Genomic DNA, 56,615 nt, shown 5'->3' on the forward strand with positions numbered 1-56,615 from the left:
TTAGCCGTCGCCGGGTTGGAAAAGGGTCGTGCAGTAATAATCGCAGAGGGCGGACCTTTGCGATACGGAAGGCGAACGTGCAACTTTGATTCGGTGAAACGTGGAGCCGTCCCAGTCAGCGTTCCCCAAAGGGACCACGTCATGCCCGTGACAAGGGGCGGGGATAGGCCTCCCTCAACCCTGCCCTGTGGTGTCTTCGCCCTCTTCCTCGTACCGGTATTCATGTGGGAGCTTTCTCAGTTCCCTCACGCTGAGGATCAACGCAATGATGCCGATAAGGACAACCGCTACAGATATCATGACGTGGTCCGCGGTCGGTTCTCGCAGCAGAAGAATCAGTATCACGATCATCGCAACCACGCCGACGGCGATCTGAATCGACCAGTAAATCCTGGAGCGCCTCTCCTGCGGGTGGATCCAAGGCTTCATCTTTTGTGCGCTTTCAGCCGTTCCCAAGCTATTGGTCTTGATGCCGAGCATAGCTTGCCCAACACCCTGACAATAGGGCGTCTCCGCCAGCACAAAACCGTACGGTGAGGGTTCCCTAAACGGGGATGCAGATGTATCCGAGTAACAGCTGAAGGTCCGCGCCTCGAGCATCAAAGGCTGCTAGCCGTTGCTATCTACTTGTGGCGCTGCCATATTCAGACCATGGCACCAGCATCCGTTGGGCGTCGAGTCGATTTTGGTCTTCTAGCCGTCCTTTCCTTGGCCGCCGGGAGCCTGGTTGGCTTGGTTATCCAGATAAGCAATGACAGGACACCAGGACCTGGCAATATCTCGCCTGTCAGCATCACGTGTATTGCTATGTTCGTGGCTCAGCTCATCTGGCTGGTCGCTTTTGCGCGGCATAAGGAGCCGCGGGATGAGAAGTACGGCGTCACATCGCAGATCCTTGGCGCGGTCTTTGTAGCAGGGATGGCCGTGTATTTGTTTGTACAGGCGTTGAACGGGATCGGCCTAGAGGTCCTTGGATTCGGACTAGTTTTCATTTTCCTTATGGCGTCACTCTCGATAAGGCATCGCTCCAAGAAAGCTTGACGCATGCTCAGACTGTCCCTAGCGCCGAGCCCCGCTTCAGGTTCCCCAAAGGGCACTAGCCGCGACTTAGCCGCCACATTCCGCTGACAGTCAGAGCACAGGAAGATTGATCTGGTTGAAACCAGCGATTGATACCTGCCCCTATTTTTGTGGCACGAGTACCGGGACAATCAGGGCATGCGATGTTCCAGAGAGATCCGCCTGTTCATGGCCGCAGGCGTTCTGATTTTCTCTGGCGGCGCCTGCGGAAGCGTAGTCAGTAACGGCGCCGGAGAGGACTGGCAGGAGCCATCCCTGCCATCCACAGAGCCGTCCCCGACAGTCAGTCTCAGTGTCGTCCGGATGTGCCCGGAGACACGGCAGCCTCCGACCCCCAATCCAACAGAACTAATTGTCCCTGTCCCCGACTCTCCCTCCGCATTCAGTTGCGCAGCAAGCTCTGTTCCACTGAGCAAGGATCAAATACGTTACCCAACCCCTATTCCGGTGCCAATTCAATCCACCCCGGCAAGCCCAACGACACCCTAGCCAATAGGCGAGTCAGTCAAAGAAATGCCCGACCAGGGTTCGGCTAACGGGCGGCCTGGGACATTTATCGCTGCGAACACCCAGCACCTATCGCTGTGATTCACTGGTTTGTCCTCGGTTGGCTATTGAACGGCGCCACGACACGGGGGAAGCTTCAATAAGGACTTCCTGGGACCGGTTCTAGGTGCGAAAAGGTATGGCCATGGGAGAGCGCAGGCTAAGCAACATGTGGTTGTGCATGAGCCGGGATTGGCCCGGACCTTCGATGCGAGCCTGGATGTGAATATGAGCGACCGATACGCAGGCATGCCGCCGAAGATGAAGCGGTCGGTGAAGACATCCATCATCCTGCCACTTCCTGTCCTCATCGCTACAAGTCTGGTGGTCAACTACGTTGAGTTCTGGCTCCTGTTCCTGATTGTCTGCACGATAGCCGCTGCCGTCTTCATACCCCTTGGCCGGGCCGCGGCCAAGGAAGGACGAGACATTGACGAACGAGATTCGGAGCTCTGAGTCCATTGCCAGGATTGCCATCATCGCCGGCATGGGCGTCAATCGCAGCCATTCTTGGAGGGCTCCTTCTCCTCCTGGTTATTCTGGCAGCGATAGCGGCTATGCGGACACGTAGAACCCAGGATGCCACCGCAGCTGAAGGGATCCACACCCACGGCGTCAGGGCGTACACGTCACTGAAGGCCAACGTGACAGCTGATGCCCTCCGGGACCGCATCGACTCCGTGGTGAACAGCCACCAAAGATTCTCGCGTACCAAAACTGTTGCAGATGGCGTGAACGTCTACGTCCGAGCCAACATATGGACATGGGGCGAGGTCATCGAACTCCGATTCACTCCTGTAGATCAGGCAACGTCAGTCACAGCAACCTGCTCTCCACGACTTAAGACAACACTGATTGATTATGGGCAAGCCGGCAAAGACCTGGCGCTCTTCATGGGTCTCCTAACGCAAGAGATCGGTTCGGGCGTCCCTCGCCACGACTGAAGGTCCACTTTGGAACGGAGGCTCGGGTGCCTGTCCGGAGGGAAGGAAGAAAGCCGCCCATTGAGGTGCAGTTCGCTGTGTGCGCCTGGATAGCTGCCATCGCAGCGTTCGACGTCCTTGGCGCCCTGGTGATCTTCAATATGGCGACAGGGCAGACAGGAGAAGAACCTGAGCCGTTATGGCTCCTTTTGCTCTTCGGGTGGATCCTGCTGCTGTTATCTCTCGTGGCTGTCAGCTTCGTTCTCACCCTCCGGGACGGCGACAGCAATATCCGCGACTATCTGAGCTACAGCGCTGCCCTTTGTTTCGTCGGCTTCTCCTGGCCTCCGTCGTGGCGCTGGCTGATTCTGTTGGTTCCCGTTGTCTTGGTCGGTCCGCTTTGGCTGCCACGGGCCCGGCGTTTCTTCGACGACTCAGAGGACGAATCCTCCGTCGATCGTTCCGGCCCCGGAACTGTTCCGTGAAAGTGAGAACCCTGAGCGACGAAGTGGACAGGTCGGCTAAATCCGTCCGCTTAGGGTTCCCAAACGGGCACCATATGCGACGCGGACTCGTTCAGTGGGCGCCATCGGACGACGATCTTCGTACGCGCATCCAACCAATAGCGTTTCCAACACCGAGGGCAAGAAAGATGATCCCCAAAGGGACGTGCCAAGGCTCATTGGCAATGAACAGCCAGCCGATACCGACGGCACCCCAACTAATGCCTTGGAACGCCAGGAGTCGTCGTAAGGCCCTGGATGCCACGGCTGGCTTTCCTGGGGCGATCGCGCCGGTGGAATCAGGGATGTGGTCACCTGCGGGAAACCCATCCTCGCGCATAAAGTTAGCCTACTGACTGTTTTGTGCGAGGTCGATGGCGCCGCCCGCATCATACGCCTTGCAGTTACGCAGAACACGTTCAACGCCGCTTGAGTCCCTCGACCAAAGATCCTTACTAGGCGCGAGGTCGTAGACCCCTCCAAGACTGTTCGCTTAGGGTTCGGCTTACGGGCAGCCGCAGCGCGTCACCGGACCGGACCATCTCCTGGCCCTTCTAATGGTCTCCTATCCCGTGTGCGCACTTTAGCAATCACGGCGACTAAGACGAATACGACGAGAGCAACGCCCAGTGCAAACCTCCATGGCCCAAGGTCAGGTACGAGGAGAATCGTGCCAGCGATCACAAAAGCACTACAGCCTGGAGCCACGATATTTCCGCCAGTTTCCGCATTTCAGACACCCCCAAAGCAATTACCAACGGGCACTATCTCAACTCGTTCTAGTGGCCAGCCTACATGCGGCACGGCGTCAGGCAACGGCGTCTTGGCGGGGCACTTTCGGAGCGTTCAAGGTTCCTTAAGCGGGATGGAGGCAACGTGTGCGCTGCGTCTTACCTTCCATCTCTCTTTCCGTCGGGACCATTCTTTCTGCGCTGAATTAGCTTCTGAAGCTTTTCTTCGTTATCGCGCGATCGTCTATTGCCCCAACGGTATGCATAATTACCTGCTGCCAGCATCGCCGCGACCACAACGGTCCCACCGACCAGGCCAACGTCTTGAGAGTAAAGCCAAGCTAACAAGCCCAAAACGACAACAAATCCAACGGATATAAGTAGCCTCTTGATGGTCGTTCCTCCCGCCTGTCGTTCAATGCTGGATTGCGCAATGTTGGGTTGCGGACTGACCTACAGAAGTCTGCCGCAGCCGGTGACATGTATGAACTGAACCACGAATGCCAAGGATCCGATAGATCGGGCCGTCCTGTTGAGGGTTCGGCTTGTGGGGCATGGTCATCGATTAATGTCTCAGTGGCTAGGCTGGAAACAAACCAGCATTCATTCCGAGTAAAGGACGCTATGCCGCACGCTGTGACCCTCATTCGTTCGGACAAACTAGCCACGGTGGCACAGTACGCATACGCCGCCACCGCACCCATCGAAGCCCGTTATATTTTCCTTGCTGGCGCCTGTCCTCTGAACGACGACGGATCCACCGCCGGGGACTACACGGCACAGGCCCAGAAAGCAGTCGAGAACATGTGCGTTACTCTTGACGACGCTGGTGCGGCCATTGAAGACGTGATCTCCACCCGCGTGCTCGTGGCTTCCACTGATCGGGACGACCTTGCGGCGGCGTGGAATGTTGTACGCGCAGCGTTCGGCGATCATGATGTGCCGAGCACCCTGATGGGAGTAACCGTCCTCGGCTACCCCGGCCAATTGGTGGAAATCGAAGCGGTCGCCGCCGTCATCGATTGATGAAACCGTGACCCGGTCAGGGTTCATTGGGACGACGGGCGGAGGGCAATGCGACTATCGGTCACCGCTACGCTTCAATGAAGATCCGATAAGCGCGCAAAGAAGGCATGCTCCGTGAACCCTTTTGCGGCCAACGGTCAATACATAGTGTGAGCACAGACAACGACATCATCAGGCGGTCCCGCGCCAGCCCCGCAGTGTTCGGCGAGTTGTACGACAGACACGCCTCAATCATCTACAGATACGCAGCCAGAAGGGCCGGCGACTTCGTAGCCGACGACGTCACGTCCGAAACCTTTCTGGTCGCCTGGGAACAACTCGAAACCTACGACCTTGACCGGGAGGATGTCCGGCCTTGGCTTTTCGGCATCGCCACGAATCTGCTCCGACAGCATCACCGTGCCGAAGCGAAGATGCTGAAGGCCGCTGCAAGAACGGCTTCACGTGAAGCCATGGGTGACGATTCAGACCGGATCGCCGCTCAAGTGGACGCCACTGCGGCCACCGGACGCATAGCTCGGACGCTAAAGGCCATGGCCACCATCGACCGCGAAACGCTGCTGCTCTATGCCTGGGCGGACCTGACCTACGAAGGCATCGCCCTGGCAATGGACGTTCCAGTGGGAACCGTGCGCTCCCGGCTGAACCGCGCCCGTCGAACCCTGCGAACCCAGCTCAACCTCGAAATACTTGACGAAACGGAGAACGACCATGGACGACTTGCAGCTGCTCCGCGAAATGCGTAGCGACATCGGCTCCACCCCGCCGGCCACGTTGGCACGCGGCCGCCAAAGAGTCATGGCCAAGATCGTCCCGGCCACCTCTGCGGCAATGACAGACACGCACACCAAACGCACAGTCAGCCCGATCCGCTTCCGGCGCCGTATCCTGTTTTCTTCCGCAGCAGCGGCTCTGCTCGTGGGCGGAATCGTAGTGGCAGACATTGTCAGGCCTGGTGGTCCGGGAGCAACCGCCGAAGCAGCCGAGGTCCTGAACAACGCAGCGGCAGCAACAATCCAGACCTCCGACCCGGTGGTGGGACCCGGTCAGTACCTAAAAATCGAGACGACCGAGCTCACCGCCGGAGGCATGCAAACCGCCGATGGAAGTGACATTAACTGGCAGGAAACGACCGGCGGTCAGATCTATGTTCCGGCAGACAGGGAGGGCGAATGGGTCTGGAACCGTGAAGCACGCGTCCCGCTTGAGTCCTCCAGCGAAGCCGCCAAGGCTGCAGCAGCCGAGCTACAGAAACGGCGTGCAGCATCACCACCGCCGGAAGGGACACTCCCGCTAGTCGGAATTTGGCGTGCACCAGGAGGCGCCTTCGGCGGAAACGAACCAACAGTCATTATCGGCACACCCCTCAAGGAAGCCGGCAGCCTGCCCAGAGACCCACAGGCTCTGCTGGACATAATCTACGAGCGGACCAAAGGCGCCGGTAAGACTCCTGAGCTAGAGGCCTTCGTTACGATCGCGGACGGCCTGCGCAGCGGAGTCGTCCCCGCCGACCTCCGCGCCGCCCTATACAAAGCCGCTGCCCTCATCCCCGGCGTCACCGTCGGGGACAGGCAGGCAACAGTCGGCGGCAGAACCGGCATTGCCATCGGCGTCCCCTCTCCCGACGGAGTAGCGAGGACGGACATCATCATCGATCCCAACTCCGGACTGGTGATCGGGGAACAGGACGTACTGCTGAAGGACGGTTCAGGCGCTCCCGCCGGGACCGTCTCGACCTGGACATCCGTGAAGACATCCGTGGTGAACGCTGCACCTTAGGCCGCTGAAGCCGAGGCATGACCGCTAAATGGCGGTTATGCCTCGGCGCACGTCCGCTAAGGGTTCCCCTACGGGACGATTGAGAGCTCGCACGAGGCGGGACGACTCGACGGAGAGTCCTACCTCTTTGATCGCTTTTCCTTTGCTTGTCGCGATAGTGGACCACTCCCACTAGAGCTGCGCAGAGGATGATCACAACCACGACGATTCCCAGGATCAGTGCGAGAACCTCGTCGGGAATCCCGCTCGTGTTTACGGGCGCCATTGGTTTCATAGAGTCATCGAAGCCTGAAGTGCATTCATTCACAAGGCTTAGGCCGCCCTCACGGTGAGTCGTCAGCGCCTGCCACCAAAGGACCCCTCACGATCCTCAAATCGGACGAGTCGACTGACAAACATCCGCCCCTCCTGGACTCTCCACGGAGGCTGTGGAATAGACCTGCATCAGGGTTCGTTACGGTACTTCCGCTCACCAAACAGCCAGACAACGACCGAACACAGGATTACTACGACGGCAAGAAGGACCATCAGCCAGCTACCGATAACTATTCCCCAGACGACCCAGAAGAGCCCTATGAAAGAGAAGATGAGGGAATTTAGCCTTGTTCGCTCCTTGTAGGTCCATGGCTGGCCCCTCTTTGGAAAAAGCATTTGTGGCTACCCCAAATCTGATAGGAGCTTGTATCGAACACATAAGCACGCGGAGAGTGGGGGGACAAGCAATGTGGAGTAGAACAAGCACCGGCGCTTCGCTTTCGGTGGGGATTCGACCGCCCAGTGTCCCGCAGAGGGTTCCCCCACGGACACTTCCTTCCACGTCTTAAGGCATACTTGTCCTCCACGGGCGGAATAAGAGTCGGTGCAAAGCATCGGTTGGAAATGGGGCACCCATGAGGCTTGAGGGCTGGCACGTAATGGTGTTCTTGGCGACGTTCTTGATGGCGGTCGTTGTCGTCGTTGCGATAACCCTCATTGTCATTTGGATCGTACGCTGGGCCAATAAGCGGAAAAGCGGCGAGGACTCGGGCCCATCCCTTCCTTAAGTGCTCACGAATGCGCCGAGGGCTAATCGCCCGGTAGAGGTTCCGCTTACGGGCACCAGGGCAATATTTAGCGCCGCGAAAATGCCGCCGCTCTTCCCTGCGATTCACATCTGCCAGCTGTTGAACGCCGCCACGACATAGGTGAAGCTTCAATTAGGACGTCGTGAGACTCGGTTTGTGGGTGCGAGAAGGTATGGCCATGGGAGAGCGCAGGCTAAGCAACATGTGGTTGCGCATGACGGACCAAACCGGATTGACCGACCCAGGGAAAGAGGAACGCCTGCCAGGTTCGGGGATGCTCCTGTTTGCAGCGGTCGGTTGGCTCGTGTCGGCCATGATTTGGCTGTACGTAGGGTTCCAAACGCAGAATGAACTTCAGCTTCTTTACGGTGTTCTCGTTCTTCTGTCCCTCGTATTGGCGGTTGGCAGCTTTGTGGAATGGCGTAAGTCCAAGAAAAGGACAGGCGAGTCCGGCACTGAGCGGGACCTTCAGTGAGAGCCTGATGTGAACATGCGCGACGGGTACGCAGGCATGCCTCCAAGTGAATGAAATACGTGGACTGAAGGAAGCCCCCATGTGGGAAACGTTGGTTGCCAAGATAAAGGCTTCAGTGCGCTTTCCTAAGCGCTCGACTGCCGACCTTAGATGGCTGAGAAACGTTTGGATTGCCTTCGGAATAGTCTGGCTCGCCATAGGTTTGTTCGCTTGGTCTGGATGGCCGGCTGTATTAGCCGTGCTCGTTGGGGTGGGCTGGCTTGTTCAGTCTGTTTTGATAGTGAAGGAAATCCGTCGGCGCCAGCAGGACGCCACTCTCGACCAACCACCGGTCTAGGACACGAGCAGCCACTCGCCCCGCACCGGGCTCCTGCATGTTGATATCAGCCATGTCTCCCAGTGGGGAGAGTTTTCCCCAGGTCAGCGATGCCTCACGGGGCGAGGTGCGTCCGTAAGGGTTCCTCAAACGGCGCGGAAGCGCTTATGGCCACCAAGGAGTCTCGATCGTAGAAGTTCTGTTTCCATGGACGCATGGAACAAGCGCAGAATCCGACTGCAACCCCTCGCCGTGTGAGTAGAACGGTCTTGCTGGCACTTATCGTTCTCTTGTCGGCCTGGTTCCTGCTCTGGAGAATCCAGAGCATTCCGATGTTCTGCGCTCTTGCCTATCCCTGCCCTAGGCCTGGGGTGAGGCTCGTACCAGCGCTCCTATATGGCGGCCTGATGATCATTCCGTTCGTTTTCATCGTATGGATGCAGATCGGTCGGCCGCGGAAGTACCGAAATGCGATCCTTCGAACGGCGTTCGCTTTCCTAATCTTGCTGGCTCTCGTGGGCATTGCGGCGGTCCTGTTCGCCGGCGGGTTCGCCGTCGGCCTCTAACTTTCCGGAAACGTCCCGTAAAAGGTTCGGTTTGTGCGACAGGGTAGAGCCAGAGGCGTTCTCACATCCTCCTCTTGAAATAAGTGGCCAGCACGGGAACGACAACCATGATGACTAGTCCAAGGGGAACTGCCAGCGCCAGCACTCCACTTTGAGGGAATAGTGCTTTGAGCAAAAGCGCCAACAAGATGCCGCCAGTCAAGGCAAGAGCGAAGGTTGTTATCACCCTCCGGAAACTGACTTCCGTCGCCATTGAGAGCCTACTAGGAGCCACCGGCCGCGGTCCAGATTCTGTCCTAGTGAGGCTTCCTTCTACGTACACCCGACATTGCGCAGAGAAAGCTGAACGGCGACAATGCCCCGCCCGCGGCGGCTGCGGTACTGACCACGCCTCGGGCGGGTGATGCCGTCCGCTGATCACCGAGTTGGTTCGGGGACTGTTGCTTCGGTGGGGTTTCGCTGCAGCTTTGCGCTGTCAGCGAGCTTGAGCCAGATGACGCCGCCGATGATGACGGCCAGCCAGAGTGCGCGAGTCGGGGTGAGGACCTCATCAAAGAAGATAGGTGCGAGGAGGGCAGCACCGACGGCACCGATGCCAGCCCACACGGCGTAGCCGATTCCCACGTCGATGGTTTTGAGGGCAACACTGAGGCAGAACAGGGTCAAGAGAAAGAAAACGAAGGCAGAGACAGACCAGCCGAGGACAGTAAATCCTCTACTTCCGGCCACGCTGAGCGCGTAGCCAATCTCGAAGACTCCGGCCAGCAGCAGCACAAGCCAGGATCCTGCTTTCTTGCCGGTGGGCGTTGTGCCGTTAACTGTGGGGTTGATTGTGATGGTCATCAGGTGTGTCCTTTCAAAGTGATAGGGCGGGGAGGGTTATGCGGCGCCGCTGAGCTGGAGCCCTACGACCCCGCCGATGACGACAGCGATACCCAGGCCCTTCTTCCAGTTCAGGCGTTGACCGAGGAAGAGCGCACCGAAAATGACGATCCCGACGCCGGCGACGCTGGTCCAGATCGCGTAGCCCACGCCGACGTCGAAGGTCAGCAAAGCGAAGCTGAGGAAGAGCGTGGCGACCGCGCCGCTGACGAGGGTTCCGACCGTCCACCACAACCTGGTGAAGCCTTCTGCTTTGCTCGCTAAGATGCCGACGGCGACTTCGAAGATGACGGCGACTCCCAAATAGAACCAGCTCATGTTGTTCCTTTCGATTCGTTGTGTACCCCTGGCCCGCAGATACGGGTAAGGGTCAAGACATTGAACGCTGTTTGTATGTACATGCAGCTATATCGCCAAAAAAATAGCTGCACCTTGGATTCAGGACAAAAGTTTCCGGATGGTTCCGAACGCGCCATCCAGGTCAACGAGATCAAGGTGCGGGTGTTCCTGCACTGCAGTACCCAGCAGCTCGCCGATCTTGTTCTCATAGGACTCGCCAATTGTATTCACGACATTCATCCCATGATCGGTGATCACTGCGTAGACTCCCCGGCCATCGTCCGGGCACGTATCCCGGACTGCCAGCCCTTTGGCCTCAAGTCGTCCTACGAGTCGCGTCGCCGAACTCTGGTTCAGGCCGACCCTGTGCGCGAGGTCGTTAATGCGCAGTTCCCTGTCTGATGCCTTGCTCAGGTGGAGTATGGCGTAGTAATCGGTCAGGCCGACATTATGCGTATCCGTCAGCCACTTACTGAGGGCTGCGTCCACAGCACTCACCACTGCCGCGACCTGCGACCATGCCGAACCGAGATTTCCCACTGGGCCGCCGCTCCAATAACTGAATGTACATGCAACAAACTACCCACGCCATGTGAATACATCAAGCCGGCACCCCAGGAACCATGATTACCGGCGCTCGTCGCGGGAGCCCTGAGCTTATGACAGCGCTTTCCTGAAGGTGTCGATGTTTTCGAGAACGACCTGCTAGCAATCAGCAGCCCATTGAATGGCGTGCCGCTGGTGCTGGTACTCCCTCCAGGAACCCCGTCCCACTCAACGTTCCCCAGATCGGACGGTGGCAGCTTCAATTAGACGGCCGCTTTTTGCTGACAGTCGTCACAGCATGGGAATACTGACCGGATGGAACAAGCGGTTGATACGCTGCCCCCTATTCTTGTGGCGCGAGTATCGGGACAATCAGGGCATGGGACGTTCCAGGGAGATCCGCCTTTTCATGGCCACTTGCGCTCTGGTTTTCTCTGTCAGTGCCTGTGGAAGCGTCGGCGGTAACGGGGCTGGAGATGAGTGGCAAGAGCCGCCCCTGCCATCCGCAGAGCCGTCCCCGGAAGTCAGTGGCAGTCTCGTCCGGCACCCATGCCCGGAGAAAGGACGGCTTCCGACCAATACAACAGAACCGATTGTTCCGGCCCCCGACTCTTCGACCGCATCCAGTTGCGGAACAGACTTTGTTCCACTGGCCAAGGATCAAATGATCAGCGCCACTCCTCTGCCCATGCCACTTCAACCAATGCCAGAAAGTCCAAGAACACCCCAGTCAAAGGGAGTTACCGAAGGAACTGCACGATCGGGGTTCCCCATATGCTTCACGTAAGTGGCTTGTGAGTAGCGGTTAGTTCTCGTCTGAGCGTTCGGAAAGCGTTCGCGATGTTTGGGGTCTCTGCCGCGTTCGTGCCGGTATTCATCGCGCTGCCACAACGAAGACCGAGTCCCCCGATGACGAAAAGCCATCATTGCCGATAGCAAGGACAGCAAGCTTTAGAGGGAGCTGCTATCGTCACTCATGAGACTACAAAGTAGCGCTACTACCGCAATCCCACCTGTGCTACCGTACCGGTCAGCATCCGGCCTCTGGTGGGGCCTCGTTGGAGTAGTTGCCTTCTCCTTCACAGTCCCCTTCACGAAGCTGGCAGTCGGCGGCCTATCGCCGCTGTTCATCGGATCGGCACGGGCAGTCGTGGCAGCCTTCCTTGCCGCCATGGCCCTGTCTCTGGCGCGGCAACGCTTTCCACGAGGCATTCAGTGGGCCCGGCTGGCCCTTGTCGCTGCAGGGATTGTCGCGGGCTTCCCGCTGCTCACGTCCTTCGCGCTTACTGCCGCGCCTGCCAGTCATGGAGCCGTCGTCATCGCTCTCTTGCCGGCGGCCACGGCTACGATGGTCGTCCTCCGCAGCCGAGAACGTCCACCGGTTGTTTTCTGGATCGTGACAGCTGTGGGTTCGGTGGCGGCGATTGCCTTCGCTTCCGCACGATCGGGTGGTTTAGGTCAGCTGCATTGGGCGGACTTGCTGCTCTTCGGCGCTGTCATTGCCGCAGCCATCGGGTACGCGGAGGGAGGTTTACTGGCCCGTGAACTGGGCGCCTGGCAGACAGTATCTTGGGCGCTTGTCCTAGCATCGCCCCTAATGGTGGCCCTAAGCGCCCTCGCCATGGCGCAGCAGGTCCCGTCCGGTACACCCTTGCAGTGGGCTGCGTTCGCCTACCTTGGGGTCGTCAGCATGTTCCTGGGTTTCTTCGCCTGGTACCGCGGCCTTGCGATCGGGCCGATGGCACAGATAAGCCAGATCCAACTGGCGCAGCCGGTCCTAAGCATCTGTTGGGCAGGTCTTCTGCTGGGCGAGACCTTGACTTCGACCACCATCATCGGCGGCCTGGCCGTCATTCTCTGTGCCGGCGTTGCTGTCCGCATACGACTGAGCCCGAGACCCAAACAGCTCCACTGATCCTTACCAATATTGGCCGTCGCCCGAGGGGTGTTTCAGGATTCCTCGGGGCCGCTCAAATATGTGCCGCAAGGCCTTCGCCTTCAGTCCCGAGTAGCCTCAGTGGAAAAATGACCAAGGTTCGGCTTACGGGCCCCGGCCGCGACATTAAGCGCCGAGAAAATGCCGGCCATTTATCGCTGCTATTCACACGTAAAAAATCGACAGGCGGACGGCAGGTATTCAAAAACGGTCGTTTTTGAGCAATAGGTCTCCTTCGGCGATCTGTGCAACGGATGGAACGGCCTCGAGGCCGAGAGGCGGCATTCCTGTTATTCAGGGTGTTCGGCGTCGAGGCCAAGAGCACAGCGCGGCGGTCCCTTCATGGAAACTGGGCGTGCATCAGAAGCTGACCCTGAACTGTGGACCCTTGCCGCCTTCCCATGTAGCCTCTCCACCATCAAGTAGGGAAGAGTGATGGGACCACTATCGCCTCCACACTGGATTCTTCGTTGCAGCAAATGTTTGGGGGCATTGTGAAGAGAATGCGATTGAAAGGTCTTGTCGGGCCGGAAAACCAGCCTGAGTTCCACTCCGTAGTCCCGTGACCGGGGATCTTTTCACCGTGCGCGTACACGAGGAAAGCGCACAGATAACCTCGATCACGCTGCAACCCGCCGCATGCATCACGACAGAGGACTGTTTTCGTGCCAGCTCCGAACGGAGGGCACTCACGCGCGGAAAACCTGGGGCCATACTTCTGATAATCACGGGCGTGGGCGCGGTCAGCCGGGAAGCAATCAGCGGATACTGCGACGGTGAAACGCTCACCGCCCTGGCGATACTCGGCAATAGCCCAGTAGATGAAGTCATCGCCAATGCGATCCTGCGACGACTCCCCATCGAGTGCGAAGCCAGATACTTCACATCCGAAGGTGATGCCCTCAGCTGGCTGCAAAACAAAGGCTGCTCCGTCGCCATGGGAGACAATCAATCAGTTAGTTGAAAAATCTTAGTCAATACCCCGGCCGTTCACTTCCGGAGAATAAGACCCCACCCACGTCCTGGAACTGGGAGCGTGTGGAGTAGGACCAGACGGCAAGACCCATCTACAAATCCCTAGCCGAACGGGCTTGACCGCTCTTCAAATAGAATCGTCCCGAAATCAAGATGGCGTTTGGTTCGCTCAGTCTTTGAGCCGGGAAATGTAGTCGGCCATGCCTGCCACAGTGAACGCGACCCTGCCCAGAGCGGGCGCGTAGATGATGCCTTTGTGAACCAGGGATGCCTTGGTCATCGTCATTGATGTCTGTCTTTTTCTGAGCCCGCTCGGCAAGGTCCATCGTGCTGGAACCCTCGTCTCCATCGATTGCCATGCAGCGCAAGAATGATTTCTCCGCCTTTGATGCCCGTTCCCATCGGGACGGGAAGAAGCCCTGATCAAGTTGTGCTCTGCCGATTTCGACGCCGATCTTCGCGTCGTGGAGCGTTACGACCTTCTCCGGTGCAGTCTCCCAGGCGGCATAACCGTACTCCTGAATGAAGTATGGGTAGGAGCCGGAAGCTGCCAGAAGGAGTTCTTTAGCGTCGGCGGTGAAGGACGCGCCGTATTTGCGGGCGGGCGCAACGAGGGCGATTCCGCGTCTTCACGACCAAGAGCCCCTATGCTGCGGTAGTTGAAAAGGCGCTCGGAGTAGGACCGGGTCTCGCTAAGTACCGGAGGAAGGTTCGGCAGCCCGGCCCCCGTCGATGTAAAACGGCCACTCACGCTGGTTGGCCAGGTGCTGAACACTCAACAGGGCGTTATCAGCCCATCATCCAGATCCTGCATCTCGTCGATCACGAATATGAGTCCAGATCTCGTCTCCGCCAAAGCCTCGGCCAAGTCTTCAATCAGTTCCTCAAGATCAACTTCGATGGACCCGGAATCTGCCCGGCCCCGCCAGTTTCCCGCTTTTCCGCAGCTGGCGGGCACGGCGAGAAAAAACAAAACGTCATCGCCAAACTCAGCGCGTTCTACGAACGCGTGCTTGTTCATTGCGCTCCTCCTCCGGTTCGGCCCATAGAGCTTCAAAACTCAGTTGGCCACTAATCGCTTTTTTCCGTGCCGCACGTAATCTCCGCTTTGATCGTCAAGGTACCGGCACAAACCCACTGAAAGCTTTCGGGCGAAAGAATGGTCCCCGGCCGCAAAGCGACCGGGGACCACGTCCAATGTTTAGATATTCCTGCCCGCTCCAAGTGCATGCCGGGCAGATGGAGGACTCAGTGCCTGCTGATTCCGAGGAGGTTTCCTTTGGTTTCCTTGGCCAGAATCACGCCGATAGACGAGATGACGCAGAGAATCATGATGTAGATACCGATGGATCCTGTCCACTTGGTGGTCTGGAGCAGCCACTCCGCAATACTTGAGGCAAAGGCGCCACCAAGGATCGCTCCGAACGCGTAACCGATCGAGATACCCGAGTAGCGGACATTAGCCGGGAACATTTCTGCGTACATAGCCGACATGGGTCCGTAGGACAGTCCCAGTCCGATAGTCAGGACGAAAAGTGCCAACCCATACAACAGGATGTCCTTGGTATCGATGAGTGCGAACATCGGGATCATCCACGCAAAGATGATGGCGTAGCCGGTGAGAAAAGTTTTGACGCGGCCTATCCGGTCAGACAGCCAGCCCCCGGCCAGCGTGAAGATCAGCCAGCCAAAGGATGCCAGGGTGGTGGCGAGGAGGACCGGCGGTGCGGGCATCTGGAGCGAGCGGGTGGCGTAGGAAATGAAGAACGCAATCAGCAGGTAACCCGCCGCGTTGTTCGCGATAAAGATCATGGTCGTGTAGGCGACCGGGGTCTTGTGTTTGCGCAGGAGCTCACCCAGTGGCGCCCTGCTCTCGGCTTTGCGGGCGGCCATCTCCTGGAAGACAGGACTTTCCGCAACAGCCCGCCGGATCAGGTAACCAACCACTATCAGCACGATGGACAACAGGAACGGAACACGCCAGCCCCATGCTGCGAAGTCATCCCGGGACATGCTGCTGTTGAGGAAGAACAGCAGGCCGGTGGCCAGGATCATTCCGATGGGGACACCGATCTGCGGATAGGCACCGAAGATGCCCCGCTTGCTCATGGGTGCGTGTTCCACAGCCATCAGGGCTGCTCCGCCCCACTCGCCGCCAGCCGAGAAGCCCTGCAGGACCCGGAGGGTGATGAGGAGAATCGGGGCCAAAACGCCGATCTGGCTGTACGTAGGCAGCATGCCGATCAGAGCGGTGGCAGCCCCCATCATTACCAGCGTGAATACCAGCATCGCCTTGCGTCCCAGCTTGTCTCCCAGGTGCCCGGCAACAACGGCTCCGAGCGGACGGAAGAGGAAGCTGATACCGATGAGGGCAAAGGAGAGAATCTGCGCCAATCCGGGATTGGCCTGTTGCAGGGGTGTGAGAAACAAAGGTGATAACAGGGTGCCCGTCAGTTGGGCAAAGATGAAGAAGTCGTACCACTCGATGGTGGTGCCGACCAGCGTCCCGGCGAGGACTTTGCGTTCCTCATGTTTGCTGCTGGGGCCCGTCTCTGAATCAACGGAGGAAGTTGCGGTCATTGGAACTCCATGGCTGGGGGCACTGCTAGTACCTGCGGACACGTTTTACTGATCGAACGGTCAGTTAGTTAGTAGGATACCTTGTTTTTGTGACCAAGCCCACAGTCAGTCTTCCCGGTGCAGGAACTCGCGCACGCGTTCACGGATCGGGCCGCGATCGTAGCTGTTGACCAAAGCGCCGGCCATTCGCACCGGATCACCGAAGAAGAAGTACTCGTAGAGGGATTGCCTGCCGGAGAACCCTGATATTGATGCGTCGAAGGCCAGCTTGAACAGGCGCACACGTTCCGGTCCGGTCCGGGTCTTCCCCTGGAGGTACATCTCGATGTCAGCCCTGGCGTCGCTGTTGACATCCGCTTCACCGGGAAGAGCCATCAGGCCCGAGGCGGAGAACTTGCGGATGATCTGCGGGAAACGCTGGGCGATCTTCGGGTACCAGTTCCGGGCTGCGTTCAGGGTGCTCCATTTGGGAAGCATCACGCCTTCGTCATTAAGCTCCGCGTCGGCCTCGGATGCCCGGATCAGGGCCTTACCGATCTCGACGTCAATAATCAGCTCCGCGATGTCTTCCTGAATGTGCTGGAACCCATCGATCCCGATCGACTCGGCGAGCTCCGACGCCAGGCCAAGGAAGAACTCGCTCTTGGCGATGGTCCTGGTGACCACCTGATGGGTCATCAGGGCACCCGCGCCGGTTTCCGAGTAGAAGGCGTTGCAAAGCTGGGGGTTGCCGAGCATGAAGACCCGGTCGGTCGGCACAAAAACGTCATCGAACACTGCTACGGCATCCATCTCCTCATAGCGGGAAGCCAGAGGTTCGTCGTGGGTGCTGCCGCCGTTGTAGAGGGACGTCCGGCAAAGGTAACGCAGGCCGGGAGTGTCATTCGGGATGGCGAAGGCGTAGGAGTAAGGGGCATCCTCCGGGGTATTTCGCAGGACAGTGGACGGGAAGACCAGGAGTTCATCGGCAATCGGCGCTATGGTGGCAAGCATCCGTGCACCTTTGATCACGATGCCGTTTTCGCGCTCTTCCACAATCCGGGCCGACAACTGCCCACCCATCTGCTCCGAGCCTGAAACGGACCGGTTCACTTGCGGCGGGATCAGTGTGTGAGTAGCCAGGGTGTCATTCTCCCGTGCCCACTCGTAGTAATTCCGGATGTTCTCGGCGAACTTGGGATCCGCCTGGGAGAACCACTTCTGAGCAGTGGCCAAGGCGGTCAATGACGAGTTCATGTAGTCCCCCGACCGGCCGAGGAAACCGTTGGAGTACTCCGCCCAGGTTGAGATCGCCTTTCGCCGCCGTTGCAGGTCCTCGAGGGTTTTCGGTACCAGGAATGAGGCGTTCACCAGATCACCAGACGTGGGAGAGGTGTACGTAAGCGCCTCTTGGTACTGCAGATCATGCTGCATGTCGAAAAGCTTCGCGTAGGAACGTGCTACGTTTTTGAAGGCCGGGTGCTCGGCGACTTTGTCACTGACAACTTCGCCATCGATCACCACGTGGGGGCTCATGGCATTGAGCTTGTCCAGGTACTGCTGTCCGGTGCGGATACCCATGATCTTTCTCCAGTCATCTTTTAGCCGTGCCGAATACTTTGGGTGCTTTCAGAGAAGTTCTTCCATCCCCAGCTGACTCTCGGGGATGGTGGTGAAGTTGCTGTTGGCAAATGCCAAGGCGTCGCCGTTCCGGTAGTCGAAATCAACAACCTGGCCGACATAGAGCGTGTGATCGCCGCCGTCGTACGCCGCCCACGGCGTGCATTCGAAATAGGCGAGAACATTCGAAAGCCGGGGCGCCGTGCTTCCTTCCACCCAGACGGGCTCCCTGCCAGGGCGTCCGGCAAAGTGCATGGCCAGCTCACGCTGTTCAGCTCCAAGGATGTTCACCGTGAATGGCCGGCCGGCAAGCTCGTCATGAGCCTTGGTGTGGCGGGCAATACTGACCAGCACCAGCGGAGGGTTCATCGAAACCGATGTGAACGAGTTAACGGTAATTCCATGCCGTTTGGTGACGCCGACGAAGGTCACGATGGCCACTCCCGTGGCGAACCGTCCCAGGCTCCCGCGGAAGTGGTGGTTGCCCGGCGCTCCCCGTCCGTCAGTGGTGCTCCCTGGGCCCGCCCTTTCGGGGAGCTCTGCGTTTTGTGGGAGCTCTCCCTTTTCAGGTGAGTTGGCAATCATCAATGATTCCTCTGGCCGGCCTTGGGACTTGTTCTATAGTTCGGTACTGCCTTGTTCTATAGTTGAACTTATAGTTCCCAAAAAGAACGCTACCGGAAGGTGGGTCCGGGCACAAGAGGTTCCGCACCCTGCCCTTGCAGCCACTTAGGATGGACCACATGAACTCGCTTGCCGCCAAGAGCCCGCCGGATTCCGCTCCCCAGGTTTCCCCGTCGCAAACCCTGTCCAGGGGTATCAGGGCGCTGGAAATCCTTGCGGAGGCAGACAGGCCCCTGACTATTGCCGAGCTCTCCACTGCCCTCGGGGTACACCGTTCTGTTGCGTACCGGATCTTACGGACGCTGGAGGATCACTCACTGCTGGTACGCGACGACGGCGGGCGTGTGCAGCCAGGCCCCGGGCTTGCTGCGCTGGCCAGGGGTGTATCGCGCGATCTGCAGACCGCAGCATTGCCTGAGCTGACGCAATTGGCCAATTCCCTGACAATGACAGCATTCGTGGCGGTGTGGGACCACCAGGACTGCATTACCCTGGTAACCGTCGAACCCAGGCACTCCGGCGCGGCCGTGGCACAGCACCCCGGCTCACGCCATCCGATCAACGCCGGTGCGCCCGGAATTGCCATTCAGTCAACGTTTGACGAGCAGGACTGGAAAGACCTGGCGCCCGGGATTGTGTACCGCCGAGAGGCTGAGGAAGCAAGGCACCGCGGCTACGCGGCAAGCCATGATGAGGTCATCGCTGGAGTCTCCTCACTCGCTGTTCCCGTTCGGGTTCCCGGCCGCCGTCCTGCCGCCATTGCTGTTGTTTACATCCGCTCATCCCAAGATCCGGCAGAGGTGGCTGCGGCGCTTAAAGCCAGCGCAGAACGCATTGAAGCCCAGTTGGCCTAGTCGCAGCCCCATATTCGCCTTTTATGCGGCGGTTCCCGCCCGCTTATTTTGAACGGCACGGAGTACGACGGCGGCTGCCGTCCCCAAGAGGAACAGCCCGGCCGCAGCGCAAACCGGGACCAGGAACGCGGTGGAATAGCCGTGGTCCTGCGCCAGGTGCCCGGCGATGGATGATCCCAGGGCAGTACCGGCGACGATTCCGCTGGCGAGTGCTGTCATGACGGTTCCCAACTTGCCGGTAGGTGCCACAAGGCCACCGATGCCGAAGACGGTGACCATGAGCGGCCCAACCGGCAGTCCCAGGATCAGCAGCACCAGGATCATGGGCAGGGCTGTGGAAGGCAGCATAAGCAACAGGGCAAAGCCCGTCATCAGCCCGGCGCTGACCATCCAGCGCATGACCAGGCTGATGCGCCGCGACCAGTAGGCCACGGACAGAGCGGCGGCCGCTGAGCTCAGCCCCATCACTGCATAGAGCAGCCCGGCAATCTCCGATGTGGCAAAGCCTGCTGAAAACGAGCTCAAGGCCGTTTGGGTGGATCCGAAGAACGTTCCCATACAAACCATGGCCGCCACGGGCAGAGCCACCGATGCAGCAACACTGAACCTGGTGGCGCTGTTTTTGCCGGGCTTGTGATCACGCGCGGGCTCGTCATTGCCCGGTTTGTCAGCAGCGGGCTCGTCCCCGGCGGGCTCGTCCTCTGCCCGCTTGTTCAGGACCGGTTTGTCCCGAACTGGGGGTTTTATCCTCCTGGGTACCGCAAGATGGGTGCGGTGCACGGCAAAGGCCGGAACCAGTGTAATTGTCAGGGCAGCGGCCAGGGCGAGGGGAAGCCAGGGTGCGACCAGGCTCGCCAGAACACCAACCAGCGCCGGCCCCAGGACGAACGTCAGTTCATCGGCCGTACTCTCGTAGGAGAGGGCGGTATCGAGGTCCTTGGCATTGTTGACGGTACTGCCGCGTGCTGTCAGCGCCATCCAACGGACCCTCGCCAAAGGCCCAACCTGCGGGCAGCTCGCTCCTGCCAGAAAGGCTGCGAGTAAAACCGGCATGCCTTGATCCAAGGCTCCGGTTCCGGGCGCCAGGCATGCGGCCAGGATCAAGGCTAGAACAGCAGCGCAGTTGATCAGGGAGGCGGCGAGCAGGACGATTCGTTGGCCGTGCCTGTCGGCCAGCCCTCCGAGCACCGGGGCGCCAAGGGCCGAACCGATACCGACCGCCCCCGCTGCAGTGCCGCCGATGGCGTACGAATCGCTGACCGAGGTGACCAAGGTCAGGGCACCGACAGTCAGCATGGCCAGTGGGAGCCTGGCGAACAGTCCGAGTGGAATGAAGCCTTTGCCTGCGAGGAGAGGCAACCGCGCGAACCTTCCGCGCTCTGGGGCCTCGTTCTTCAGCTCCTGGCTCAGGTGATCCTGATCCTGTGAAGGCTGGGAAAAAGATGTGGGAGTAGTCATAGTTCCGGGCTCGTTCAATAGTGCGCATCGTCCCTCCGCCCGATGCGCGCAACCCGGTAACCCGTCAAGTGTAGCTGAGTCAGGGAGCCTTCCAAGAATTGCCGGCCGGACCTGCCTACGCTGCCTCTGCGGTATCCGCTATGTGCAGGCTGGAACCATTCCTGCCCTTGACCACCTGAAGCTGTATGTTGATTCGCTGCTTCATCTCGGCAACGTGGCTTACCAGTCCCACCACGCGGCCGCCGTCACGCAGCCCTTCGAGGACGTCCATAACCTGTTCCAGGGCCTCGTCGTCGAGGCTTCCAAAACCTTCGTCAACGAACAGGGTTTCGATGTCGATCCCTCCTGCTTCCTGCTGAACGACGTCAGCCAGTCCCAAGGCGAGGGAGAGGGAGGCCATAAAGGACTCACCTCCGGACAGGGTTGCCGTGTCCCGGCGCTGGCCGGTCCACTGGTCTACCACTTCCAGCCCCAGACCCGACTTCGCACCCTTGGCAGCCCTGGCGTCCGTGTGTTGCAGGGTGTAACGCCCGTCGCTCATTCCGACGAGCCGTTCGGAGGCTGCAATGGCAACCTGCTCCAAGCGGGCAGCCAGAACGTAGCTGTTAAGGCTCATCCGATAGTTGTTGTCACCACCGCCTCGGGCTGCTTCTGCGAGGGAGGTCAGGAGTTCTGCATGTTGGCGTGGTTTTCGCGAGCTCTCAAGCAGTTCCCCATACTCCCCGAGGATGTTTCGCAGCGTCCGTACCGATTTCGAAGCCATGGCGGCAGCAAGGGCGGCTTCCCTCGCGGCATGATCTGCGGCAACGGAAGCCTCCCGGAGATGATCAAGCTCGTCGTTGCTTACAGAGGCCTCCCCTGCGGCTTCGCTCGCCGCGAGCATCAGGTCCTCCCCGGCGAACAGCTCCTCCACTTTGGCCTGCTCATCCTGGCCTGTCCGGATAAAGGCTTCGAGGGTCTCTGCATCCGGTGGAGGCAACAGGACTGCGCGCGCTTCTTCCACCGAGGAGAAGCCCGCCACTGGCAGATCCTTGTGAAGCTGCCCGGTGACCTCCGATACCCGGCCCGCCGCCCTCTCTGCCTCACTCTCAGCTGCCTTGGCTTCTTCCAGCACCGCGATGGTCCCGCGGACCGCTTGGATCCGCTGGTTGATGCTGGGGTAGCTCCCCCGAAGATTCGTGAGGGCGGCCTCGAGGGAATCTGTTTGCTCCTGCACCTCAGCAAGGGCGGAAGCGGTTTCAGCGATGGAGGCGAGTGCCGTGGCTTGCGCCTCTTCTGCCGCCGAGATGCTGAGCGCCAGCTCCTCCAGGCGGTCCCGGTCGCGGTCGAGGTCCGCAGCGGCGCGGACGGCGAGCGCGGCACGCTCCTGTGACGCCAATGCATCGTGTTCGGCGATCACGGGATCCGTATCACCGCCTTGTGCGGCGAGTACGGCCACTTCCTGTTCCGCTAGTGACAGCTCGCGTTCGATGGCCTGCAGCGCTTTCTCTGCAGAGTCAGTTTTCGTCTGGGCCGCCTTTTCGGTGGCTGCCACCTCCAAGGCTGACTGACCTGACGTTGCAGGAGAGGGGTGCTCGGCGCTTCCGCAGACGGGGCACGGTTCGTCAGGGGCGAGATGGCTCGCAAGTTCTGCTGCTGCATTCGCCAACCGCGCCTCACGAAGGTCCAGCCACTGATGGCGGAGTTCCTGATGAAGGTCCCTGGCCTCCCGGCGACGTTCAGCGATCCGGGCGACGGACGCTACAGCAGAATGGTGACGACGGACGATCTCCACGAGTTCTTCTGCCGCAGCTGCTTCTTTGGTGCGGAGGCGAACTTCTCCGGCGAGCTCCTCAAGGGGGCGAATCCCAGCCGCCAGTGCTGCGTATTCTGAGCGAAGGTTGTACAGCGACGCAGCATTCGCGCGGCATTGAGCCTCAAGGTCCAGGCGTAGCAGGCTGAGCTCGGTTCTCCTCTGGAGGAGCCCGGCGCACCGGTCCTCGTCGGCCAGCCGTTCGCTCAGCACAGCAGAGAATGAGCGCAACCGTTCCAAGGATTCGGTGACATTGCTTGGTGATGAGTTCTGCTGGTTTTCGGTAGCGTCCCAGCCTTCCAGCCGGTCATTGCGGAGGCTTGCCATGGCCGTCTCTAAAGACGCCGCGGCCACCTGTTCCTGCCGTTCAGCTGCCTTGACAGCGTCCAGCTGGCCACGCAGCATTTCGGCCTTGCGGTGCAACTCCAGTTTCAGGCGGGCGGCTTCCAGGGCCGGGGCAGCCAGCCGGACTTCTGATCGGCGCCTTTGGGCTGCCTCAAGCTTCTTCCGACGGGTATTTTTCGCGATGCCCGTCTCAAGGCTTCCTGCGCGGTCAATGCGCAGGGCTTCCGCGGCATCTGCCGTCTTTTGGAGCGCTGCGGCTGCGGCTTCGGCTGTGGTGGCCAGCCAAGGCAATACGTCGCAGCCATCAGGTACAGCGGACAGATCTATCTTCAGTGATTCCGCTTCGGCCTCAGCGCGGCCAAGGAGCATCCCCAGCTGGCCGGTCAGGGCTTCTACCTTGAGGCGGGCCGCTGCTCCCTGGCGCAGCAGCTCCTGCTCCACCGCTTCGAAGCGCTGAGTTCCGAACAGTTTCTGCAGGAGCTCCAGCCGGTCTTTGGCATTGGAGCGGAGGAAGGCGGCAAAATCACCTTGTGGCAGCATGACAACCCTGGTGAATTGCTCGCGACCCATCCCCAGGATTTCCGTAATTTCCGCGCCGGCTTCGTCATTGCGGCCGGACTTTTCGATCCAGCTGCCGTTGACCCGTTCGCGGAGGAGTGTCTTGGCCTGCTGACCCGTGAACCCGTTCTTTCCGCGCGTGCTGGGCTTGTCCCATGCAGGCCATCTGGAGACTTCAAAGTGCCTGCCGCGTGCCGAGAATTCGCACGTGACCCGAGGCTCCGCTGAAGGCTCGGCATGATCGCTGCGCAGACGTTTCCCGTCCTGCCTGGCACCGGGGACGGACCCGTAGAGCGCGAAGCAAATGGCGTCCAGCACACTGGTTTTTCCGGCGCCGGTGGCACCGTTGAGGAGGAACAGCCCGTGGGCGCCGAGCCGGTCGAAATCGATATGCTCTGTCCCGGCGAACGGTCCGAACGCTGAAATCTCCAGCCTGTGAATCCTCATCGCGATGCCTCTTCGAGCCGGATGTTGTCCAGGACATCGATCAGGGCGGCCCGCTCGGAATCATCCGCGGTGCGTCCCCGGACATGCTCCAAAAAGCCGCAGCAGACGGAGAGATCATCCTCCGCTTCCGAAAGCCTGCTGCTGTAGCTGGTCTTTCCTGTGACTTCGGCTCCTTCCGGATCGAAACCAAGGACGAGGGTGTCCGGGAATCGGGTTCGCAGCTTTTCCATGGCCTGGGCAGGACGTTGGGGGTCCGTCAGCGTGATCTGGCAGAAGGCCTGCTCGGCCCACGTATATTCCTCGGACTCCAGGAGCGTTTGGATCCTGCCACGAAGGACGGCGAGGGTCCGTGGTGCCTCCCAAAGGACTTCCGTCACGGCCGCTACCCCCGTGGCGTCGACGTCGACGAGCCAACCGCCCTTGCGATGCCCAGCCTCGGAAAACGAGTATGCCAGCGGGGATCCGGAATAGCGCACCGCCGGCGAGAGCGTTTGCCTGCCGTGCAGGTGGCCCAAGGCCGTGTAGCTGAAACCATCGAAGAGGTCCAGGGGAACGGCTCCGACACCGCCGATGGACAAGTCACGTTCGCTGTCTGAGCTGATTCCGCCGCTTGCAAAGGTGTGTGCAAGAACGATGGTGTGGACGGGTCCCTCCCCTGCCAGTTGCGCAACATGCTCCCGGATGAGCTCGGTAGCTGCCTTGGTGACCTCGAAGTGGCTTGGCGTCCCGGCTCCAAGCTGTTCGGCCACCAGCCGCGGCTCCAGCCAGGGAATCCCATAGATGGCCAGCACAGGACCACGCCGGCCGCCCGCTGGGCTGCTGCCGGGTTCCAGAGCGCCCTCTGATTCTCCCGTTCCACCATCATCCAGCCGGAAAAGGACCGGCTGGTCGAGCTCGGAAACCCTGGTTCGCAGGTGCACGCCACCACGCTCAAGGAGCCGCGAGGCAAATCCCAGCCGTATGGCGGAGTCGTGGTTCCCGCTGGTCAGCACCACCTTGGCCCCGGCTCCGGTCAGCCTGACCAAAGCATCGTCCAAGAGCCCCACCACATCCACTCCAGGCAAAGCCCGATCGTAGACGTCCCCGGCAATCAGGACGATGTCCACGGACTCATCCCGGACAACAGCCACGAGCTGGTCGATGAACGACCGCTGGGCTTCGAGCATGCCAACGCCGTGGAAGGAACGGCCCAGATGCCAGTCCGAGGTGTGCAGTAAACGCATGCCATTAACGTATCGGCTGGGGGTGACAGTTTCGGACAGGCCCGCCCGGGGTCGGACCAATGTGTCCTGATCAGCGGTTACTTTTCGGACTTTCCTTCAAAGAATTCCCGAGCTGACCCACCCCTGATAATCCGCCGCGCGCTGAAGCCAGTCATCGGGACAAGCTGCCTGGGATTTCCCGGTAAATTTGCCGTATGAGCACAGTTCCCGATCGCCGTCCGCACCCTTCAGCCGTATCCCGGATTCATGCATGCCTGCTGGGCGGGGCGTTGGGAGATTCTCTGGGCTATGCAGTGGAGTTCGATTCCGTGGGCAGGATCCGGGAGCGTTTTGGGCCTGACGGCCTTCAGGATTTCAGCGAGCTCGACGGCGGTGTCCACTTTTCGGATGACACGCAGATGACGCTTTACACCGTAGATGGGCTTGTCGAGGTGCTGGAGTGGGCAAACGATGGAATAGGTGCCGACGCTAACGCCTGCCTGTGGCTGGCGTATCTGCGGTGGCTGGCAACGCAGGGCGTTCCGGCACCGGCGTCGGCTCCCGTGCCGCAACCCCGCTGGCTGGACACCCATCAAATCCTCAAACACCGCAGGGCTCCGGGCAACGCCTGCCTCAGCGGGCTTTCAACTGGAGAGATGGGCACCATCTACCGGCCGGTAAATCCCGACTCCAAGGGATGCGGAACCGTCATGCGTTCGGCTCCTTTTGGCCTGATCCCGCATATCCCTGTGGATTCCGTGTACAAACTCAGCTCCGACGCCGCTTCGCTGACGCACGGCCATCCTTCGGCACGCCAAAGCGCCGGGGCATTCAGCCTGATTATTCACGAACTGGTGAGCGGCCACGGCCTGCAGGAAGCGGTGGAGGCTGCCGTGGGCTACATCCGGGGCCTGCCGGAACCATGCCAGGAGCTCCTGGAGCGACTGGAGTCGGCCCTGGGGGCCGCCGATAAGGCCGGGTCTTCAGCCCGAACTGGCTCAGGTGGCTCCGGCAAGATTCTCGGCCCCGAGGAACTGGTGGAGACGCTCGGTGAGGGCTGGGTCGCCGAGGAGGCTCTCGCCGTCGCGGTTTACTCGGTTCTGGCGACGGCGGCAGCTGACGGGGACAGCGCGGACCCTGTAGCGCACTTCAAGGCAGCGGTCCGGTTGGCCGTGAACCATTCCGGCGACAGCGACTCGACCGGCTCAATGGCTGGAAACATCCTGGGTGCCTACTACGGCGAGGCGTGCCTTCCGCCTGAGTGGCTGGACGCTCTTGAAGCTCCGGAGGTCATCCGCGGAATGGCGGCTCAGCTCGTCACGGTTACGGGCGCCTGAGCGAGATGTTGTTGCAGGCCTCGCAGACGTCTTCGGGGATCAGTCCGCGGCGCTGAAGAAAACCAAAGATCACACACCCGAGGCAGAACCCCGCAAACGCCTCAAGGGAAGCAGCGATAATCAGGACGGCCAGCAGCGACCACGCGGCCGGCGCCATTCCTGCGGCCAGCAGAACGGCAGCAGCGGTGGACATCGCAGCCCCCAATCCCTGGGCGAAGCGTTTGGGCGGACCGGGCACCAGCTTCACCCGGCCCAGGCGGGGGGCAAGGACCTTGACGGACAGCAACGCCAAGGGTGAAATACGCGGGCCGAACAGTACCCTCAGCCAGAAGCCCACGGCGATTGCGGACAGTCCCCAGCCGAACCCTGTCAGCAATGTCACAACCGCGACGGCCACCACGAGTCCGGCAGTAATCCTGGCAGCGTACTCGTTGACTGGATTGGGAAAAGCGAACGCTGCCCGCCAGCCACTCTGCACATGGCCTGCCGCGGCTGTGGCCTCGGGCGTCTCAACTCTGCTCATGCTGTAAGGGTAGGAGAGCTCCGCTCCCGCTAAAAGATTTGTTGCTCACTGTGAACGGGAACTGAGTAAAGCTAGGACGCGGCGAACGAGGACGCAGGCATGTGTCCGCCTACCATTTGCAGGAACTCTCCCTCGGACAGCACTTCAATCTGCTGTCCCCGATCGTGCAGCTCCAGGACCCGTTTGGCTTTGCCGGTAAGACGGCCGGAGCGCAGGTCTGCAGCCACAAAGCCGTCGCCCACAACCAACAGCGTGGTCCGGGCCGTGACCCTGCTCTCCGGACGCGCACCGAATTCTGCCGAACGCACCTTGGCTTCCGGCCTTGCCATGGTGAGCTGCCCCGTAAACACCACCGTCTGGCCGTACAGCGGATGGCCCGGCTCGGCGTCGGCATTCGGCATCGGGTTGGCCCCTTCTTCGGGCCAGCCGGACTGGAACGGCCTGGAAGGCGCACTCCCCGCTCCCAGGGCTGCGAGCGCCGTCAGCGTGGCCTTGGACAAATCATCACGCCGCGGATCAAAAGCAGGCTGGTGCGGCAGAGCCAAACCAAGGGAAAGGTAAAGTTCCCCAATGCTGTGGGACCTGTTACGGGCGGCAATGTCAATGAGGATTCCGGCGCACGCCCGTGCATCCTCGGCAGCATCATGGTGGTTGACGAGAGGTACTCCGGCCTCTTCGGCCGCGTAAGACAAAGAGTTCGAGACCAACGAATAACAGCGCCGGGACAGCATCACAGTGCAGGCGTAGTCGTAGGCAGGACCGGCAAGCCCGGACACCTCCAGCCCCGAGCGGATCACGCCCAGGTCAAAGGCCGCGTTGTGGGCGGCCAGGACATCATCGCCAATGAATGCACCGATCTCCGGGAAAAGTTCACCAAAGCGAGGCAGTCCAGCCACATCCTGGGACCTGATGCCATGGATCCTGACGTTGTGGTGATCGAAGTGGTCATGATTTTCCGGGGGCCGCATCAGCCAGGACGCCTCTTCGACCACAACACCTCCGCGGACTTTACTGAGGCCAACAGCGCACGGCGAACCGCGGAAGCCATTGGCAGTCTCGAAGTCGATCGCCGTAAAGTCCAAACTCACGGCTCAACTTTAGCCGTGGCTGGAGGGCCGGCCTGCACGACTCCCCGTACGGGGAAGAGATAGCCGGGAAGGCCCGGTGCGCCAGTCCACAGGATCAGTCCAGTAACCTAGAAGCGTGAATCTAACTGCGATGAGTGACTTTGCCGTGTCCGCTTTGGGGGGTGCGGGGCCCGTACAACCGCACCTGGCCTCGTTCCTGCCTGACTGGCTTAACCCCCAGATTTTTCTGGCAGACCCTGCGTTGGCCCCGTGGGTAGTGCTTCTGGTCTGCGGCATCATCTTCGCTGAAACAGGGCTGCTGATCGGGTTCTTCCTTCCGGGTGACTCCTTGCTCTTCACGGCCGGGCTGCTCGTTGCGACTGACACCATCAAGTTCAACATCTGGCTTTTTGCCGCCCTGATCATCGTGTCTGCGATCGTGGGAAACCAGACTGGTTACCTCATTGGCTCCAAGGCCGGGCCTGCGATCTTCAACAAGCCGGATTCACGCCTGTTCAAGCGTGAGAACGTGGACAAGGCCCATGCATTCTTTGAAAAGCACGGCGGCAAAGCGCTGATCTTGGCCCGGTTTGTCCCCATCATCAGGACCTTCGTTCCGGTGATCGTGGGTGTTGCCCAGATGAGCAAGCGGAAGTTCTTCCTGTTCAACGTGATCGGCGCCTTCCTCTGGGGCGGCGGCGTTACGCTGCTTGGCTACCTGCTGGGCGACCGGATCCCGTGGGTCCGCGACAACCTGGACATCATCTTCATCATCATTGTCCTGGTCTCCGTCATTCCGATCGGCATCGAGGTCCTCAAGGGAATCTCGGCCAAGCGGCAGGCCGCGGCCTACGGCACGGATGCAGTGGACGAGTTCATCGAAGAGCACGCCCCGGAGAACGAACGCAAAACCAACCCGTAACTCCTGATCTTCCCGGTCACGAGGTAAAGACGGCCCTCCCCCACATGAACGCTGCTGGCCAGCAAAGCTCATGCGGGGGAGGGCCGTTTTTGTCTGGCGGGCGGGTCCTAGTGCCGGGCCAGCGCGTCGATGATGGCCGGCAGCAGGGCCCTGAACGCCTTGCCGCGGTGACTGATCGCGTTCTTTTCCTCGGCGCTCAACTCCGCGCAGCTGCGGTCATAGCCGATCGGCTGCAGAATCGGATCGTAGCCGAAGCCGCCGTCGCCACGGGGTTCACGCAGCAACATCCCTTCAAGCTGGCCGTATTCCACCACCTGGGTACCGTCAGAGCCCGGATCTACGGCACCGGAAGCCTCTGTCCCCGGGCTGGAGGGGACTGCCAGGGCTGCCGCGCAGACGAAGGCTGCTCCACGATGGCTGTCAGGTACATCGGAGAGCTGGGCGAGCAGCAACTCCAGGTTCGCTGCATCGTCGCCGTGCCGGCCACACCAGCGGGCCGAGAAAATCCCCGGTGCGCCGCCCAGGACATCCACTGCCAGTCCTGAGTCGTCGGCAATGGCCAGGAGTCCTGTCGCATCCGCCACAGCCCGTGCCTTGAGGAGGGAGTTCTCGGCGAAGGTCACCCCGGTCTCAGGGACATCCGGCGCACCTGCGGCGGAGGCATCGATGACCTGGGTATCGACGTCGAGCCCGGGGACCTGACCGCGCAACAGTTCGCGCAGCTCCCGGAGTTTTCCCTTGTTATGGGTCGCCAGGACAAGGAGCGGGTGGTGCGTGCCAGCCGTTTCCGTCACGGGGCTTCCGCGAGGGTTTCGCGCTGGATGACTGCCAGTTGCCCGGTTCCGAGGAGAGCAAGGTCCAACAGCTTGTTCAGCTCGTCCCGGTCAAAGGGCGCTCCCTCGGCGGTCCCTTGGACCTCCACGAACTTGCCGGAACCGGTGACTACAACATTCATGTCTGTCTCGGCGCGCACATCCTCCACGTACGGCAGGTCCAGCATCGGGACGCCGTCGATGATCCCCACTGACACAGCTGCGATGGTATCGATCAGAGGTTGTGCATTGCGGGAGATGATTTTGTTCTCGCGGGCGAAGCGGATGGCCTCGGCCAGGGCAACATAGGCGCCAGTGATGGCAGCGGTGCGGGTACCGCCGTCGGCCTGGAGGACGTCACAGTCCAGCACGATGGTGTTTTCGCCAAGTGCTTTTGTGTCAATGATGGACCGGAGCGAGCGGCCGATCAGGCGGGAAATTTCGTGGGTGCGTCCGCCGATTTTGCCCTTGACGGACTCCCGGTCAGAGCGGGTGTTCGTTGCCCGGGGCAGCATGGCGTACTCAGCAGTTACCCAGCCGCGGCCCTCGCCCTTGAGCCAACGGGGCACGCCTTCAGTCAGCGATGCGGTGCACAGGACCCTGGTGTTTCCGAACTCAATCAGCGCAGAACCCTCAGCCTGCTTGGACCAGCCGCGGGTGATGCTGATGGGGCGGAGTTGGTCAGGCGTGCGGCCGTCGGCGCGGATAACAGGGGTGGTCAGTGCTTCAGAAGTCATGCCCCTAGCTTATCCACTCCCAATGGCGTGGCCCGCGCCTGAAGGGCCCTTTCGACCAGCTCGCCCGGCTCGGGCGGGAGACACTCACACCGTGTAGTGCACTCCAGCCACGGCCACGGCCACATCCCCCGAAAACACCGGACGTGCCTCCGCCATGACGGTGGTCTGGGACGTCCATACCGGAATGTGCGTCAGCAACAGGCGGCGGGCACCAGCCGCAGCAGCTGCCTCTCCGGCACGCTTTCCCGTCAGATGCACATCCTTGACGGCGTCGTCGCGTCCTTCTTCAAACGCGGCCTCGCAGAGGAAGAGATCCGCGTCCTTCGCCGCCTCTTCCAGCCCGCTGCACGAATCGGTATCCCCGGAGTAGGTGAGGACCCTTGTTACAGGACCCCCTTCCCGGGACGGTTCCGTCACCTCCACCCGCAAGGCATACGCTTCTTCGACGGGGTGGTTGACGGCGAACGGGGTAACGGTGAAGGGTCCCAGGGCAACCGGTTGGCGTTCAGCCCAGTTGCTGAAGTCGAACTCCTCATGCATGCCCGGATTGAGCTCAAGCCCGTAAGCGGTAGCCATCCTGTCCGCCGTTGCAGCTGGCCCCCACACTGGTATTCGGTCCCGGCCCCAACCGCCCGGCTTCCACCGCACTGCGACATGGAGCCCGCACAGGTCCATGCAGTGGTCCGGGTGCAGGTGGGTCAGGAAGATGGCGTCGATGTCTTCCAGATCCGTGTAACGCTGGATGGCGCCAAGGGCGCCGCTGCCCAGGTCCAGGACTATCTTCCAGGTCCGCTCGCCGTCGTGGGCAGTCAGGAGGTAGCACGACGCCGGCGATCCCGGCCCCGGAAAGGACCCTGTACAGCCCACTATGGTCAGCTTCACGTCGCGGAACCTCCTGCAATGGAGTTTTCCACAAAATTGGAGGTTCGGGGACGAACTCCCCCAGAGCGCGCGGCGGCAATCATTTCCGGAGTGATCCGCGCCAGGCTGCCGGTGGGGTACTGGGCAGCAACATGGGCTACATGCTGCACGCTGAGCACCTCCGGGCCGAGGAAACGCCTGGCAAGGGACTCGAACTGCTCCGCATCGCCCGTCGCAATGAAGTGGTGTTCCGGCGGACTCACGGATTTCCGCTCCAGGCCGCGGGTGGCCAACGCACGGTAGACGTCCTTGGCGGTTTCTTCGGCGCTGGAGACGAGGGTGACGTCGTCGCCCATCACGAAGGAAATCACGCCGGTGAGCAGGGGGTAGTGCGTGCAGCCCAGGACCACAGTGTCCACGCCCGCGGACTTCAGCGGGTCGAGGTATTCGCGGGCGACAGCCAGCAGTTCGGATCCTGTTGTAATCCCGGCCTCCACGTAGCTGACGAAGGCAGGACAGGCCACCGATGTGATCTCCAGGTCCGGAGCTGCTGCGAACGTGTCGTCGTAGGCGCGTGACCCGATTGTTGCCGAGGTTCCGATGACGCCGATCCGCCCGCTCCGCGTTGCGGCCACCGCCCGCCGGACTGCCGGCTGGATGACTTCGATGACAGGGATGCCGTAACGGGCTGTGTACCGTTCGCGTGCATCCCGAAGCACAGCGGCCGACGCCGAGTTGCAGGCGATGGTCAGCAGCTTGACCCCGGAATCCACCAGTTCGTCCATCACGCCCAAGGCGTTGGCGCGCACTTCCGCGATAGGGAGCGGGCCGTACGGGCCGTTGGCGGTATCGCCGACGTAAAGGATGGATTCGTTGGGCAACTGGTCAATGATGGACCGGGCAACGGTCAGTCCCCCGACGCCCGAGTCGAAGACACCTATCGGCCGGGACCCCATATTGCTGGGAGCAGTGGACGAGGTGCTGCTTGTCTGGGATTCCGTTACAGCTCCCGCTGCCGGATCCATGCTCGATGCTGAAGTCATGATTATTCGAGGATAGGGCTTCGCACTGGCTCCGGCCATTAGATGTGTCCCTTGGCTCATGTCTGTTGAGTCACACTAAGCGTTGGCATGGAGACCGGAAGGCCGGACAGTACTGCGGAGCGTGGGGCACCTCCGTGCTGATCAACGCCGCGGGCCGGGTTGGGTGTCCAGCGAATGCACCATCGCCTGTACCAGCGACTCCTGAAGCCACGTGGTGAAGTTGTATACGAGGGCCAGGTAGCTTTCCACGTCTTCAGCCTGGGACCAGTCCTGCATCAGATGGACATGTTCGGCGTCGGCTTCATCCTGGATATCCAGGCGCTCAGCCAGCACCAGCCGGACGTCATTGAGCGCTGTAGACCAATGCCTGGCGTCAGTCTCCGTCAGGGTCAGATCGTCCTTGTCCAGGCCCAGCGAGGCAGCCCGCAGGGCGCCGATCTTGCCTTCTCGGAGCGAGCGTTCCGTGAGCTGCCGGAACTCCAGTGACGCGGCGCCGTCGTCCTTCATGACGTTGGGAAGGAGCCGCCGGACCGCCCTGTCAGTGGGTTCCTGGACCTCCATGTCGAGTCCGATCAGCGCAGAGAGGGGGTCCTGGTTCTCCCGCTCCTCAGGCTCCAGCATGGCGATGACGTCAGCGAAAAGGCTCCGCAGCAGCTCCCGTTCGGCCGGTTCGAGGTAGCCGCTGATTCCCCTGAGCCCGTATTTGAATGCCTTAGCCACGTTTTCCCTTGCCCTTGCCGGAGGTGCCGTCCTTGCCGCCGCTGGTGGCTTTCTCCACCGTGGCCCACAGTCCATAGCCGTGCATTGCGACGGCGTGCTGCTCCACCTGTTCCTTGCTGCCGTGGGCCACGATGGAGCGGCCCTTCTTGTGGACTTCCATCATGAGCTTGTCCGCCTTGCTCTCCGAATATCCGAAGTAGCTCCGGAAAACGAAGCTGACGTAGCTCATCAGGTTCACCGGATCGTTCCAGATCACGAGGTTCCAGGGGACGTCCGGGGCGGTCAGGGAATCGGCTGACACCACTGTTCCGGTCTGGGTGCTCTCTTTCGTATCGGGGCCGAGCGCAACGCTGAGGGTCATCTGTCCATTCTATGGGGATGCTGGGCCCACGCCGGATGGGCCCACGCTGGCGCGGGCCCCGCGGCGAAGCGAAGCGAGACGTGGGAGCCGGTGGGGACTAGAGTGAATTTGTGAGTACCCCTGCTGGCCGGGACCATCCCCGGACGTCCTTGTACACCGACCATTACGAGCTGACCATGCTCCAGGCCGCTCTGCACTCCGGCGCAGCCCAGCGGAAATGCGTCTTCGAGGCCTTCGCCCGGCGCCTCCCCGACGGCCGCCGTTACGGCATTGTTGGCGGTACCGGACGGCTGCTTGAGGGCATAGCCGACTTTCGCTTCGGGCCTGCTGAACTCGATTTCCTGCGCCGCACCCGGATCGTGAACGAGGAGACGCTGGAGTATCTGTCCACGTACAGGTTCTCTGGGGACGTCTGGGGTTATGCGGAGGGCGAAGCGTACTTTCCCTACTCCCCCATCCTGATCATTGAAGCTACCTTCGCTGAAGCGTGCATTCTTGAAACCTATGTCCTGTCAGTGCTCAACCATGACAGCGCCATCGCCTCTGCGGCCTCCCGAATGGTCACGGCTGCCGGAAACCGTCCATGCATCGAAATGGGTTCCCGCCGCACCCAGGAGGAATCCGCTGCAGCGGCCGCCCGTGCCGCCGTCGTCGCCGGCTTCGCCAGCACCTCAAACTTGGAGGCAGGCCTCCGGTACGGGATCAAAACTGTCGGCACCGCCGCCCATTCGTTCACCCTGCTCCATGACACGGAGCGGCAGGCGTTCGAGGCGCAGATCGCCTCGATGGGCCCCGGCACCTCCCTGCTTGTGGATACGTACGACGTCGAAGCGGGCGTCCGAACCGCCGTCGAGCTTGCGGGGCCCTCCTTGGGCGCCGTCCGCCTGGACTCCGGCGACCTGATAGCGCAGGCCCAGTGGGTCAGGCAGCTCCTGGACGACCTCGGCAACCACAACACCAAAATTGTGGTTACCTCGGACCTGGACGAGTACGCCATCGCGGCGCTGCAGTCCGCACCCGTGGATTCCTACGGTGTCGGAACATCTTTGGTCACAGGCTCGGGCGCTCCAACCGCAAGCATGGTCTACAAACTGGTGAGCCGGACCGACGACGACGGCAATTTTGTCTCAGTGGCTAAAGCCGCCAAGAACAAGGCGAGCAGGGGAGGGCGGAAATACGCGCTGCGCAGGCTGAATGAGCAGGGCATTGCCTCGCAGGAAATCCTGGGAGTCGGCCAACTCCCCGAGGACGACGGAAATGACCGGATGCTCCTCCAGCAGTTCATCAAGAACGGCGAACTACTGCCTGGCTGGACGGGACCCGAGGGCGTTGTCCGGGCCCGCCAACGGCATATGGATTCAATGGCGGAACTGCCCCCTGTGGTCAACCGCCTGCAGCGTGGCGAACCCGCCATCCCTACTGTTTACGAGGAGGACTGAATGTCCCGTGCCCTGATCATTGTTGATGTGCAGAATGACTTCTGCGAAGGGGGATCCCTTCCGGTGAAGGGCGGTGCAGAGGTTGCAGCGGCCATCAGTGAGTATGTGGATGCCCATCACAACCAGTTCGACCACATCGTGGCCACACAGGACTGGCACATCCAGCCCGGGGACCATTTCGCGGAAGAGCCGGATTTCGTTGACACCTGGCCCCCGCATTGTGTGGCCGGTACCCGCGGTGCTGAACTGCACCCGGACCTCGACACCGAATACATCGACGCCTACTTCCAGAAGGGCCAATACACCGCAGCCTACTCAGGCTTCGAGGGTGTGCTGGCGCCGGAGGACGCTGTTCCTACCGGTGAACGGAAGCCTGGAGGGGCGCCCCTTGTGGAAGACGCCGAAGCATTCGCCGCGGACGAGGACGCCATCGGCCTGGACGATTGGCTGCAGAGCCATGACGTGGAGGATGTCGTCGTCGTTGGGCTCGCCACTGATTACTGCGTGATGGCCACGGCCCTTGACGCTGTCCAGGCGGGCTACTCGGTCACCGTGATGCGTGAACTGACAGCCGGGATCGCTCCTGATCTCGACGATGCCTACGCTGAAATGGAACTGGGCGGCGTCGACCTCGCCTAAGAGCTACTTCCGGCCGATAAACCAATCCTGCAGCTTGCGGAGGCGGCTCTGAAGCTGCTCTTCGTTGGCCTGCGCCACGGGAGGCCCGCCGCACACTGTTCGCAGTTTGGTGTGGACAACGCCGTGCGGTGTACCGGTCCGGGCAGACCAGGCGGCAACGTTCTTGGCCAGCTCGTTCCGCAGATCCATCAGCATGCGGTGGTCCGGAACAGCTGCGGCGGGAGCAGTTGCCTCCGGTGACCTCAGCTTCTTGCGGCTCTGCTGTTCATGCTGGCGCTGCCTCAGCAGCGTTCCCACCTGCTCGGCGTCCAAAAGCCCCGGAATGCCCAGGAAGTCCATCTCGTCCTCGGAACCGACTTCGCCCCCGGTACCGAACTCACCGCCGTCGAACAGCACCCGATCAAAGGATGCCTGGGAATCCAGCGCCTCGAACTTGCCCTTGGTCAGCGAATCTGAGGCTTTCTCCTCGCGGTTCGCCTCATCCATCAGCGAATCTTCCGGGTTGAAGAGGCCATCGCCGTCCTCCTTCTCGGGGCGGTCCAGCGCATGGTCGCGTTCGGCCTCCATGGAGTTGGCAAGCGCCATCAGCTGGGGAACGGATGGCAGGAATACCGACGCCGTTTCGCCGCGCTTCCGCGCGCGGACAAACCTTCCCACAGCCTGGGCAAAAAACAGCGGGGTCGACGTGGATGTTGCGTAGACGCCCACTGAGAGCCGTGGAACGTCCACGCCTTCAGAGACCATCCGGACGGCGACCATCCACCGCTTGTCACTTGCCGTGAATTCCTCAATCTTGCTCGAGGCTTTCGCGTCATCGGAAAGGATCACTGTGGGCGATTCACCGGTGATCTTCTTCAGCTGGCCCGCGTAGGCCCTTGCGTCCTCGTGATCCGTCGCGATGACCAGGCCACCGGCGTCGGGAACTGTACGGCGGACTTCGCTAAGCCGTTTATCTGCCCCGGCCAGCACGGCCGGAATCCATTCCCCTGCCGGGTTCAACGCCGTCCGCCAGGCCTGGGAGGTAACGTCCTTGGTGACGGCGGCTTCACCGAGCGAAGCTGCCATTTCTTCACCAGCGCTGGTACGCCACCGCATCTGTCCGGAGTAGGCCATGAACATGACCGGGCGGACTACGTGGTCGCGGAGAGCGTTTCCGTAACCATATGTATAGTCCGCTTTGGAGCGGCGGATGCCATCCCGGTCTTCGGCGTACTCAACAAAGGGAATAGGGGAAGTGTCGGAGCGGAAGGGGGTCCCTGTGAGCGACAAACGGCGTGCTGCAGGATCAAAGGCCTCCCGCAGGCCGTCGCCCCAGGAGAGCGCCTCGCCGCCGTGGTGGATCTCGTCAAGGATCACCAGAGTGCGGGCGGCTTCCGTTTTTGCCCGGTGCAGCATGGGCTTGCTGGCAACCTGGGCGTAGGTGACGGCAACACCAATGAACCCCCGGCCGTGCTGGCCGTCGGCGTTCTTGAAGTTAGGGTCAATCGCGATCCCCACCTTGGCTGCGGCGTCAGCCCACTGCCGTTTCAGGTGGTCGGTTGGCGCCACGATGGTCACGCGGTTTACAGCACCGGACTCTATAAGCATCGAGGCGACGCGGAGGGCAAAAGTGGTTTTTCCTGCACCCGGGGTTGCTACAGCCAGGAAGTCCTTGGGTTGTGCCGTGAAATACCTGTCCAGGGCTTCCTGCTGCCAGGCCCTGAGTTTCTGGGCGGTTCCCCAGGCGGCCCGCTCCGGGTAGGCGGGAGGCAGGGTGGGTCCGCCAAAGAGCGTCTCGGTCATGCTGCGCCCACGTTCCCCGGGAGGGTACCTCTTGTCAGCGCAACACAAATAACCACAAAAACACCAATCTGTTCCGGATGGACCGGGTCGGAAGAGAACTGCGGACAGTTCTCCCGTATCAAAGGTAGCAATCGCCTGACGGGCGCAGCGGGATGACAGGCCAGGCGCAAGGGAATTAAGTGCCGGGAATCAGAACGAGTCCAGCCAGGCTTCGGCAGTCACCTGCGTCTGAAACCAGACGTAGATGACGGCCGGCGCCTCTCAGCCGTGCGTCAAGTAGCCGGCTTGCTCACGGTTCCAGAGCACCCGGCTGGACGACATCCGGGCATTTCAGCCCGCGATTCTACTTCTTGTCGCCCGAGCCCTTGCCGCCGTCATTGCCGGGGCGAAGGCCGTCGTAGACCTCTTTGCACATGGGGCAAACCGGAAACTTCTGGGGATCGCGGCCTGGGGTCCACACCTTGCCGCAGAGTGCGATCACGGGCTCGCCGGAAAGGGCGGACTCCATGATCTTTTCCTTGCGGACGTAGTGCGAGAACCGCTCCCGGTCACCCGGTTCCACTTCCTGGCGGAGTTCTTCGCGCTCAATGGTGGCGGTGGAGCCCCCGGCTCCGGAGAGCTCGCGCATCGGGTCGTTTTCGAAGGGATCCGTCGTGCTTGTCATGCCATCCATCTTAGCGTCCGGAGCAGACAGTAACGCGACCGGCATCGGTGGCCGACGGCGGAACGGTCCCTCGCCGTCGGCGGCAGCCTGGCAACCCTTGGGGCTATAAACCCTGCCAGGCAGGCTTGTTGTCATAACTGTGGCGGTAGTAGTCAGCCAGTTTGAGGGAGGATGCTGCGGCTTCATCAATGAGGACGGTGGCGTGCGGATGCATCTGCAGGACCGATGCCGCACAGATAGCGGACACGGGGCCCTCGACGAAGTTATGGACCGCCTGCGCCTTTTGGGCACCCGTTGCCACCAGGATCACATGCCGCGCTTCCATGATCGTGCCAAGGCCCTGCGTGATGACGTGGTGCGGTACGTCATTCACGCTGCCAAAAAAGCGCGCATTATCGCGGCGTGTCTGCTCAATGAGCGTCTTGATCCTCGTCCTGGAAGCGAGGGATGATCCGGGCTCGTTGAATCCTATGTGACCGTCTGTCCCCACGCCCAGTATCTGCAGGTCAACTCCCCCGGCCTCCTTGATTGCATTTTCATAGGCCTCACAAGCAGCCGGGATGTCCTCTGCCGCACCATCAGGAGTGTGCACGTTGGCCTCAGAGATGTTCACCCTGTCCGTAAATTCACGCCGAATGACTTCGCGGTAGGACTGCTCATGACCGGGTTCCAAGCCAACGTACTCATCCAGGGCGAACCCTTGGGCCTTGCTGAAATCCAGTCCGTTCCGGTCATGCCGCCGTGCCAGCTCGTCATAGATGGGCAAGGGCGAGGAGCCTGTGGCCAGCCCCAGGACCGCATCAGGCTTCCGCAGGAGCAGCGCCTCAATGGCATCAGCTGCCAAAGATGCTATCCGTGCAGTCCCGGACAGGATTACAACTTCCAAAATCTGCCAGCTTTCTGTTTTCTGCTACCGGTTGACGGAAAGTTGCGCGAGCAGTTCCGGACCGCGGGTGTCGAGCCACTTGCCCCCGAGCCGGACCCCGGTCCCGAACATCACAAGGCCCAGGAGCGGACCTACAGCCAAGTTTATCCAGCCGAACAGCGGCTCCCCGGTGGCAAACTGCAACAGGAGCAACACGCCTTCCGGAGACACGAGCAAAAGCAGCACACCCATACCTCCGAACTGGACCCCCAGAGTCTGTGCCACATTTCCTGGCGGCTTCTTGAACGGGCTGTCACCCGGCAGGGGAACCGCAACGGTGTATCTCGCCGACACCACAGAAGCCAGCCCAAGCCCGGTCAGCAGGATGCCCAGCGAGAAGCCAAGGACTCCTGGCAGCTTGATCCAGTCCTGGGTGACCACGAAGGGAAATATGCTGAAGGCCACCGTGACCGGCAAAGCGAACACCAGGCACGCCGTCGCCCGTCCCAGCCTGTCATCAAGTCCGCGTACACCGCTGGCCAGATGCAGGGCGAAGGCGGTGTTGTCGTAGGAGACGTCAGCAGAGATTGCCCAGGCCAGTATGAAGGCGGTCAGGGGGCCGATCACCGTCAGGACGCCATAGTCGCCGGTCTGGCTTCCCTGGAACAACAGCAGGACCGGTAAAAGGGGAATGACTACCAGCGATCCCGAGTAGCGCGGATCCCTGAGCCAATAAGTCAACGCGCGGGCCGTGACTGCTCCTGCGGGGCTGGCCGGAAGGAGGGAAAACAGGCCAAGATGCCCCCCTTTGCGCCGTGAGCTCCCGGCATAGGGCGGTGAGACCAATGCGCGCTCCAGGAGGACCTTCCAACACCACGTCAGGCCAGCAAGCGACCCTATGGCGATGAGGAGTTTCAGGACCGCCACGCCCGGGTCCCCCGCCGAGACATCGCCGCCGAGTGACCAGGCTGCGCCCAAAGGCGTCCACGACAGAGTGCTGGCGAAGCCAGGGAGAAAATCCGCCGACTCAGCTATTCCCCTGGTGACTACAGCCGCGAGCGGGCCGAGCAGGATGAGGGGAATCATAAAAACAAGGGAGCTGGCGTCCTTGAACCGACGGGAAGCAGCAAGGCCGGCGGTTGCCGTGGTAACCACCCGGGAAAGCACAATGCAGGTGAGGACCCCCAGGACGGCGCCGGCCAGGGCAGCGATTGGCTCCAACGGGCCACGCCACCAGGTTCCTACTGTGGAAAGCGCGACAACGGCTGTGGCCAGACCAGGAATTCCGATCAAGCCGCCAAGAGCGAGCCCGGCCAGCAATTTGGGCATGGGCACGCTGAAGGTTGTGAATCGTGCAGGATCCAGCGTCATGTCGACGGCGGAAGCCACCACCGGGATAACGGCCCACCCCAGGACAGCGGTGGCTCCACCCAGAACAACGAATGTTTGTGCCAGCTCCACCTCTGCAGAGCGCAGCAGGATCAGGGCGACGGCGCAGATTCCGGCGGTTCCTAAAGCGTACAAGCCGCCAATGGCAAGGCCAATAAGTTGCCATGGGCTCCGCCGGAAACTGTTGCGGAGCAGCGTCAGCTTTAGCCTTAGAAGGTGCGCAACCATTCCAGCCCCTCCGTCTTGCTGCGGCCGCCCACCAGTTGGACGAAACGGTCTTCCAGGCTGGCTCCGGCACGCACTTCATCAATGGTGCCGGCGGCAAGCAGGCGGCCCGCCGCAACAACGGCCACATGGTCACACATCCGCTGCACGAGGTCCATCACATGGCTCGACACAATCACGGTCCCGCCGGAAGCGACGTAACGGTCAAGGATGTCACGTATGTTGGCAGCCGAGATGGGGTCCACGGATTCGGAAGGCTCATCCAGCACAAGAACGCGGGGCGCGTGAATCAAGGCCGAGGCGAGGGCTATCTTCTTCGTCATACCTGCCGAATAATCCACCACCAGTGTTCCTGCGTCCTGGGTGAGGTCCAACGCTTCCAACAGCTCCCGGACACGCGAGGAAACCACAGCCCGATCCATCCCCCGCAGGAGACCGGCATATGTGACCAGCTGTTCCCCGGTCAGCCTGTCGAACAGGCGTACTCCGTCAGGCAGGATTCCCATCAGCCTCTTTGCCTCCAGCGGATGCGCCCACACATCCACACCCTGCACCACAGCAGTTCCGAAGTCCGGGCGCAGGAGCCCGGTGGCCATCGACAACATGGTGGTCTTACCCGCCCCGTTGGGACCGACTATCCCGAAAAAGGAACCGGACGGCACATCAAGGCTGATTCCGTCGACGGCGATCTTGCCTCCGAACCTTTTCGCTATCCCTCGCAGGGACAGAGCCGGTACGGATGGCGGCAGGCTTGGCTGGTCCGGCAGAGGAAGAGTCATGATTCCACACTATCCGCCGCCTGCCTCCGCCGGACTCGTCCGAAAGGAGGAATCCTGCGGGCAGAGGAATCGTCAGAAAGAGTGACGTGGCCTGGCGCGCTCGTACTGAGGTGGCCAGGAAATGTCGTGCCCCAGTTCGAAGGCCGCCCTGAGCCACCAGTGGGGATCACGCAATGCGGCGCGGGCAATGAAGATCCCGTCCGCCTGCCCGGTAGCTACAGCGTGTTCTGCCTGGCCGGCGGACGTCAAAAGTCCCACGGTTCCCGTGGCGACGTCAGCCTCATGCCGGATACGGGAGGAGAAGCCAGTTTGATATCCCGGTCCCGCCTGGATCTTTTGATGCGCCACAGCGCCGCCGCTTGAGACGTCAACGAGGTCAACACCGCGCTCTGCCGCTTGGCGGGCCAGCCGCACAGCGTGGTCCACCTCCACTCCACCCTCAGCCCAGTCGGAGGCGGAAATGCGGAGCAGCAAAGGCATCGAATCCGGGATAACATCCCGAACGGCATCGATGACTGCGAGCATCAGCCGGTTCCTGCCGTCCTCGCTGCCGCCCCAGGCGTCGGTCCTGTCGTTCACCAAGGGACTTTGAAATTCATGAAGCAGGTAGCCGTGGGCACCGTGAATCTCCACGGTATCGAAGCCTGCATCCACCGCCCGGACCGCGGCCGCGGCGAAATCCCTGATAACACCCTCAATGTCCGCTTCAGTCATTGCAGATGGAGGAGCGTAGCCGTCAAAGGCGCCGGTTCCTGGCCCGACAGTGGCCCAACCGCCGTCGGCCTCCTGCACTGAACCGTTCCGCCCGGAAAAGGGCCAGTATGTGGAGCCCTTGCGTCCGGCGTGGGCCAGCTGCACTCCGATCTTGGCATCAGCTGCGCCATGCAGGTGCACAAACCGGATGATCCGCTCCCACGCCGAGGCCTGCTGATCGTTGTAGAGGCCCGCATCGAGCGGACTGATCCTGCCTATAGGGTTTACCGCCGCAGCTTCCGTGAGAATCAAGGCTGCGCCCCCTGCCGCGAACGAGCCCAGATGCATCAGATGCCAGTCGTTGGGCACCCCTTCGCCGGTTTCAACCCCACAGCTGTACTGGCACATGGGTGAGACCCACCCCCGGTGCTGCAGCGTCATTGAACGCAATGTCAGAGGCGTGAAGAGAACTGAGCCCATCAGAAAAGAACCCTGGCGAGTCCTTGCCGCGCCTTGGCCACCCGCTCATCCGAGGGACCTACAACTTCAAAGAATTCAAGGAGCCGCACCCGGGCAGTCTCGCGCTCAGGACCGAAATTCCTGCCGATAAACGAAACCACGCGGTTCAGCGCATCCTCAATGTGCCCGCCGGCAAGATCCAGATCAGCAACCGCCAACTGTGCCTCAAGATTGTCCGGCTCGTCTGCCGCGAGCTTGCGCAGCGCCTCACCCTCGGGAACCGACAGCGCCTGCAAACGGCCCATCAGCTCAACCTGGGCCAGCCCGGCCTTGGCCTCCAGATCCGAGGGCATTTCTGCCAGTGCCTTCCGGTACGCAGCTGCCGCGGCAGCAAAGTCGCCGGCTTCGATGGCGTCGAACGCTTCCTGGTGCAAAGGCGGAAGCGGGGCTGGCTCTGGTTCCCCGGCTGGTTCTTCGGAACCGCCGATCCTGCCGTTTACCCCGTTGGCCGCTGCAACCTTCAGCAGCTCGTCCAACAGGCTTCGTACCTGCTGTTCATCAGCGCCACCCTGGAAAAGCGGTACGGGTTGGCCCTTCACCACCGCAACAGCCGTGGGGACGGCCTGGACCTGGAAGGCCTGGGCAAGCTGCGGGAACGCCTCAATATCGGCTGTTCCCAGGACCAGCCGGCCGTCATAGCCGTTGATGATTTGTTCCAGGACGTCAAGCATGGCTTCAGAACCCGGCGAATACCCTGCCCACAGTGCGAAAACAACCGGCACCTGGGTGGAAAGCTCAACGAGTTCCTGGAAATTCGCTTCCGTGGCGGCCACACGAAGCGGGCGTCCACCGGCGGGGCGCTCAGCTCCCCCGGCGGAGCCGGGCATGGAACTCTGGGCGGCGGGCGGACCTGAAGGCGATCCTGAGGCAGCGCGCTGCTTCAGGGCGGAAAGATCGACGGCGCCGCGAAGGTTCAGCTGACTGGCAGCGGCCGGAGGGACAGGGCGGGAAGCTGGCGAACTCATAGCTTCCACTCTAGCCACTCCGGCCGTTGCCGGCGTCAACCCGGGATGCTACTTGAAGCTTGCCCCGATGAGTCCACGGGTTGCCGCTACCAGCTTCATGGGGTCCTTGGAACCCGTGGGCGGCACGTACACGGCAACTGACTCAGCAAAGTTCAGGACCATGCCTGATGTGGTTTCCTTGCCGCCAGCCAGGACTGCAGCGTCATCCCCGATGGTCAGCTTGTCGCCGGAGGCCTTGGGCGTTCCGTCAAAGGCGAAGTCGAGGCGGCCCAGCACCAGGGCGCCGCCGTCGGCCGTCCGGAAGACAACTGTCTGCTTCGGGTCAACCTTGTGGGTGAAGGCGAAATTGCCGTTCGGTCCCGACTTCACCGCATCTGCCTGGTAGGCGAGGGTGTCGGCGATGTATGGCGAAGACTGGCCTTCAACAAGCTTGTCCTTGAACGTGGAGTCGTCCTTGGTAAGGCGATCACCCAGACCGGCGAGAGCTTCCTCGCCGCTGTACAGGAGGCCTGACTTGTCACCGGCGGCCAAGGACTCGCTGCCCTCAGTCCCAATGGCCGGGAGCGTGGTTCCCGGCTGCAGCGGTGTGGTGAGCACCAGCTTGTAGTTTTCCCGCGGGCCCGCCTGCACCAGCGTGAGGAGCTGCGGGACCACGTTGCCCTCACCCTGCGTCACCGCGAGTACTGACCGAGGCCAATCGCTCTTACCGGGGACAACTGCCGTGAGCTGTTTCGTGGCACGTACGGGCATGCGGGCCTCATACGATCCCACCTGCGACCGGATCTTGTAATTCTGCCCGCGGACATCCAGCTCGGTTCCAGCGACCCTGCCCCTGAGCTTTTCGACATCCTTCGCGGCGTCGCCTGTGTCAACGGTGCTGGCTACCTGCTCCAGGATCCGGCGGAGCTGCGCGTCCAACAGGACGGGAGCTTCCTCTCCTGCCTCCGGCTCAGCCGGGGCGGAAGAAGCTGCGGAGGGCGATGGAGCCGGCGTCGTGGCTTGGGCGGCAACACCGCTTCCGGCTACCGCAGTGGCAGTGAGCGCGGCAACGATGAAGCCGCCGCGGGCCAAGCCCATCCGGCGAAGACCGCTCATACGCATGGTGGAGTTGACTCGGGTTGTGTTGACAGCGGTTGAGCCAGAGGCGCTTCCGCGGTCTGCAGACGTGGAGTCGTGGTCCGGGTGGGTGCTGTCAATGCCGCCCGTTCCACCTGTGCGCCTGTTCCTGCCGCGCTTGGGCTTGAACATCAGCAATGCAAGGCCCGCCAGCATGATCAGCGCACCCAGGACCATAAAGGGCACTGCCCAGGGAGTTGAAGTGTCGTTGTCGAACGTCATGGAAATGGACGACGGCGCCGGCTTTGTACCGTCAGAAGCGAGCAACAGGCTCCATTCGCCGTCGGCAGGTGCATTCCAGGTGTAGTTGAGGTCGCCACTGGCGTTCTCCGTGGACACCCAGAGATCCGAACCGGCGGGCGTCGGTGACGTGGCTTCACCGTCAGTGTGTGTCACCTGCAGTGACTTGCTGTCCTCGGACACACCCGAGACAGTGTTGTGGGCGGTTTTTCCGACCCACGCGCTGACGTCATCGGGGCGGCCCGTGGCCAGCAGGAAGCTGCCTTCGCCCTTGACGCTGATCTTGACCGTTCCTCCGCCGTGTGTGCGCAGCTTTTGGTCTATGACGGTCAGGGGCGCGGCAGCGGAGTCCGAGGGCGCCGTGGCCGTTACGGTCTCGGCCGGGGCCCAGATTGTCTTCTGTCCGATCCCGGCCAGCAACACCAGGAGGCCGAGCAGCACTAGTGCAACTGCAGTCTTGAAACGCAAAGAATCACCTATCATCAGCGGGGGTTTGCTTTCAATAGTAACCGTTTTGTTACCAATCTCTGAGTTTGGGGTTGGGTGCGACGTTCAATCGACGCCCCTCCGCGGCGCTTCACCCGGGCCCCAATGGGCCTGCTGATAGTGTTTGCGATGATCATCACACCGGCGCCGAAGGCGGTGTAACGCATAGAAACATGCACGGAAAAGGGCACAAAAAGCTGTGACTGAACACACGGATTCGTCCCCCTCAGGACAGGAAGATCTCCAGGGATCCGTTGCCCCGGAACCTGTTTCCGTTGAACGGCCCGCAAAGAACCCGCCCCGGGCCGCTTTCCTTGGATCGGTCATCCGGCGGCTGCGCCAGCCACTGCCCGGAGCCCAGCCGCGCGTGCGCTTCGAAATGCCGCCCGAGCACATCGATGACGAACAGCTAAGCGGGGAAGACGCTGAGCGGTTCGGCGCTCCCGGACCACGTATGTCTGCCCAGCATCCCGTCTATGTGGGCTTCATGGGGACCGTTGGCGTCGGGATGGCTTTGCTGGTCTACTGGATCGGATCCAACACGACGCAGCTGCTGCTGTGGATTGTGGCGGCGCTTTTCATCGCCCTGGGACTGGATCCGGTGGTGCGCTGGCTTGAGGGCCGAAAGTTGCCCCGGCCTGTGGGTATCCTCGTTGCCGTTGCCGTCCTGGCCTCGGCCGTCGCCGGTTTTTTCGCCACACTGATCCCCACCATCGTTGAGCAGGTCACTGAGATTGTTGAGCAGGCGCCGGTCTGGGTCCGTGACTTCATCAACTCCGATCTGTTCCGCACGCTCGATGACCAGTTTGGCGTACGGGACCGGATCACCGAGGAACTGGAAAAGTTCGTCAATGATCCCGCAGCAATGGGCGGCATTTTCGGCGGAGTTCTTGGCTTCGGATCCACCGTGGCCAACGGCCTGTTCGGCACCCTGATTGTCCTCGTACTGAGTCTCTACTTCCTGGCGGCCCTGCCGAACATGAAGAAGTGGGCCTATCGGCTGGCGCCTCGGTCGCGCCGCGCCAGGGTGGAAGCACTCTCGGAGGAAATCACGGGGTCGGTCGGCAACTATGTCATCGGCCAGGCGGCGGTTGCCGGACTCAACGCAACCTTCGCCTTCATTGTGATGTCGGTGCTTGGCATTCCGTTCGCAGTACTGCTGACTTTTGTGGTGGCCCTGCTCGCCTTCATTCCGCTGGTGGGCGGGCTCATTGCGGGAATCCTCGTAACACTGATTGCCCTCACGGCCGGTTGGCAAACCGCGCTCGGCTATGCGATCTGCTACTTCGCTTACCTGCAGTTCGAGGCCTATTTCATCTCCCCGCGGATCATGCAGAAGGCTGTTGCCGTGCCGGGCGCCGTTGCCGTCATCTCAGTCATTGCCGGCGGCAGCCTGCTGGGCGTCCTTGGCGCCCTGATCGCCATTCCGACTGCGGCGGCCATCATGCTGCTGGTCCGCGAGATCTTCATCGTCCGCCAGGACAAGCATTAGGGAACGGCAAACACTAAGCGCAGCAAGCCCTAAGCAACAGGCACTACGGGGCTGCCGTGGCCATCGGCCCGTTCCACTCCTGGGGCAGCTCCGAGGCTGCATCTTCCCCGATCACTTTCGCCACGATTTCGTTAAGGGCCCGCGCAGCGTACTTCTCCCCCACCCACAAGTGCTTGGCGCCGTCGACTCCTACAACCTTTGCCTGCGGAACCAGCCTGAACCGTTCCGCCGCTGCTGCCGGCTGCAGGTAATCGTCGTGTTCGGGAACCAGGACCTTTAGGGGTTTGCCGGAGGCAGCCCACTCCTTCAGGTGCACGTCCGTTGCCCGGTGCAGCGGGGGCGACAAAAGGATTGCGCCCTCCACCTGCGAAGCCACCGGTTCCGCTGCACCGTACATCAGGGCGAGTTCTGTGCCGAAGGACCACCCGACGAGCCACCGGTTGGGCAGCCGGCGTTCGACAGCGAAGCGGACGGCCGCTTCCACGTCATGGCGTTCACCGATGCCCTCCTCAAATTTCCCCTGGCTAGTCCCCCGGGGGGATGACGTTCCGCGGGTGTTGAACCGCAGGACGGCGATCCCCGCGAGCGCAGGCAGACGGTAGGAGGCCTTGCGGTACACGTGGGAATCCATAAAGCCGCCATGCGTGGGCAGCGGGTGGAGGGTGATCAGCGTGGCCCTGATCTCTCCCGACTCTGGCACTGCGAGCTCACCCACTAGCACATGCCCGTCGTCGGTGGTGATTTCCACGTTTTCGCGCAGTGCAGGAAGAACGGTGGAGGCCCGGATCGCGGCGGGGCCTGAGGACGGGGAGAATGCGTACGACGCCGGGTCAAAAGTCATGCCTATCAGCTTAGCCACCCTCTCTGCCGGCGGCAGATTCAGCGCCCGGGGTTTCAGCGGTGGCGGTTTCAGCGGTGGCGGTAGCTTCGGGAGGTCCAGCAGTTCGTGTGCCAGTGCCTCCGCTCAGCGAGCCCGGCGGCCGCTCCGAACAGGTGATCGTCCTGCCAAACGACCAAATGCGCGATCCCGGGAAGCACTGCTGTGGAGCAGCCCGGGCAGATGTACGCCTTCTCAGCCCTCTTGGCCGTCATGGGCCGCACCATCCATTCACCGTCAGGCGCACTTTCGCGCCGGGTAAAGCCTGAGCGCGCCCTTTCAAGATCCAGTTCAGGAACCTCGCCGCCGTCTTGTCTGACAGGTCTTCCCGGACCTGCTTTTCCCTGCCCCGGTTTTCCTGAGGCGGGGCGGCGGCGAGGACGGTTGGAGCGGGGCATGGTTTCATTCTGCCCCATTTCGGAGCCCGCCCGCTGAGACAGTCCGAACGGCGGCCACCCGGTAATGTGTACCGGGTGCGCCTCGTCATAGCCCGTTGTTCAGTTGATTACGTCGGAAGACTCAAAGCCCATCTTCCCCTTGCCACCAGGCTGTTGCTGGTCAAGGCTGACGGTTCCGTGCTGGTTCACTCCGACGGCGGATCCTACAAGCCGCTGAACTGGATGAGCCCTCCTGCCGTACTCAGAGTCTCGTCCCCGGACGAAGTTGAGTTGGAGGTAGGGGTCACGGAGCAGTGGACAGTTCAGTCGGCCAAAACCGATGATCGCCTCATCATCAACATCCATGAGCATCTCCACGACACCTCCCATGATTTGGGTCTGGACCCCGGCCTGATCAAGGACGGTGTCGAAGCTGATCTGCAGAGGCTGCTGGCCGAACAGATCGAAACCCTGGGCTCCGGTTTTTCCCTCATCCGCCGCGAGTACTTCACCGCTATCGGACCGGTAGACATCCTCGCCAGGGACGCAAACGGCGCCACCGTGGCCATTGAACTGAAACGCCGCGGCGACATCGATGGCGTTGAACAATTGACGCGGTATCTTGAGCTGCTTAACAGGGATCCGTTGCTGGCCCCTGTCCGGGGCATTTTTGCAGCCCAACAGATCAAGCCGCAGGCCAAGGTCCTCGCCAACGACCGCGGCATCGACTGCATAACCCTCGACTACGACGCCATGCGCGGTGTTGACGACAGCGAGTCACGCCTCTTCTAAGCTCGATGCATGGAACTCGTCTCCTCCCAAGGCAACCTCTGACGACCTGTGAGGCTCGCGAGCTGTCGTCCTGGTTGCGCGCAGCGCTGACGGCTCACGTCATCACCGCAGTTCCGGCTGCTGTGCCTGGCTAACCCGGTTGAAGTTCGAGTGTTTTTCACGCAAATTTTACGTATTTGCACGTTTTGACCGTTGACCTGACGCGGCTCGCGTGAAATTCTTATATCAGTCTTTGTGTAGGTGTTTTTCATGCTCGCAAGACATGTTGCGAGCGCGAAGCTTCTGCAGCTGAAACCCGGTTCCGGGTTGCAAGCCAGGATTCTTCTCGCGGAGTGACCCAAGTCCAGCACGAAGTGTGCCGGTCTTATATAAAGTTCCACAATGAGGAGAAATAAATGGCACAGGGAACCGTCAAGTGGTTCAACGCTGAAAAGGGCTTCGGCTTCATCACCCCGGATGACTCCGATGGCGATGTCTTCGTTCACTATTCTGAAATCCAGACCGGTGGCTTCAAGACCCTCGATGAGAACCAGCGCGTTCAGTTCGAGATTGGTCAGGGCGCCAAGGGTCCCCAGGCTACCGGCGTGACGCTGGTCTAGTCCCACCACGAACGCAAAGATGGTCCCCGGCATTCATGCCGGGGACCATCTTTGCGTCCGGAGCTTTATCAATTTCATTCATTTGCAGGACAGGGCTTTTGTCTTGTCGGGTAACAAATGTTTTACAGGCCTTGAAAATATCGGGCTGGTGAATTTCACCTAACCAGCGTGCGAAGCAACCGTGCACTCTGCCGTACCGATAGTCCAGGAAGGTAGGCCCGGCTCAGCGCGCGGCCAATGGCAGGCAGCTGGAGTGGGTCCTGGTAGTACAGATAGAGGGTCCGGTATTCGGGCTTGAAGCGGGACTTGAAAGTCGCGAGGGAACGGAAGCCGTAGACCGGTTCCAGTGCTCCTCCCACAACATCCAGGATCGCCGCCAACCCCTCTGAACGGTCGGCCAGGTCGTCTTGCTCTTGGCGCGGAGGCAACCCCTGGGCTTCCTGGGCCAGTGGGGAACCCGAAAGGGATATAACCTCCACCGAGGAACGGAGTTCCAAAACGGCGGAGGCGATGAGGAACTCCATAACTCCGGGGAAGCTGTCACTGCGCCGCCGCATGAAGTCCAGCGTCCAGCTGGTCCGGCTGCCGCCGTCGAACACCGGAAGCCAGCTGGTCACCCCATGGACCAAGCCCTCGGCATCCACCGCGAGGCAACACAGCACCTGGTCATCCATCAACTCATCAATTCCGCCAAGCGTGAACCCCATTTCCGGAACCGATTTTTGGGCAGCCCACTCCTCTGACACTTCGATGAGTTGCGATCGCAAGGCTGTCGGGAGGCTTCCGTAGGTTCCCCAGACTGCCTTGACGCCGGTCTTTGCTGCCCGGTTCAGGGCTGTCCTGACGTTTTGCCATTCCTTACCCTTGAATTCAAGGTTCCGGATGGCAAGCCGGGTTTCCTGCGCCACCACCACCCTCTTGAACCCCCGCTCGCGCAACAACGGCCACAGCTCACCGGTGCAGGAGTAGAAGCAAGGGATCAAGGCCTGCTCAGTGCAGAAGCCCAAAAAGCCGGCCGCCGTCTGCTCTCCGTGGCGGGCAAGGCCCAGCGGGCCGCCCAACGTCAGTGCCACGCTGCCGTGCTGTTGGTAGGCTATGGCGCCGACGCGGTTTCCGGTAAACCAGTATCTGTTGGGCTCCCACGATGCCATCCAGGACAACGAATCGCCGCCCTGCCGGATCAGTTTCAGGGCTGCTTCCCGATCCTCTTCGGCGGTGTCCTTTGGATGATGCCGGCGGAGGAGGACAAGCCAAACGGCCGATAACGCCACCAGCCAGAAGACGGGTCCGGAATAGGCAAACAGGAACCCCTCCAAGGTATTACGGCCGTCAAAGATGCGGTGGTAAATGCTTGGGATCGGCACGGGCAGGAACTGCCGGGCTAACTCCGACCCCAGCCCGCCGAGGCCGCTGTCGCGCTCCATCCCGCCTGCCGCGAACCAGACCGCCGTATACGATCCGGCCAGGACGCACCAGGATCCACCGACCACCGCGGTGACGCTGCGCCGCGCACGGGACGTCGACTCCACCCGGAACTGTCGCCGGTTCGCCCACAACACTGCCGCCAGCAGGAGCGGAACCACAACGAGCGGCAGTACGTGGACAAATCCCGAACTCATCACCGGTGTGTGGAGGTGGGAAGCGGAGTGCGGGATCCGTGCGAACAGTGACAGGTACACTGCCGAAAGCCCTGTAACACCCAGCTGGACGGTCAACGCTATCCGAAGGGCGAGCCTGCGTCCGCGCCGCATTCCGTCAGCGCAGATCAGCAGGAGAATCACGGGCACAACTGCCAAGGCCAAGCCCAGCGGCCCCGCAAAGCCGTGCCTGCCAACCTCAAGGCAACTGACATCGACAGTTCCGCCGCAGCTTACCTCCAGCTGGTTCAGCGTGGGCAGCGGATTAAGCACCACATCCCGCAGCAGGGCCAAAGGGCCGCTGGGGCTGCGGGCGGCAGCTGTCAGGATTGGCCCCACAGCAAAAATTCCCACGGTCAACGCGAGGAGGTTGCGGGTCTCACGGCCTGTCGAACGGTGCCGCCGTGGCCTTCCCTGATCACTCTGGATCCACCATCCTGCGGCGATCCCCGTAAGGGCCCCGAGCAGGCCCACAACCGTCTCGGCATGACCGATGTAAAGGACCAGCAACAACGACACCGAGAGCACGGCCGTGCGCAGGCGCCGTTGCCAAAGTGTCGGGAGTCGCCCGCTGGCAGCGAGGGCGGCCGCCAGGACCGCGCCGTACGGGCCGATCAAACGGACATCGACCATAGCTCCCAGCCAGGCATCACCGGCGAAGCGGGCCAGCTGTGTGACCAACAAAAAGAGAGTCACTGCGGCGAATTGACCGGCGGCAAAGAAAGCGGCTGCCAGTTTCGTGCCGAGATTGCGCTCGGCGAGCCCCAGCAACAGCAGGATCATGAGCGCGGCCAGCCCGTAGGCCACTGGATTCGTGGCAAAAAACAGCGAGGTGAACATGCACCACCAATGGCCCGCCTTCAGACCTGACGCTGTGACACTGGCCACATCCAAGGACCACTCGGGCGGGCCTGACAGCACACTTCCCGTCCCCAACCCGGTCAGCAGGAAAACACCGAGGACAGCCAAAGTGAACGGGATCGCTTTGAAATGGGCGGCGGCCGCTCTCCTGGTGCCGGCAACCAGGCCCTTTCCTGCGCTGCTCCTGAGGTGGGCCTTCTGGATCGTTGACGTCATGACCCGATCCCCCAGCGCACGGCCATAAAGTCCAGCGCCTGGGGAAGACTTCCCGCGGTTGCCTCCCAGGAGTGCCCGGTGTCCGCCACAACTTTGGTGTCGACGGCGAAGCCCGCCTTCCGGGCTGCGGCTGACAGTTCCTCGAGATAGGAGACGAACTCCTGATCACCCGCTCCTGCTCCCAGAAAAACCGCGTTGGCGTCAAAGCGCTGCTCGGCCATGATATTCAAGGGAGTCTGTGCGTCGAATGCTGCCACATCTCCGTCAAAAGCTGCTTCTACCGTTTTCTGCCTCTCCTTCGCGAGGGCAGGCTCCCTTTCACCGGAAAAAGAAAGGGCGGCATTGAAGACGTCCGGGTGCCGCGTGACCATTTGCAGGGCGCAGGTTCCACCGAAAGAGAATCCGCCGGCCGCCCAGTTGCGGTGGTCCTTCCCGACGTCGAGGTTTTGGGTAATCCAGTTCGGCACGTCCTGGGACAGGTAGGTGTCCACTTTCGCTATCCTGCTGTCCATACAGAGGGTGTTGCCGTTGGCCGATCCGTTCGGATCCACCACCACAACAACGGGTGCTATCCCGTGGTGCTGTGCGGCGAACCGGTCCATGTGTGCGCGCAGCATTCCCCCGGTAAGCCAATCAGCCGGACCTCCCGGCTGACCGGCGAACAGGACCAGCACAGGCAAAGCAGGCCGCTGAAAGTCAAGGTAGGCAGGTGGCAGGTAGATGTAGGCGTCACGGGCCGTGAATCCGGAAGCGGGAGCCGGAATGTGCGCCGTCCTCAGCACCCCGCCGTCGGCAGGTTCCCCACGGGGCCTCCATGTGGCCAGGTCCCGGGGCGGCGGATCGCCGTCACGGGCCATCAGGGCCGGTTCCAAGGGCGGAACCCGCGCTACAGCCGTACCCAAAAGGTCGCTGACGGTACGGTTCAGCCCGAAGTATGCGTTGATCTGCACTGTTGTAAGGAGCACCACAGCCAGCATCGACAAAGTTGAGAGGGTCCGTGCCCGCCAGCCGGAGCGCGGAAGCCGGGCCAGGCACAGCACTAAGGCAGCGACCGCGGGCACCGACCACGCAAGCACCTCGGAGGGCAGCGATTCAGAAAAGACGGCAAAAACATACAGAAGCAACCAGTGAACGGACACTACAGCCACGGCTGCAGTCCCAATGCTGATCAGGACTTTCAGGGGCCAGCGGGATGCCCGACGCCAGAGGAGGTAGCCCAGGCCCGCGATCCCCGCAAGCCAGGCAAGCCAGATGACCGGTCCGGACGTGAGATGGACGTCAGCGAGGAAGTCCACGGGGGCTAACGCCAGGTGCCTACACCGATAACCGGTCCGGCTTCGAGCCAGGACGACAATCCGGTATAGGCATCAAACTTCATGGCCAGCAAGACTTCCTGGCCTTCATAACGCAGTTCGACAATGACTGAATCGGGGAGCACCTTGATCAGCTCGGCCTCAGTGGGCTTGCGTCGGCCAAGCAGCTCTAGGGAACTGCGGCGGAAAGTGTGCTTGGGGCGGACACTGAGGGACACGAGGCGGAACCACTCGAGATCATTGTCCTGATAACGGCAAACCCCCATCTGCCAGCTGTTACCAGCCGTGCAAATGGAGGCCTCCACGGTGCCCAGGGCGCGCCGCAGATTGTGGCGGCGCACCCCGAAAAGGCACAGTGTGAAAATCAGCAACAGAAAGACAGTTGCCAATGCGATGAACGGATAACCAAGAGCGTCCATCAAGGTATTGCTAGCGGATCCCCGCAGTAGCCGCGTCACCCAGTTGGGCGTTGTCAGCAACAATAACCACCCTGTTGTTGTCGACCGAGAAGAAACCTCCGTCAACAACTACAGCAATGCGGTCACCGGAAACAGGCTGGATCGCCAGTTCACCTTCGGCCAGAATCGCCAGCAGGGGCGAGTGGCCGGGCAGGATTCCGATTTCACCATCGCTGGTGCGGGCCTTGACCATCTTGGCCGCTCCGGACCACACGAAGTGGTCCGCTGCGACAATCTCAACCTCAAGCTCAGCCATATTACTTGGTCTGTTCCTGGATCTTGGCCCACTGGCGCTCGACGTCATCCAGTCCGCCGACGTTGAAGAACGCCTGCTCTGCGATGTGGTCCAGCTCGCCGTCGCAGATAGCGGTGAAGCCCTCGATGGTGTCCTTGATGGAAACGGTTGAACCTTCGACGCCGGTGAACTGCTTGGCGGTGTAGGTGTTCTGCGAGAGGAACTGCTGGATACGGCGCGCACGCGACACGACGATCTTGTCCTCTTCAGACAGTTCGTCAACGCCGAGGATGGCGATGATGTCCTGGAGTTCCTTGTTCTTCTGCAGGATCTGCTTCACACGGACAGCCGTGTTGTAGTGGTCCTTGCCGATGTACTGGGCGTCCAGGATTCGAGACGTCGACGTCAGCGGGTCCACAGCGGGGTACAGACCACGGGAAGCAATTTCACGGGAAAGTTCCGTGGTTGCATCGAGGTGTGCGAACGTCGTGGCCGGTGCCGGGTCGGTGTAGTCATCTGCGGGAACGTAGATGGCCTGCATCGAGGTGATGGAGTGGCCCTTGGTGGACGTGATGCGCTCCTGGAGGAGGCCCATCTCGTCAGCCAGGTTGGGCTGGTAGCCCACAGCCGACGGCATGCGGCCGAGGAGGGTGGAAACCTCGGAGCCTGCCTGGGTGAAACGGAAGATGTTGTCGATGAAGAGCAACACGTCCTGCTTCTGGACATCGCGGAAGTACTCCGCCATGGTCAGAGCAGAGAGGGCAACGCGCAGTCGCGTTCCCGGCGGTTCGTCCATCTGGCCGAATACAAGGGCGGTGTCCTTGAGGACGCCTGCCTCTTCCATTTCGACCCAGAGGTCGTTTCCTTCACGCGTACGCTCGCCGACGCCGGCGAAAACGGAAGTACCGCCGAAGTTGCGGGCAACACGGGTGATCATTTCCTGGATCAGCACGGTCTTGCCGACACCGGCGCCACCGAAGAGGCCGATCTTTCCACCCTTGATGTAGGGGGTGAGAAGGTCGATGACCTTGATGCCGGTTTCCAGCATTTCGGTCTGGCCTTCGAGCGAGGCGAACGAAGGCGCCTTGCGGTGGATCGGCCAGCGTTCCGTGGTCTCCAGTTCGGACTCAGCAATGTCCAGGGGCTGGCCCAGAACGTTGAAGATGTGTCCCTTGACGCCGTCGCCGACGGGAACTGAAATCGGAGCGCCGCTGTCAACCACAGACGTGCCGCGGACGAGTCCGTCGGTTGCCTGCAGGGCAATGGCGCGAACGAGGTTATCGCCAAGGTGCTGGGAGGTCTCGAACGTGATGGGGCGGGTCTCACCGTTGAGGGTAATCTCGGCGGTGAGGGCGTTGTAAATCGAGGGGATTGCGTCAGCCGGGAATTCGACGTCGACAACCGGGCCAATAACACGTGCAATACGGCCGGTGGCACCGGACGTTGCGGCTACGTGTTCGGTAGCAGTGGCAGTCATCTCTCTCACTTCACTCAGTAGATGGCGTGGTTAAGTTTATTTGTTGTGCAGGTACAGCTGGAACAGAGGGTGTGGCTGCTACGACGCGTTGAGCGCGTCGGCACCGGCCACAATCTCTGAAAGCTCCTGCGTAATCTCAGCCTGGCGGGCAGTGTTGCGCAGACGCGTGTACTTCTTGATGAGGTCCGTGGCGTTGTCGCCGGCAGACTTCATCGCCCGCTGGCGGGCAGCAAGCTCAGAGGCAGCAGCCTGCAACATTGCCGCGAAGAGACGCGATTCGATGTAGCGCGGCAGCAAAGCGTCAAGTACCCGCTCGGTTTCCGGCTCAAACTCGTAAAGCGGCAGGAGTTCCGATTCCGACGCGGCCTGCTCTTCAACAACTTCGAGCGGAAGCAGACGGACGACGGTGGGTTCCTGGGTCACCATGGACTTGAAGCGGGTGTAGACAACGTGGATCTCGTCCACGCCTCCCTCTTCATATTCCGTGGCGAAGTCCGCAAGCAGAGCCTCGCCGACTTCACGTGCCGTTTCGAACTCAGGCGCATCAGTGCCGCCGGTCCAAACGCGGGCATATTCGCGGTTCCGGAACTCGAAGTACGCCTGTGCCTTGCGGCCGACGAGGTACGTCTTGACTTCCTTGCCTTCGGCGTGAAGCAGTTCGTTTAGCCCCTCCGCCTGCTTGAGCACACTCGCCGAGTAGGAACCTGCCAGGCCGCGGTCCGAGGTAATTACCAGGACTGCTGCGCGGCGGACCTGCTCCGGCTCGGTGGTCAACGGGTGGTCGATTTCGCTCTGGCTTGCGACAGCAGAAACAGCGCGGGTGATCGCGTTCGCGTAAGGCAGTGAAGCTGCTACGCGTGCGCGGGCCTTGCCGATGCGCGAGGTAGCGATCAGTTCCATCGCCTTGAAGATCTTGCGCATCGACGTCGTCGAGCTGATCTTCTGGCGGTA

General features: G+C 61.3%; 56 protein-coding genes (1 of these 56 cut by a window edge). 19 read left to right on the forward strand and 37 right to left on the reverse strand.

Annotated elements, in window-relative coordinates; translation table 11 throughout:
- Positions 1-174: 174 nt before the first annotated feature.
- Positions 175-600, reverse strand: a complete 426-nt coding sequence (locus tag M1D88_RS13240) for a hypothetical protein (protein WP_458111283.1) — start codon at positions 598-600, stop codon at positions 175-177.
- Positions 601-651: 51 nt separating this feature from the next.
- Here M1D88_RS13240 and M1D88_RS13245 point away from each other — a divergent pair, with 51 nt between their 5' ends.
- The 4 genes from M1D88_RS13245 (at position 652) to M1D88_RS13260 (ending at position 3,034) form a co-directional block, all read left to right on the forward strand.
- Positions 652-1,041, forward strand: a complete 390-nt coding sequence (locus M1D88_RS13245) for a hypothetical protein (RefSeq protein WP_458111284.1) — start codon at positions 652-654, stop codon at positions 1,039-1,041.
- 813 nt (positions 1,042-1,854) lie between these two features.
- Positions 1,855-2,082 (forward strand): hypothetical protein, encoded by a 228-nt coding sequence (locus M1D88_RS13250; RefSeq protein ID WP_458111285.1) that lies wholly within the window; start codon positions 1,855-1,857, stop codon positions 2,080-2,082.
- Between the two features lie 101 nt (positions 2,083-2,183).
- A complete protein-coding gene (locus tag M1D88_RS13255; RefSeq protein ID WP_458111286.1) occupies positions 2,184-2,570 on the forward strand; it encodes a hypothetical protein in 387 nt (128 codons plus the stop codon).
- A gap of 26 nt (positions 2,571-2,596) precedes the next feature.
- A complete protein-coding gene (locus tag M1D88_RS13260) occupies positions 2,597-3,034 on the forward strand; it encodes a hypothetical protein (RefSeq protein WP_458111287.1) in 438 nt (145 codons plus the stop codon).
- Between the two features lie 91 nt (positions 3,035-3,125).
- Here M1D88_RS13260 and M1D88_RS13265 read toward each other — a convergent pair whose 3' ends face one another.
- Complete coding sequence (locus M1D88_RS13265) at positions 3,126-3,392, reverse strand: hypothetical protein (protein WP_458111288.1); 267 nt, start codon at positions 3,390-3,392, stop codon at positions 3,126-3,128.
- A 1,015-nt stretch (positions 3,393-4,407) separates the two neighbouring features.
- Here M1D88_RS13265 and M1D88_RS13270 point away from each other — a divergent pair.
- The 5 genes from M1D88_RS13270 to M1D88_RS13290 all read left to right on the forward strand — a co-directional run bounded on the left by M1D88_RS13270 (position 4,408) and on the right by M1D88_RS13290 (position 9,009).
- Positions 4,408-4,809, forward strand: coding sequence for a RidA family protein (locus tag M1D88_RS13270; RefSeq protein ID WP_458111289.1), 402 nt, complete (start codon positions 4,408-4,410; stop codon positions 4,807-4,809).
- A gap of 149 nt (positions 4,810-4,958) precedes the next feature.
- Entirely contained in the window at positions 4,959-5,555 is a 597-nt protein-coding gene (locus M1D88_RS13275; protein WP_458111290.1) for an RNA polymerase sigma factor, read from the forward strand.
- A complete protein-coding gene (locus M1D88_RS13280) occupies positions 5,521-6,588 on the forward strand; it encodes a CU044_5270 family protein (RefSeq protein WP_458111291.1) in 1,068 nt (355 codons plus the stop codon). The genes M1D88_RS13275 and M1D88_RS13280 overlap by 35 nt, the downstream gene beginning before the upstream one ends.
- 1,278 nt (positions 6,589-7,866) lie before the next feature.
- Positions 7,867-8,127, forward strand: a complete 261-nt coding sequence (locus M1D88_RS13285; protein WP_458111292.1) for a hypothetical protein — start codon at positions 7,867-7,869, stop codon at positions 8,125-8,127.
- 585 nt (positions 8,128-8,712) lie between these two features.
- The gene (locus tag M1D88_RS13290; RefSeq protein ID WP_458111293.1) at positions 8,713-9,009 is read left to right on the forward strand and encodes a hypothetical protein; all 297 of its coding nucleotides are present in this window, start codon (positions 8,713-8,715) and stop codon (positions 9,007-9,009) included.
- A gap of 61 nt (positions 9,010-9,070) precedes the next feature.
- Here M1D88_RS13290 and M1D88_RS13295 read toward each other — a convergent pair whose 3' ends face one another.
- From M1D88_RS13295 to M1D88_RS13310, 4 genes are all read right to left on the reverse strand, one after another.
- Positions 9,071-9,262 carry a hypothetical protein gene (locus M1D88_RS13295; RefSeq protein WP_458111294.1) on the reverse strand — a complete coding sequence of 64 codons (192 nt, stop codon included), beginning with the start codon at positions 9,260-9,262 and terminating at the stop codon, positions 9,071-9,073.
- 164 nt (positions 9,263-9,426) lie between these two features.
- Positions 9,427-9,852, reverse strand: a complete 426-nt coding sequence (locus tag M1D88_RS13300; RefSeq protein WP_458111295.1) for a DMT family transporter — start codon at positions 9,850-9,852, stop codon at positions 9,427-9,429.
- A gap of 36 nt (positions 9,853-9,888) precedes the next feature.
- The gene (locus tag M1D88_RS13305; RefSeq protein ID WP_458111296.1) at positions 9,889-10,209 is read right to left on the reverse strand and encodes a DMT family transporter; all 321 of its coding nucleotides are present in this window, start codon (positions 10,207-10,209) and stop codon (positions 9,889-9,891) included.
- 120 nt (positions 10,210-10,329) lie between these two features.
- Positions 10,330-10,770, reverse strand: coding sequence for a MarR family winged helix-turn-helix transcriptional regulator (locus M1D88_RS13310; RefSeq protein ID WP_458111297.1), 441 nt, complete (start codon positions 10,768-10,770; stop codon positions 10,330-10,332).
- Positions 10,771-11,752: 982 nt separating this feature from the next.
- On the opposite strand from M1D88_RS13310, the gene M1D88_RS13315 reads away from it, so the two are divergent.
- A complete protein-coding gene (locus tag M1D88_RS13315) occupies positions 11,753-12,691 on the forward strand; it encodes a DMT family transporter (protein WP_458111298.1) in 939 nt (312 codons plus the stop codon).
- A 583-nt stretch (positions 12,692-13,274) separates the two neighbouring features.
- Entirely contained in the window at positions 13,275-13,676 is a 402-nt protein-coding gene (locus M1D88_RS13320; protein WP_458111299.1) for a DUF7793 family protein, read from the forward strand.
- Between the two features lie 786 nt (positions 13,677-14,462).
- Here M1D88_RS13320 and M1D88_RS13325 read toward each other — a convergent pair.
- The 4 genes from M1D88_RS13325 to M1D88_RS13340 form a co-directional block, all read right to left on the reverse strand.
- Complete coding sequence (locus M1D88_RS13325; protein WP_458111300.1) at positions 14,463-14,708, reverse strand: hypothetical protein; 246 nt, start codon at positions 14,706-14,708, stop codon at positions 14,463-14,465.
- A 227-nt stretch (positions 14,709-14,935) separates the two neighbouring features.
- On the reverse strand, positions 14,936-16,267 hold the full coding sequence (locus M1D88_RS13330; protein ID WP_458111301.1) for an MFS transporter: 1,332 nt from the start codon (positions 16,265-16,267) through the stop codon (positions 14,936-14,938).
- A 105-nt stretch (positions 16,268-16,372) separates the two neighbouring features.
- Positions 16,373-17,827, reverse strand: coding sequence for a 4-hydroxyphenylacetate 3-monooxygenase, oxygenase component (gene hpaB, locus M1D88_RS13335; protein WP_458111302.1), 1,455 nt, complete (start codon positions 17,825-17,827; stop codon positions 16,373-16,375).
- Between the two features lie 48 nt (positions 17,828-17,875).
- On the reverse strand, positions 17,876-18,451 hold the full coding sequence (locus tag M1D88_RS13340) for a flavin reductase family protein (RefSeq protein WP_458111303.1): 576 nt from the start codon (positions 18,449-18,451) through the stop codon (positions 17,876-17,878).
- Positions 18,452-18,609: 158 nt separating this feature from the next.
- Between M1D88_RS13340 and M1D88_RS13345 the strand changes: the two genes are divergently transcribed.
- Positions 18,610-19,344, forward strand: a complete 735-nt coding sequence (locus M1D88_RS13345; protein ID WP_458111304.1) for an IclR family transcriptional regulator — start codon at positions 18,610-18,612, stop codon at positions 19,342-19,344.
- A 21-nt stretch (positions 19,345-19,365) separates the two neighbouring features.
- On the opposite strand, the gene M1D88_RS13350 is transcribed toward M1D88_RS13345, so the two are convergent.
- The 3 genes from M1D88_RS13350 to M1D88_RS13360 form a co-directional block, all read right to left on the reverse strand.
- On the reverse strand, positions 19,366-20,802 hold the full coding sequence (locus tag M1D88_RS13350; protein WP_458111305.1) for an MFS transporter: 1,437 nt from the start codon (positions 20,800-20,802) through the stop codon (positions 19,366-19,368).
- A gap of 115 nt (positions 20,803-20,917) precedes the next feature.
- Complete coding sequence (locus M1D88_RS13355) at positions 20,918-23,944, reverse strand: AAA family ATPase (protein WP_458111306.1); 3,027 nt, start codon at positions 23,942-23,944, stop codon at positions 20,918-20,920.
- Positions 23,941-25,167: an exonuclease SbcCD subunit D gene (locus tag M1D88_RS13360; RefSeq protein ID WP_458111307.1), complete on the reverse strand. Its 1,227-nt coding sequence runs from the start codon at positions 25,165-25,167 to the stop codon at positions 23,941-23,943. The genes M1D88_RS13355 and M1D88_RS13360 overlap by 4 nt, the downstream gene beginning before the upstream one ends.
- Positions 25,168-25,361: 194 nt before the next feature.
- On the opposite strand from M1D88_RS13360, the gene M1D88_RS13365 reads away from it, so the two are divergent.
- On the forward strand, positions 25,362-26,483 hold the full coding sequence (locus tag M1D88_RS13365; RefSeq protein WP_458111308.1) for an ADP-ribosylglycohydrolase family protein: 1,122 nt from the start codon (positions 25,362-25,364) through the stop codon (positions 26,481-26,483).
- Here M1D88_RS13365 and M1D88_RS13370 read toward each other — a convergent pair.
- Together M1D88_RS13370 and M1D88_RS13375 are read right to left on the reverse strand one after the other, a co-directional pair.
- Positions 26,470-27,006 (reverse strand): DUF4395 domain-containing protein, encoded by a 537-nt coding sequence (locus M1D88_RS13370; RefSeq protein WP_458111309.1) that lies wholly within the window; start codon positions 27,004-27,006, stop codon positions 26,470-26,472. The genes M1D88_RS13365 and M1D88_RS13370 overlap by 14 nt on opposite strands.
- A 71-nt stretch (positions 27,007-27,077) precedes the next feature.
- On the reverse strand, positions 27,078-28,094 hold the full coding sequence (locus tag M1D88_RS13375; protein ID WP_458111310.1) for an exonuclease domain-containing protein: 1,017 nt from the start codon (positions 28,092-28,094) through the stop codon (positions 27,078-27,080).
- A 130-nt stretch (positions 28,095-28,224) separates the two neighbouring features.
- Between M1D88_RS13375 and M1D88_RS13380 the strand changes: the two genes are divergently transcribed.
- Positions 28,225-28,995 (forward strand): VTT domain-containing protein, encoded by a 771-nt coding sequence (locus M1D88_RS13380; protein ID WP_309106580.1) that lies wholly within the window; start codon positions 28,225-28,227, stop codon positions 28,993-28,995.
- Positions 28,996-29,102: 107 nt separating this feature from the next.
- Here M1D88_RS13380 and rdgB read toward each other — a convergent pair whose 3' ends face one another.
- The 6 genes from rdgB to clpS form a co-directional block, all read right to left on the reverse strand.
- A complete protein-coding gene (gene rdgB / locus M1D88_RS13385) occupies positions 29,103-29,789 on the reverse strand; it encodes an RdgB/HAM1 family non-canonical purine NTP pyrophosphatase (protein WP_458111311.1) in 687 nt (228 codons plus the stop codon).
- Positions 29,786-30,544, reverse strand: a complete 759-nt coding sequence (gene rph, locus M1D88_RS13390) for a ribonuclease PH (protein ID WP_458111312.1) — start codon at positions 30,542-30,544, stop codon at positions 29,786-29,788. The genes rdgB and rph overlap by 4 nt, the downstream gene beginning before the upstream one ends.
- A gap of 84 nt (positions 30,545-30,628) precedes the next feature.
- A complete protein-coding gene (locus M1D88_RS13395; protein ID WP_458111313.1) occupies positions 30,629-31,426 on the reverse strand; it encodes an MBL fold metallo-hydrolase in 798 nt (265 codons plus the stop codon).
- Positions 31,423-32,448, reverse strand: a complete 1,026-nt coding sequence (gene murI / locus M1D88_RS13400) for a glutamate racemase (protein ID WP_458111314.1) — start codon at positions 32,446-32,448, stop codon at positions 31,423-31,425. The genes M1D88_RS13395 and murI overlap by 4 nt, the downstream gene beginning before the upstream one ends.
- Positions 32,449-32,589: 141 nt before the next feature.
- A complete protein-coding gene (locus tag M1D88_RS13405) occupies positions 32,590-33,168 on the reverse strand; it encodes a DUF2017 domain-containing protein (RefSeq protein WP_458111315.1) in 579 nt (192 codons plus the stop codon).
- Positions 33,161-33,529 carry an ATP-dependent Clp protease adapter ClpS gene (gene clpS / locus M1D88_RS13410; protein WP_458111316.1) on the reverse strand — a complete coding sequence of 123 codons (369 nt, stop codon included), beginning with the start codon at positions 33,527-33,529 and terminating at the stop codon, positions 33,161-33,163. The genes M1D88_RS13405 and clpS overlap by 8 nt, the downstream gene beginning before the upstream one ends.
- 110 nt (positions 33,530-33,639) lie before the next feature.
- On the opposite strand from clpS, the gene M1D88_RS13415 reads away from it, so the two are divergent.
- Both M1D88_RS13415 and M1D88_RS13420 read left to right on the forward strand, forming a co-directional pair.
- Positions 33,640-34,968, forward strand: coding sequence for a nicotinate phosphoribosyltransferase (locus M1D88_RS13415; RefSeq protein WP_458111317.1), 1,329 nt, complete (start codon positions 33,640-33,642; stop codon positions 34,966-34,968).
- Positions 34,969-35,607, forward strand: coding sequence for an isochorismatase family protein (locus M1D88_RS13420; RefSeq protein WP_458111318.1), 639 nt, complete (start codon positions 34,969-34,971; stop codon positions 35,605-35,607).
- A 3-nt stretch (positions 35,608-35,610) separates the two neighbouring features.
- Here M1D88_RS13420 and M1D88_RS13425 read toward each other — a convergent pair whose 3' ends face one another.
- The 8 genes from M1D88_RS13425 to M1D88_RS13460 all read right to left on the reverse strand — a co-directional run bounded on the left by M1D88_RS13425 (position 35,611) and on the right by M1D88_RS13460 (position 45,327).
- The gene (locus tag M1D88_RS13425) at positions 35,611-37,389 is read right to left on the reverse strand and encodes a DEAD/DEAH box helicase (RefSeq protein ID WP_458111319.1); all 1,779 of its coding nucleotides are present in this window, start codon (positions 37,387-37,389) and stop codon (positions 35,611-35,613) included.
- Between the two features lie 343 nt (positions 37,390-37,732).
- Positions 37,733-38,062, reverse strand: a complete 330-nt coding sequence (locus M1D88_RS13430; protein ID WP_247042931.1) for a DUF3039 domain-containing protein — start codon at positions 38,060-38,062, stop codon at positions 37,733-37,735.
- Between the two features lie 94 nt (positions 38,063-38,156).
- The gene (gene nagB / locus M1D88_RS13435) at positions 38,157-38,939 is read right to left on the reverse strand and encodes a glucosamine-6-phosphate deaminase (protein WP_458111320.1); all 783 of its coding nucleotides are present in this window, start codon (positions 38,937-38,939) and stop codon (positions 38,157-38,159) included.
- 24 nt (positions 38,940-38,963) lie between these two features.
- Positions 38,964-40,535 (reverse strand): transporter, encoded by a 1,572-nt coding sequence (locus M1D88_RS13440; protein WP_458111321.1) that lies wholly within the window; start codon positions 40,533-40,535, stop codon positions 38,964-38,966.
- Positions 40,517-41,311 carry an ABC transporter ATP-binding protein gene (locus M1D88_RS13445; protein WP_458111322.1) on the reverse strand — a complete coding sequence of 265 codons (795 nt, stop codon included), beginning with the start codon at positions 41,309-41,311 and terminating at the stop codon, positions 40,517-40,519. Before M1D88_RS13445 ends, M1D88_RS13440 begins: the two co-directional genes overlap by 19 nt.
- Positions 41,312-41,383: 72 nt before the next feature.
- Positions 41,384-42,484 carry an NADH:flavin oxidoreductase/NADH oxidase gene (locus tag M1D88_RS13450; protein ID WP_458111323.1) on the reverse strand — a complete coding sequence of 367 codons (1,101 nt, stop codon included), beginning with the start codon at positions 42,482-42,484 and terminating at the stop codon, positions 41,384-41,386.
- The gene (locus M1D88_RS13455) at positions 42,484-43,488 is read right to left on the reverse strand and encodes a co-chaperone YbbN (RefSeq protein WP_458111324.1); all 1,005 of its coding nucleotides are present in this window, start codon (positions 43,486-43,488) and stop codon (positions 42,484-42,486) included. Before M1D88_RS13455 ends, M1D88_RS13450 begins: the two co-directional genes overlap by 1 nt.
- Before the next feature lie 48 nt (positions 43,489-43,536).
- Complete coding sequence (locus tag M1D88_RS13460) at positions 43,537-45,327, reverse strand: hypothetical protein (RefSeq protein ID WP_458111325.1); 1,791 nt, start codon at positions 45,325-45,327, stop codon at positions 43,537-43,539.
- 202 nt (positions 45,328-45,529) lie between these two features.
- Here M1D88_RS13460 and M1D88_RS13465 point away from each other — a divergent pair, with 202 nt between their 5' ends.
- Complete coding sequence (locus M1D88_RS13465; protein ID WP_458111326.1) at positions 45,530-46,822, forward strand: AI-2E family transporter; 1,293 nt, start codon at positions 45,530-45,532, stop codon at positions 46,820-46,822.
- A gap of 43 nt (positions 46,823-46,865) precedes the next feature.
- On the opposite strand, the gene M1D88_RS13470 is transcribed toward M1D88_RS13465, so the two are convergent.
- Both M1D88_RS13470 and M1D88_RS13475 read right to left on the reverse strand, forming a co-directional pair.
- Positions 46,866-47,663: an alpha/beta hydrolase gene (locus M1D88_RS13470; protein WP_458111327.1), complete on the reverse strand. Its 798-nt coding sequence runs from the start codon at positions 47,661-47,663 to the stop codon at positions 46,866-46,868.
- 68 nt (positions 47,664-47,731) lie between these two features.
- Entirely contained in the window at positions 47,732-48,097 is a 366-nt protein-coding gene (locus tag M1D88_RS13475; protein WP_458111328.1) for an ATP/GTP-binding protein, read from the reverse strand.
- A gap of 75 nt (positions 48,098-48,172) precedes the next feature.
- Between M1D88_RS13475 and nucS the strand changes: the two genes are divergently transcribed.
- Both nucS and M1D88_RS13485 read left to right on the forward strand, forming a co-directional pair.
- Positions 48,173-48,868: an endonuclease NucS gene (nucS, locus tag M1D88_RS13480; protein WP_247042899.1), complete on the forward strand. Its 696-nt coding sequence runs from the start codon at positions 48,173-48,175 to the stop codon at positions 48,866-48,868.
- Between the two features lie 395 nt (positions 48,869-49,263).
- The gene (locus M1D88_RS13485; RefSeq protein WP_011692441.1) at positions 49,264-49,467 is read left to right on the forward strand and encodes a cold-shock protein; all 204 of its coding nucleotides are present in this window, start codon (positions 49,264-49,266) and stop codon (positions 49,465-49,467) included.
- A gap of 155 nt (positions 49,468-49,622) precedes the next feature.
- On the opposite strand, the gene M1D88_RS13490 is transcribed toward M1D88_RS13485, so the two are convergent.
- The 6 genes from M1D88_RS13490 to M1D88_RS13515 form a co-directional block, all read right to left on the reverse strand.
- The gene (locus M1D88_RS13490) at positions 49,623-52,181 is read right to left on the reverse strand and encodes a bifunctional lysylphosphatidylglycerol flippase/synthetase MprF (protein WP_458111329.1); all 2,559 of its coding nucleotides are present in this window, start codon (positions 52,179-52,181) and stop codon (positions 49,623-49,625) included.
- The gene (locus M1D88_RS13495) at positions 52,178-53,476 is read right to left on the reverse strand and encodes an alpha/beta hydrolase-fold protein (protein ID WP_458111330.1); all 1,299 of its coding nucleotides are present in this window, start codon (positions 53,474-53,476) and stop codon (positions 52,178-52,180) included. The genes M1D88_RS13490 and M1D88_RS13495 overlap by 4 nt, the downstream gene beginning before the upstream one ends.
- A 5-nt stretch (positions 53,477-53,481) precedes the next feature.
- Positions 53,482-53,913, reverse strand: coding sequence for a DUF2550 domain-containing protein (locus M1D88_RS13500; protein WP_458111331.1), 432 nt, complete (start codon positions 53,911-53,913; stop codon positions 53,482-53,484).
- Positions 53,914-53,923: 10 nt separating this feature from the next.
- Positions 53,924-54,208, reverse strand: coding sequence for a F0F1 ATP synthase subunit epsilon (locus M1D88_RS13505; protein WP_247042889.1), 285 nt, complete (start codon positions 54,206-54,208; stop codon positions 53,924-53,926).
- A gap of 1 nt (position 54,209) precedes the next feature.
- A complete protein-coding gene (gene atpD, locus M1D88_RS13510; RefSeq protein WP_309106540.1) occupies positions 54,210-55,664 on the reverse strand; it encodes a F0F1 ATP synthase subunit beta in 1,455 nt (484 codons plus the stop codon).
- A 78-nt stretch (positions 55,665-55,742) separates the two neighbouring features.
- Positions 55,743-56,615, reverse strand: the 3' portion of a protein-coding gene (locus tag M1D88_RS13515) for a F0F1 ATP synthase subunit gamma (RefSeq protein ID WP_458111332.1). Its footprint extends 21 nt past the window's final position; 873 of the gene's 894 nt are visible here — the last part of the coding sequence; its start codon lies off the right edge, out of view; its stop codon occupies positions 55,743-55,745.

The sequence above is a fragment of the Arthrobacter sp. R1-13 genome, assembly GCF_054161475.1.

Coding starts and splice junctions, on each gene's coding strand:
- M1D88_RS13240 (WP_458111283.1), bottom strand. CDS start 600: ATGCTCGAGGCGCGGACCTTCAGCTGTTACTCGGATACATCTGCATCC.
- M1D88_RS13245 (WP_458111284.1), top strand. CDS start 652: ATGGCACCAGCATCCGTTGGGCGTCGAGTCGATTTTGGTCTTCTAGCC.
- M1D88_RS13250 (WP_458111285.1), top strand. CDS start 1,855: ATGAGCGACCGATACGCAGGCATGCCGCCGAAGATGAAGCGGTCGGTG.
- M1D88_RS13255 (WP_458111286.1), top strand. CDS start 2,184: ATGCGGACACGTAGAACCCAGGATGCCACCGCAGCTGAAGGGATCCAC.
- M1D88_RS13265 (WP_458111288.1), bottom strand. CDS start 3,392: ATGCGCGAGGATGGGTTTCCCGCAGGTGACCACATCCCTGATTCCACC.
- M1D88_RS13270 (WP_458111289.1), top strand. CDS start 4,408: ATGCCGCACGCTGTGACCCTCATTCGTTCGGACAAACTAGCCACGGTG.
- M1D88_RS13280 (WP_458111291.1), top strand. CDS start 5,521: ATGGACGACTTGCAGCTGCTCCGCGAAATGCGTAGCGACATCGGCTCC.
- M1D88_RS13285 (WP_458111292.1), top strand. CDS start 7,867: ATGACGGACCAAACCGGATTGACCGACCCAGGGAAAGAGGAACGCCTG.
- M1D88_RS13295 (WP_458111294.1), bottom strand. CDS start 9,262: ATGGCGACGGAAGTCAGTTTCCGGAGGGTGATAACAACCTTCGCTCTT.
- M1D88_RS13300 (WP_458111295.1), bottom strand. CDS start 9,852: ATGACCATCACAATCAACCCCACAGTTAACGGCACAACGCCCACCGGC.
- M1D88_RS13305 (WP_458111296.1), bottom strand. CDS start 10,209: ATGAGCTGGTTCTATTTGGGAGTCGCCGTCATCTTCGAAGTCGCCGTC.
- M1D88_RS13315 (WP_458111298.1), top strand. CDS start 11,753: ATGAGACTACAAAGTAGCGCTACTACCGCAATCCCACCTGTGCTACCG.
- M1D88_RS13325 (WP_458111300.1), bottom strand. CDS start 14,708: ATGAACAAGCACGCGTTCGTAGAACGCGCTGAGTTTGGCGATGACGTT.
- M1D88_RS13330 (WP_458111301.1), bottom strand. CDS start 16,267: ATGACCGCAACTTCCTCCGTTGATTCAGAGACGGGCCCCAGCAGCAAA.
- hpaB (WP_458111302.1), bottom strand. CDS start 17,827: ATGGGTATCCGCACCGGACAGCAGTACCTGGACAAGCTCAATGCCATG.
- M1D88_RS13340 (WP_458111303.1), bottom strand. CDS start 18,451: ATGATTGCCAACTCACCTGAAAAGGGAGAGCTCCCACAAAACGCAGAG.
- M1D88_RS13345 (WP_458111304.1), top strand. CDS start 18,610: ATGAACTCGCTTGCCGCCAAGAGCCCGCCGGATTCCGCTCCCCAGGTT.
- M1D88_RS13350 (WP_458111305.1), bottom strand. CDS start 20,802: ATGACTACTCCCACATCTTTTTCCCAGCCTTCACAGGATCAGGATCAC.
- M1D88_RS13355 (WP_458111306.1), bottom strand. CDS start 23,944: ATGAGGATTCACAGGCTGGAGATTTCAGCGTTCGGACCGTTCGCCGGG.
- M1D88_RS13360 (WP_458111307.1), bottom strand. CDS start 25,167: ATGCGTTTACTGCACACCTCGGACTGGCATCTGGGCCGTTCCTTCCAC.
- M1D88_RS13365 (WP_458111308.1), top strand. CDS start 25,362: ATGAGCACAGTTCCCGATCGCCGTCCGCACCCTTCAGCCGTATCCCGG.
- M1D88_RS13370 (WP_458111309.1), bottom strand. CDS start 27,006: ATGAGCAGAGTTGAGACGCCCGAGGCCACAGCCGCGGCAGGCCATGTG.
- M1D88_RS13380 (WP_309106580.1), top strand. CDS start 28,225: ATGAGTGACTTTGCCGTGTCCGCTTTGGGGGGTGCGGGGCCCGTACAA.
- rph (WP_458111312.1), bottom strand. CDS start 30,544: ATGACTTCTGAAGCACTGACCACCCCTGTTATCCGCGCCGACGGCCGC.
- murI (WP_458111314.1), bottom strand. CDS start 32,448: ATGACTTCAGCATCGAGCATGGATCCGGCAGCGGGAGCTGTAACGGAA.
- clpS (WP_458111316.1), bottom strand. CDS start 33,529: ATGACCCTCAGCGTTGCGCTCGGCCCCGATACGAAAGAGAGCACCCAG.
- M1D88_RS13420 (WP_458111318.1), top strand. CDS start 34,969: ATGTCCCGTGCCCTGATCATTGTTGATGTGCAGAATGACTTCTGCGAA.
- M1D88_RS13425 (WP_458111319.1), bottom strand. CDS start 37,389: ATGACCGAGACGCTCTTTGGCGGACCCACCCTGCCTCCCGCCTACCCG.
- M1D88_RS13430 (WP_247042931.1), bottom strand. CDS start 38,062: ATGGATGGCATGACAAGCACGACGGATCCCTTCGAAAACGACCCGATG.
- M1D88_RS13440 (WP_458111321.1), bottom strand. CDS start 40,535: ATGGTTGCGCACCTTCTAAGGCTAAAGCTGACGCTGCTCCGCAACAGT.
- M1D88_RS13445 (WP_458111322.1), bottom strand. CDS start 41,311: ATGACTCTTCCTCTGCCGGACCAGCCAAGCCTGCCGCCATCCGTACCG.
- M1D88_RS13450 (WP_458111323.1), bottom strand. CDS start 42,484: ATGGGCTCAGTTCTCTTCACGCCTCTGACATTGCGTTCAATGACGCTG.
- M1D88_RS13455 (WP_458111324.1), bottom strand. CDS start 43,488: ATGAGTTCGCCAGCTTCCCGCCCTGTCCCTCCGGCCGCTGCCAGTCAG.
- M1D88_RS13460 (WP_458111325.1), bottom strand. CDS start 45,327: ATGATAGGTGATTCTTTGCGTTTCAAGACTGCAGTTGCACTAGTGCTG.
- M1D88_RS13470 (WP_458111327.1), bottom strand. CDS start 47,663: ATGACTTTTGACCCGGCGTCGTACGCATTCTCCCCGTCCTCAGGCCCC.
- M1D88_RS13475 (WP_458111328.1), bottom strand. CDS start 48,097: ATGCCCCGCTCCAACCGTCCTCGCCGCCGCCCCGCCTCAGGAAAACCG.
- M1D88_RS13485 (WP_011692441.1), top strand. CDS start 49,264: ATGGCACAGGGAACCGTCAAGTGGTTCAACGCTGAAAAGGGCTTCGGC.
- M1D88_RS13490 (WP_458111329.1), bottom strand. CDS start 52,181: ATGACGTCAACGATCCAGAAGGCCCACCTCAGGAGCAGCGCAGGAAAG.
- M1D88_RS13500 (WP_458111331.1), bottom strand. CDS start 53,913: ATGGACGCTCTTGGTTATCCGTTCATCGCATTGGCAACTGTCTTTCTG.
- M1D88_RS13505 (WP_247042889.1), bottom strand. CDS start 54,208: ATGGCTGAGCTTGAGGTTGAGATTGTCGCAGCGGACCACTTCGTGTGG.
- atpD (WP_309106540.1), bottom strand. CDS start 55,664: ATGACTGCCACTGCTACCGAACACGTAGCCGCAACGTCCGGTGCCACC.